Below are 55648 nucleotides of genomic sequence, written 5' to 3' on the forward strand. Positions count from 1 at the left end.
CGGCCCGTGGGGGGGGGCGCCTTTCTGGTTTGTTGTTCGCTGGCGGGTCGGTGTTTTGCTGGTGGGGGGTTGGGGGGGGGGGCCCGCGGGGGGGCCCCCCGGGGGGGCCCCCCCCCCCCGCCCCGGCTTCGTGGTGCTCCGCGGCGCTGCGAGGATGGGTGAGTTCAGGAAGTTCAGCCGGCCGATCGGGGCCGGCCGGGGCCGTGGGGGTTTACACCTTGAAGGCGCGCTCCGGATGAGGACAAGGAGGAAGAGCAGTCATGGTGGTCACGCTCGCCAAGGGCGGGAACGTCTCGCTCAGCAAGGCCGCGCCGAACCTGACGCAGGTCCAGATCGGCCTCGGCTGGTCCGCCCGCTCGACCACGGGTGCCCCGTTCGACCTCGACGCGAGCGCGCTGATCTGCGGCTCCGGCTGGGTGCTCGGCGACGAGTACTTCGTCTTCTACAACAACCTCAAGAGCCCCGAGGGCTCCGTCGAGCACACCGGTGACAACCTCACCGGCGGCGACGACGCGGGCGACGACGAGCTGATCCTGGTCAATCTGGAGTTGGTGCCGGCGCAGGCCGACAAGGTGGTCTTCGCGGTGTCGATCTACGACGCCGAGGCCCGGCTGCAGAACTTCGGCCAGGTCCGGAACGCGTACATCCGGGTCGTCAACTCCCTGGACGGGCAGGAGATCGCCCGTTACGACCTCTCCGAGGACGCGTCCTCCGAGACCGCGATGATCTTCGGCGAGCTCTACCGGTACGCGGGCGAGTGGAAGTTCCGCGCGGTGGGCCAGGGCTACGCCTCCGGCCTGCGCGGCATCGCCCTCGACTTCGGCGTGGACGTACAGTAAGGGCGGATCAGGTCAAAACAGGCAAATAGCACCCAACCGATGATGAGAACAGAGGGCGGTGCGGGGGTGACCTGACCGGGCCCGGCCCGGTCAGGGCGTCTCGGGACGAGGCCGACCCCCGGCGCGCCCGAGACCGAAAGGTAACCAAGTCCCGTGTTCCTCCGCACCTTCGGCTGGTCGTTCGCGATCACCGCCATCGGCCTGATCGCGGCCGGACTGCTCTGGGGGGCCCAAGGCTTCGGCATCGTGCTGATCCTCTCCATCCTGGAGATCTCCCTGTCCTTCGACAACGCGGTGGTCAACGCCACGGTGTTGAAGCGGATGAACCCGTACTGGCAGAGGATCTTCCTGACCGTCGGCGTGCTCATCGCCGTGTTCGGGATGCGGCTGGTCTTCCCGCTGCTGGTCGTCGGCCTCACCGCGAAGCTCAACCCCGCGACCGTCATCGACCTCGCCCTCCACTCCGACAAGACCCACGACGGCCTCACCTACGGGCAGTACCTGGAGGCGGCCAACCCGGCCATCGCGGCCTTCGGCGGCGTGTTCCTGCTGATGATCTTCCTGGACTTCGTGTTCGACGAGAAGGAGCACAACTGGCTGGGCTGGCTGGAGCGCCCGCTGGAGAAGGTCGGCAAGCTGGACGCGCTCTCCAGCGTCGTCGCCCTGGTCGCCCTGGTGCTGGCCTCCCGCTTCTTCGCCGCCGAGCACGCCGAGACCGTCCTGCTCGCCGGTGTCCTCGGCCTGATCACCTACCTCGCGGTCGGCGGCCTGTCCTCCATCTTCGAGTCGGGCCTGGAGGAGGAGGCCGAGCGTGAGGAGGAGGCCGAGAAGTCCGGCAAGTCGATCGTCCAGGTCGCCGGCAAGGCCGCGTTCTTCCTCTTCCTCTACCTGGAGGTCCTGGACGCCTCCTTCTCCTTCGACGGTGTGGTCGGCGCCTTCGCCGTCTCCAGCGACATCTTCCAGATCACCCTGGGCCTCGGCATCGGCGCGATGTACATCCGCTCGCTGACCGTCTTCCTGGTCCGCAAGGGCACCCTGGACGACTACGTCTACCTGGAGCACGGCGCGCACTACGCGATCGGCGCCCTGGCGGTGATCCTGCTGGTCGGGATCAAGTACCACATCCCGGAGATCGTCACCGGCCTGATCGGCGTCGCCTTCATCGGGCTGGCGCTCGGTTCGTCGATCCTGCGCAACCGGCGCGAGGCGTCGGCCGAGGAGCCCGGAGAACTGGTCGGCAGCGGCAAGTAGCGCTCCCCGCCCACGAAAAGCGGCCGCCCCCGGATTCCGGGAGGCGGCCGCTTTCGTCGTGCGGGTGGGGCGGTGCGGGTCAGCCGAGCTGCTGCTCGATCGCGCGCAGCTTGCGCTCCAGCGAGTCCAGCTTCGGCATCGACAGGGTGTCGTCGTCGGACGTCAGGTCGATGGTCGAGCTGCGGTGGGAGCCGGTGCCGGCGCCCGAGGAGTACGCGGAGCCCGAGGAGAACGACGAACTGGACGAGCTCGAGGAGCTGGACGAGCTGGACGAGTTCGACGAGGAGGAGCTCGACGAGTCGTACGTCGAGGAGGAGTACGACGATCCGACCTCGGCGCGCGCGTGGCGGCCGGAGTCCAGCGCGGCCGAGCCGGACCGGCTCGGGGTGGTGCTGTCGGACTCGGCGGCTGGGGCAGGCTCCGTAGCGGACGGGCCGTCCCCGGCCGTGAGCGCGGGCACCTGGCGCCCGCCGCGGGCCCGGGCGAGCATGCCGCCCTGGCGGGAGATCGCCTTCAGCTCGGCCCGCTCACGGCGGTCGGCGGTGCGGGCACGGGCCTTGGCGTCCAGCTTCGCCTGCCGCTCCTCGCGCACCTCCTCGACCGCGTCGTCCAGGCTGCGGACGTTCTCCAGCAGCATCAGCGACCAGGCCGCGTAGGTCTCGCGCGGGGCGCGCAGCCAGCGGACGATGCGGATCTGCGGCAGCGGCCGCGGCACCAGGCCCTGCTCGCGCAGCGCCGCCTTGCGGGTCTGCTTCAGCGCGCGGTCGAACAGGATCGCCGCCGAGATCGACATGCCGGAGAAGAACTGCGGGGCGCCGGCGTGGCCCAGGCCGCGCGGGGCGTGCACCCAGTTGAACCAGGCCGAGGCGACCGCGAACACCCAGACCAGCAGGCGCGAACCGAGCGCGGCGTCACCGTGGCTGGCCTCGCGGACGGCGAGCACCGAGCAGAACATCGCGGCGCCGTCCAGACCGAACGGCACCAGGTACTCCCAGCCGCCCGACAGGCCCAGGTTCTCCTTGCCGAAGCCCACCAGGCCGTGGAAGGACAGCGCGGCCGCGACACCGGCGCAGCAGAACAGCAGCGTGTACGAGGAGATGCCGTAGATCATCTCCTTGCGGCGCCGGCGCTCCTCGCTGCGCTCCCAGGAGTCGCCGCCCTCCTCCTTCTTCGAGTTGTTCTTGAAGCGCAGCGTCGCGAGGAGGACGGCGACGAACAGCAGGGCTGCACCGCCGATGACGGTCCAGACCAGCTGTATGGAGGTCAGATTCATTGCGGGGCGTGCCTCGGGTTTCGGCAGGGGACAGGTACACGGTGCGACGCGCAGGCGCTCAGCTCCCGCCGCGCGGGCACCGCCTGACGGTTCGTTCGTCACCGCACGGCGTGCCCGGCCCCCCGCGCAGGGGCGGTCGGGACACCTGTGCGGCTAGACGATATCGCGTCCGAAGGGGCGGCATGTTACGGGAGGGCGGCTTCCGCCGGCCAATCGGCCCGGCCGAACTCCACTGCGGGGCACGGGATCGGCCGCCGGGTGAGCGTCGGACGGCCACGCGGGGTAGGGGAGGGGAAGGTTTGGGTATCCGGTGGCCGGGCCGATGCCCGATCATGGTTCGGCGGACCGTCAGATCGCCTGACGGGCAGGGGGAGGGGTGGGATGGTCTCGATCTGGGAGTACCTGCGCGGGGACAAGAGCTACACCTTCGACAACCCGGGCGGTCAGCACAAGGTCACGCTCACCAAGTCGGCGCCGCAGCACGCAATCACCGGCTCGGCGGCCACCACCGGCTACCTCTACGTCAACCTGCACTGGACCACCCGCTCCGGGGCCGTCCGGCCGAGCACCCGGGACAGCCTCAAACGCTTCTTCAGCCCGCGCATCCTCAGCCCGCTGGAGCCGGACTCGGGGCAGGACGTCCAGCTGAACGTCGACCTCGACCTGGCCTGCATGTACGAACTCTCGGACGGCACCCGGGGCGTGGTGCAGCCGCTCGGCGAGCTCTTCGGCGACCTGCGCGAGCCGCCGTACATCAAGCTCAGCGGCGACGACAAGTACGGGGCGCCCTCCGGCGAGACGATGTACGTCAACCTGGAGAAGAAGGACAAGTTCAAACGGCTGCTGATCTTCGTCTACATCTACGACGGCACCCCGGCGTTCGACCAGACCCACGCGGTGATCACGATCGTGCCGCAGACCGGGCCGCGGATCGAGATCAAGCTGGACGAGCGGGCCCGGGCGGCGCGCTCCTGCGCGGTCGTGCTGATCGAGAACGCGGGGGACAACCAGCTGACCGTCCGGCGCGAGGTGCGGTACGTCAACGGGTTCCAGGCGGACATCGACCGGCTGTACGGCTTCGGGATGCAGTGGCAGCGCGGCTACAAGGGGTAGGGGGGCGGGCACCGCGCAGCGGGGCGGGCGCGGCGGGCCGCCGCCGAGCGGGCCCGCCGGACGCGACGGGGCCGGGTGGTGGGCGGCCCCGCCGGCGGGCGGGTCAGCGGGGCTGGAACTGCGGGCCCTGAGGGGGCAGCGCGAACTCCTCGGCGCTCGGCGCGGGCTGGGCGCTCGGCGCCGGGGGCTGGGCCGGCGGGACGGGCGGCTGCTGGCCGGTGCCGGGCTGCGGGTAGCCGTAGCCCGTGCCGGGCGGCTGGGGGTAGCCGTAGCCGGTGCCGGGGTGGGGCGGGTACGGCTGCTGGCCGGCGCCCGGGTGGGGCTGGGTCGGCGGGACGGGCGGCTGCTGGCCGGTGCCGGGCTGCGGGTAGCCGTAGCCGGTGGCCTGGGGCTGCGGGTGGCCGTAGGTGGGCGCGGGCGGCTGCTGGGGGTAGCCGTAGCCGCCGGTGCCCGGCCCGGGGTGGGCCGGCGGGGTGCCCGGCGGGGGCGGCACGGCGGTCGGCGGCACGGCCGGGGGCATGGTCGGCGGGGCGCTCGGCGGGGGCGGCGGCGTGGTGGGCGGCGGCGGGGTCGCCGGGCCGTTCGCGGCGGCTTGCTGGGCGCCGGCCGGCGGGGGCGGCGGGACGGCCGGGGAGAGCGCGAAGGTGCCCGGCTCGGAGCGGGGCGCGCGCTGCTCCGGCAGCGGCGTGGCGCGCGGGTCGAGCGCCCCGGTCGGGGAGGCGGTGGACGAAGGGGCCGGGGCGGGCTGCGGCTGGGCGCCCGGGGCCGGCTCGGAGGCGGCGGGCTCGGCCTCGTCGTCGACGGTGATGCCGAAGTCGGTGGCCAGGCCGATCAGCCCGGAGGTGTAGCCCTGGCCGATCGCCCGGAACTTCCAGGTCCCGTTGCGCCGGTACAGCTCGCCCGCCACCAGCGCGGTGACGTTCTCGGCGTCGTCGATGTCGAACTCGGCGACCGCGGGCGCGCCCTCGCCGGCCGACACGTCGAACAGCAGCAGGCGCAGCCCGGGCACCGCGCGGAACGGTCCGCCCTCGGAGGATCCGGCCAGCACCACGCGGTCCACCTCGGCCGGCAGCTTCGCCAGCTCCACCTCGACCGTGTCGATGATCTCGGCGCCGCCGGCGGTGTGCTGCTTGGGCAGGTGGCGCACCAGGCCGGAGGGGTGCCGCGGCTGGTTGTAGAAGACGAAGTCGGCATCCGAACGGACCTTGCCGGTCGGGCCGAGCAGCAGCGCGGAAGCGTCCACGTCCGGCGCACCGGGCGTGGCGCTCCAGCGCAGCACGGCGCGGACGGCCGCGGCCGGCAGTGCGATGTTGGCGCCCTTGGCCATCACGTGCGTCATAGCGGACCATCCTGCCTGTTCGCCACCCCTTCGGACAACGTGACCCGGACGGCCGCGCGCGCCCCGGACTTTGCCAAGACTTGCGCTTCCGGAGGTTTGCCGCGCCCGGTTCGTGATCGTCCTCGTGATCGCGGCCCCGCCGCCGGGCCGGGTCGCGATGTTCCGGGAGTTCAGTGGACCGGCGTCGGGAACGGCTGGAATCCGCCCGTACGATGGGCGTTCGAAAGGCCCCGGGGGGCATCGGCGGAAGGGAGTCCGCCGGCGCGCGGCCGGGGAACCGCGGCGCCCGGTGGGCCGGTTCACCACGGTGTCGTCCCGTGCCGCCGCGCGACCGGCGGCGGACCGGAGTACGTCGAACCCGAGGAGAGCAGCATGCGCCATTTCGGCCATCTCGCCGAGGACGTCCGCGGCCGGCTCTTCCTGGAGCAGCCGCGTCCGTTCACCGCGCGGAGCGAGCCGGCGGTGCTCGCCACCGCCCTCGGCGGCACCCTCTACAGCCCCGCCACCCGGCCCGCGCTGGCCGCCGACATCCGCAAACAGGCGGCGCGCGGCGTGGTGTCGATGGTGCTCTGCCTGGAGGACGCGATCGCCGACCACGAGGTCGGCGCGGGCGAGCACAACCTCGTCGAGCAACTCAATGACCTCGCCAAGGACTTCACCGACAGCGCACAAGGTCACCCCCTGCTCTTCATCAGAGTCCGCGACGCCGCGCAGATCCCCGACCTGGCCGAACGGCTCGGCCCGGCCGTCGAGCTGCTCAGCGGCTTCGTCCTGCCGAAGTTCACCCCCGGCAACGGCCCCGCCTACCTCGCCGCCCTCGCCGCCGCCGAGGCCGCCACCGGGCGGCGGCTGTACGCCATGCCCGTCCTGGAATCGCCCGAACTCGCCCACCTGGAGACCAGGCGCGAACAGCTGTACGGCATCGCCGAACTGCTCGCCGGACACCGGGAGCGGGTGCTCGCCCTCCGGCTCGGCGTCACCGACCTGTGCTCCGCCTACGGGCTGCGCCGCTCGCCCGACCTCACCGCCTACGACGTCGCGCTCGTCGCGGGGGTGATCGGGGACGTCGTCAACGTGCTCGGCCGTGCGGACGGCACCGGCCACACCGTCACCGGGCCGGTCTGGGAGTACTTCCCGATGCAGGAGCGGATGTTCAAGCCGCAGCTGCGCCGCACGCCGTTCGCCGCGTCCGGCGGCACCGCGCTCGCCACCGGCGAGGAGGTCCGGCGGCGGATCATCGAGCACGACCTGGACGGGCTGATCCGCGAGGTCGAACTCGACCGGGCCAACGGGCTGCTCGGCAAGACCTGCATCCACCCCAGCCACGTCCCCGCCGTGCACGCCCTCTCCGTGGTCACGCACGAGGAGTACTGCGACGCCCAGGACATCCTGCGGGTCGACCGGGGCGGCGGCGGGGTGCTGCGCTCGGCGTACACCAACAAGATGAACGAGGCCCGGCCGCACCGGGCGTGGGCGGAGCGGGTGCTGCTGCGGGCCGAGGTGTTCGGGGTGGCGCGGGAGGACGTGAGCTTCGCGGAGCTGCTGGCGGCCTGCCTGTGCGGGTGATGCCGTCCTCTCCCTCTTTTCCCTGGGGGTTCGTCCCCTGATTCGTCCGCAGTGCCGAAGTCCGTACCACCGAAGTCCGCACCACCGAAATCCGCACCACCGGGGTGCGCAGCACCGAAGGCAGGGCCCGCAGTGACCGCAACTCAGCAGACCTGGAACGGCCGTTGGGTCGCCGACCGGGCCGGGATCGACCTGCTCGGCGCCGAGCGGCTGCCCGAACTCGTCGGCCTCGCCCTCCGGTCCGGCAACCGTCGGCGCGCCCACCTGCTGGTCTCCAACGTGCTCGGCAAGCACGTCCCGCAGCGGCCCTCGGTGGTGTACGGCGCCGGACTCGAACTCGGCCGCCGCGTCCGGGAGTTGCTCGGCGACGAGGCGGCCGCCCGGGCCGTCGTGCTCGGCTACGCGGAGACCGCCACCGGCCTCGGCCACAGCGTCGCGGACGGGCTGGACGCGCCCTGCCTGCACTCCACCCGCCGCGCGGTGCCCGGCATCGCCCCGCTCGGCGGCTTCGAGGAGGAGCACTCGCACGCCACCTCGCACCTGCTGCTCCCCACCGATCCCGAACTCCTCTCCGGTGGCGGGCCGTTGGTGCTCGTCGACGACGAGTTCTCCACCGGCCGGACGGTCCTCAACACCATCCGCGAGCTGCACGCCCGGTACCCGCGCGAGCGCTACGTCGTGGTCGCCCTGGTGGACCTGCGCTCCGCCGCCGACCGCGACCGGCTCGCCGGTGCGGCCGCCGAACTCGGCGTCCGGCTCGACCTGGTGGCCACCGCCAGCGGTGCCGTCCAGCTGCCGGAGGACGTCCTGCGGCGTGCGGAACGGCTGATCGCCGACGCCGTGGCGCCGGTGGGGGAGGTGGGGGAGGCGCCGTCGGCCGATCCCGCGCCGCTCGTCCGGGTCGACCTGGACTGGCCGGCCGGACTGCCGGACGGCGGGCGGCACGGCTTCACGCCCGCCGACCGCGCCCGGCTCGACGCCGCGCTGCCCGCGCTGGCCGGGCAACTGGCCGAGGCGCTGACCGGCGTCCGCCGCGGTGTCCGGGGCGGCGCCCGGGCCGGCGTGCCGACCGGCTTGCCGGCCGGGGGGCGGGTGCTGGTGCTCGGTTGCGAGGAGCTGATGTACGCGCCGCTGCGGCTGGCCGGGGCGCTGGACGAACGGCTCGGCGGTGACCGGGTCCGCTACTCCACCACCACCCGCTCGCCCGTCCTCGCCGTCGACGACCCCGGCTACGCCATCCGCACCCGGCTCGTCTTCCCCGCCCACGACGGCCCGGACGGCCCGGACGGCCCGGACGACGTCGTGCCGGGAGAGTTGGTGGGCGGGGGAGCCTCGCGTGAGCGCTACGCCTACAACGTCGCCCCCGGCGCCGACCCGGCCCGCCGCTTCGACGCCGTCGTGCTGGTCGTCGACGACGTCGCCGACACGCCGGCACTGCACCGGGGCGAACGCGCGCTGCTCGGCCAGCTCCGGCGGGTCACCGACCTGGTGGTGCTCGCGGTGCTGCCCTCGCACCGGCCCGTGCCGCTGTACGGTCCGGACTTCTCCTCGTACCGGCGGGACGAGGTGGCCTGGCTGCTCAAGGACCTCTCCGGGGTGCGGCTGGAGGCCCCGACCGAGGAGCGCGAGGAGGCCGTGCAGAGCGGCGGCGCGCACTACGCGGAGTCGCTGCCCGTCGAGTACCAGCCCAGCCCCGCGTACCAGGAGCTGTTCCAGCAGGCGCTGCACGGCTCCGCCGGGCGGATCGCGCTCGCCGTGGGCACGGTCGCCGAGACCCTGCTGCGCGAGCGCGGGCCGGGGCTCGTCCTCGCCTCGCTGGCCCGAGCCGGTACGCCGGTGGGCATCCTGATCCGCCGCTGGCTCGCCTTCGCGCACGGCCTCGACGTGCCGCACTACGCCGTCTCGATCGTGCGCGGCCGCGGCATCGACCGGGTCGCGCTGCGCTACCTGGCGGACCGCCACCGGGCCGCGGACGTGGTGTTCGTCGACGGCTGGACGGGCAAGGGCGCGATCACCCGCGAACTCGCCGACGCACTCGCCGGCACCGGCTTCGACCCCGGGCTCGCGGTGCTCGCCGACCCCGGCCGGTGCGTGCGCACCTACGGCACCCGGGACGACTTCCTGGTCCCGTCCGCCTGCCTCAACTCCACCGTCTCCGGCCTGGTTTCGCGCACCGTGCTGCGGTCCGGGCTGATCGGGCCCGGCGACTTCCACGGCGCCAAGCACTACCGCGAGCTGGCCGGCAGCGACGTCTCGGCGGCCTTCCTCGACGCGGTGAGCGGGCAGTTCGACACGGTGCGGGCCGCGGCGCTGCTCGGGGCCGAGCGGCTCGCCGACGACCCGGACCGGGCGCCCGACTGGGCCGGCTGGGCCGCCGTCGAGCGGATCAGCGCCGCGTACGGCATCGACGACGTCAACCTGGTCAAGCCGGGCGTCGGCGAGACCACCCGGGTGCTGCTGCGGCGCGTCCCCTGGCGGGTGCTGGCCCGCCGGGGCGCCGGCGCCGACCTCGACCACGTCCGGCTGCTCGCCGAGCAGCGCGGCGTCGAGGTCGAGGAGGTGGACGAACTCCCTTACTCCTGCGTCGGGTTGATCCACCCCCGGTACACTCGTGGGGCAACCGGCGCCAGCGGCCGGTCGGTCGCGGGGGAGGGCTCCTGATGGGTGGCGCACTGATCGCCAGCGACCTCGACCGGACGCTGATCTACTCCGAGCGGGCCCTCGCCCTGGACGCCCCCGACCACCTGGCGCCGCGCCTGCTGTGCGTCGAGGTGTACGGCGGGCGGCCGCTGTCCTTCCTCACCGAGCGGGCCGCCGGCCTGCTCGCCGAACTCGCCCGGCGGGCCACCTTCGTGCCCGCCACCACCCGGACCGTCGAGCAGTACCGGCGTGTCAACCTGCCCGGACCGGAACCGAGTTGGGCGATCTGCGCGAACGGCGGCCAGCTGCTCGCGGACGGTGTGCCGGACGCCGACTGGCGCCGCGAGATCACCGGCCGGATCGCCGCCGGCGCCGCCCCGCTGGCCGAGGTCGTCCGGCACCTGGACGACTGCGCTGCCCTGCCCTGGACGCTCAAACGGCGGGTCGCCGACGAGCTGTTCACCTACCTGGTGGTCGAGCGCGCCGCCCTGCCGGAGGGCTGGCTCGCCGACCTCACCGGCTGGTGCGCCGACCGCGGCTGGCGGGTCTCCCTGCAGGGCCGCAAGGTGTACGCCGTGCCGGAGCCGCTGACCAAGAGCGCCGCGCTCGCCGAGGTCGTCCGGCGCACCGGGGCGTCCACCGTGCTCGCCGCCGGCGACTCGCTGCTCGACGCCGACCTGCTGCTCGCGGCCGACGCCGCCTGGCGGCCCGGGCACGGCGAACTCGCCGAGAGCGGCTGGACGGCCCCCGGCGTCACCGGCCTGGAACAGGTGGGGGCGGCGGCGGGGGAGGAGATCGTCCGGCGCTTCCTCGCGGCGGCGGCAGCTGTCGCCGGTTAGTCCCGGTTGGTCCCGGCCAGTCCTGGAAGGTCCCGGCCGGTCCTGGAAGGTCCCGGCCGGTCCTGGCTGGTCGCCGGTTGGTCGCCGATGGTCAGCCGCAGCACCCGCCGCCGCAGCAGCCACCGCCGCCACCGCTCGGCGCCTGCGGCGCGGCCCCGGCCGCACCGGTGACGGCGACGGTGGACAGCAGCTTCACGGTGTCCTCGTGGCCCTCGGGGCAGACCGCCGGGTCGTTGGCCTGGGCCATCGGGCGGCGGAGTTCGAAGGTGGCGCCGCAGGAGCGGCAGCGGAAGTCGTAGCGTGGCATACCGGCAGGGTACCGAGCGCGGCCGGCGATGGCCCAGGGTTGGCGGGCCCGGGGTTGGCGGGCCCGAGGTTGGCGGCGGACAGGGTCAGCGGTGGCCCGGGGTCAGCGGTGGCCCAGATCGCCCCGGATCAGGTCGATCACCCGCGCCGCGGTGTCCCGTACGGCCGCCAGCTCGGTCAGGAACAGCCAGTAGTCGGGGTGCCGGCCGGCCGCCTCCAGCACCGCCACCGCGCGGTCCAGCCGGGCCACCGCCTCGTCCAGCGGCGCCGCGTGCCGCGGGTCCGGCGCACTGCGGCCCGCCATCGCCAGCCGCTGCGCGTCCCGGACGGCGAAGCGGGTGCGCTCCACCTCGCGGCTCGGATCGTGCTGCACCTCGTTCAGCTGCCGCAGCCGCTCGTTCACGGCGAGCACCGAGCCGTCCGCCGTCTCCAGCAGCGCGCGGACCGTACCGATCGCCGCCGTCGCGTCCGCCCAGCGCTGCTCGTCCCGGGCCCGGGCGGCCTCCGCCAGCTTCCGCCCGGCCGCCCGGCCGCTCTCCGCGACCTGGTCCGGCACCCGCTGGAGGTCCTGCCAGCAGGCGGTGCTGAACCGGCGGCGCAGCTCGCTCAGCGCCGGCTCGACCGTCGCCGCCTTGGTCTCCAGCGCCTGGATGCGGGTCCGCAGGCTCGCCACCCGGCGGTCGATCTCCCGGGCCCGCTCCGGCAGTTGGCCGGCGTCCGCGGCGATCGCCCCGGCCCGCTGCTGCACCTCCTCGGCGCGCCGCAGCGTCGCCGCCACCCCGTGCCGGGTCGCGCCCTCGTTCAGCCGGCCCAGCTCCGGCGCCAGCTCGGCCAGCCGGGCCGCCAGGTCGTCCGCCCGCAGGCCCGCGCCGCGCGCCGCGTCCAGCGCGTCGGACGCGGCCAGCAGCGCCCGCTTGGCCTGTTCCACCGCCGGGGTCACCCGCATCAGCTGCTGCTCGGCGTGCTGCAGGACCGGCTGGAGGCGGCGCAGGAAGTCGTTCAGCTCCGCGCGGGCCGAACCGAGCTGGCCCCGGACGTCCTCCAGCAGCCGCCGGGCCCGGGCCGCCGACGCCGCGTCCAGCGCCTCGCTGTCCAGGTCGAACGCGTCCAGGGCACCCAGGTAGTTCACGGTGACCTGCTCCACCCGCCCCGAGATCGCCGGCAGCCCGGCCAGCGCCCGCTGCGCGGCCGCGTCCTCCTCGGCCGCCCGCACCGTCTCCACCGCCAACTGCACCTCGCGCTGGGTCTCCTCCAGCTCGAAGAACGCCTCCTGCGCCCCCGCCCGGGCCTCCTTCGCCTCCGCCCGCGCACCCTCCCCGCCGCGCCGCCCCCACCAGCCGCCGCTCCCGGCCGACGCCAGCCCCACCGCGCCCAGCGCACCAGCCAGCACCACCGGCAACACCAGAGCGTCGACCAGCGCACCCGCCGCCCGCCGCCGCCCCCGCCCGCTCCCGCCGGCCACCGTCACTGCGCGCTCCCTGCTCCGTCCGCTGATCCGGCCCCATTCTCGCCGATCCCCCCACCCCCCGGGCACCCCACCCGCGCCACACCACCCCCCGGAACCAGGTACCCTGGACCCTCGTCGTGCGCCCACCGGCCCACGATGGGGGGCGCGTAGCTCAGTGGTAGAGCGCTGCTCTTACAAAGCAGATGTCGGCGGTTCGAAACCGTCCGCGCCCACACACCCGAAGGGCCAGTTCGGAGGCTTGATCCTCCCGAACTGGCCCTTGATCGTTTCTGGGCTCCTACTCGGCCGTGCGGTCGAGGGGGGTGGGGAGGGGGCCGACGATGGGGAGGGTGATCGTCGACGGGTGCGTGGCGTCGTGCAGGAGGCGGTGGTGGGCGGGGTGGGGTGCGGAACTGGTGGGCCAGGGCTTTCCGTCGGACGGGTTGACGTCCCAGTGGGGGAAGTCGGAGGACGCGATCTGGACGGAAATGCGGTGGCCCGTCAGGAATACGTGGCTGGTGGCCCAGAGATCGAGGTCGAATGCGATCGGGCCCTTTTCGTGGAGGGGTTCCGATTCGGTGCCGAGCCGAAGTATTCCCTGAGTCACCGGATAGCGCCGGCCGTCCGGATGGATGTCGACGAGGGCGGCGATGACGTCCGCACTGGCGGCGTCGGTTTCCAGCCAGGCCTGCGCGCGGACGGCGCCGGTGACTTCGACGGCGGAGGGCAGCGGTTCGCTGTCGAAGGTCAGGACGTCGGTTCGTTCGAGCAGGGGGGACTGGTCCCGGGGGCCGGCCGGGATGGCCCAGGTCTGGCCGCCGGTGGAGGGAACCGGGTCCTTCGGGTCGTGCGTCCACTCGTCCGCCGCCGTCGAGGCCTGGCCGGTCGGTGCGACCGCGTCGAGGGTGCCGGTCGGTCCGTTGGTGACGGGGCCGCCCGTGGAGTGGAGGAACAGCTGGACGGGGGTCGAGGCGGGGGGCCACACGTCCGCCGACCGCCACTCGTTGACGCCCATGGTGAAGTACCGCACCCCGGGGGTGGGTTCGCGCGGCCCCAGGCCCGTCAGCGGGGCGAAGAACTGATCCACCAGTGAGAAGAGTTCGAGCTCGGCGGTCGGCCCGAAGTCGAGTTCGCCCGCGATGGACTGCGGTGCGCCGTAGTGCGCGTGCTCCCACGGGCCGATGACGAGGTGCGTCGGCGCGGTGCCGGTGGAGATGCCCGCCGCGTACGCGTTGAGCGTGCCGCCGAGGAAGGCGTCGTACCAGCTGGTGACGTAGAGCGACGGTGTGGAGATGTTCGGTACGAGCCGCCGCGTGGAGAGGTACTGGCCGCCATCGGGCCGTCCGGCTTCGTCCAGCAACTGCCGCACCCAGGGCGCGACCGCGTCGTACTGCCGCAGGACCTCGTCGAAGGGTGCGTGCAGGCCGTTCGACCGCGACAGCGGGGGGAAGGCGTCGACCGGGCGGTCCTCGGTGAGTGTGGTGAGTGCCGTGGCCGCCTCCTCGCGGCCGTTGCGCCGGGCGTCGCGGATGGCCATGTTGGTCGCCCAGGCGAAGTAGAAGGAGGCTTCGACGGCTCCGCCGCGCCGGAACCCGTTGTCGGTGAAGTCCAGCAGGGGCGAGACCGGGTTGATGGCGACCAGCGGGGCGGGCTTCTCGGCGGCGGCCTGCACCTGGACGCTGCCGAGGTAGGACTGACCGACCATCACGACCCGTCCGTTGGATCCTTCGATCCCGGCGGCCCACTCGATGGTGTCGATGCTGTCCGACGTCTCGTCGCGGAAGGGGTGGAACGTGCCGTCCGACGTGTACGTCCCCCGGACGTCCTGGCCGACGCAGATGTACCCGCGGGGGACGAAGTACCTGACCTCGGAGGGGAACCACGGCTCGGTGAGGACGGATTTGTCGTAGGGGAGGCGCAGCAGCATGACCGGGCAGGGGCCGTCCGATAAGGGACGGAAGACGTCCGCTCGAAGGATCGTGCCGTCCCGCATCGGTACTTCCACATTCCGCTCGACACGCATGCGTTGCCGCCTTTCCTGGGTGAATTCGGTGTGGTGCTCATCGGTGCTGCTCATATCGGTGCTGCTCATATCGGTGGTGCTCGTATCGCGGAATCGCCCCGGAATCGACCGTGCCGCCGAGCGGGAGACTGATCGTGGGCGTTCCGAACGGACCGTACCCGTCCGACTACGCGCGAATGCGGGCGCTTCGGTGACATCCGTCACGCACTCAGTGTGGTTTGGCGGGCTTGTTCGCGTGACGACGGTTCAACGATCATGGGAATTCGTTCCGTTCGGGGCTGTGGCGACTGGGTGGGTGGGATGGCTGAGCTGGGGTTCGACGCGGTGCTGTGCGATGTGGACGGCGTGATCCGGTTCTTCGACGGGGACGGGGTGGCGGCGCTGGAGCGGGCGGCGGGGGTGGAGGTGGGGAGTACGGCGGCGGTCGGGTTCGCGCCGGGGAACGACCTGCCGTTGCTGCTGGGGCGGATCTCGAAGGCGCAGTGGGTGGAGTCGATCGCGCGGGGGCTGGCGGGGCGGGTGCCGGTGGAGGCGGCGCGGGCGATGGCGGAGGCGTTCGCGAACTCGCCGTTCCGGGCCGACGAGGCGGTGGTGGGGCTGCTGCGGGGGGTCCGGGAGCGCTGCCGGGTGGTGCTGGTGACGAACGCGACGGTGTGGTTGGACGAGGACCTGGCGGAGCTGGGGCTGACGGATCTGGCGGACGCGGTGGTGAACAGTTCGGTGGTGGGCTGCGCCAAGCCGGACCGGCGGATCTACGAGATCGCCGCCGCGCGGGCCGGGGTGGCACCGGAGCGGTGCCTGTTCGTCGACGACCGGGAGGAGAACGTCGCGGCGGCGGTGGCGCTGGGCATGACCGGGGTGCTCTACCGGGGGCCGGAGGACCTGCGGCGCGCACTGGCGGGGTGAACCTCGGGAGGCGGGTGGGGCGGCCCTGTGTTTGGGTGGCTGCAAACCGCTTGGGAGAGGTGAAGCGCCGTGACCATGCCCCCGTTCGGATCGAACGACCCGTTCTCCGACCTGCTCAGCCGGTTCTTCGGGATGAGCCCGCTGGCCTCCCCGCCCGCCGTGCAGCGGGTGCCGATCGGGCGGCTGCTGAGCGAGTCCTCGCAGGAGCTGCTGGCGCTGGCGGCGCAGCGGGCGGCGGAGGACGGCAGCAACGACCTGGACACCGCGCACCTGGCGTGGGCGGCCACCAGGGTGGAGCCGTCACGGCGGATGCTGGAGCGCGCGGGCATCGACCCGGACGAGCTGGCGGAGGACCTGGAGCAGGCGTTGCCGGCCGGGAACGCCGGTGCGGCGGACGGGCGGCCGGCGCTCACCCCGGCGGCGAAGCGGGCGCTGCTGGCCGCGCATGCCCGTTCGCAGGCGGCCGGCGCCTCGTACATCGGCCCGGAGCACCTGTTGGGCGCGCTGCTGGAGCAGGAGCGTTCGGGCGCGGGCGCGGCGCTGCGCAACGCGGCGCCCTCGCCGGAGACGTTGCGGACGGTGCTGGACGGCCGGGGCGCCGCCGGCGAGCGCGGCGCTACGGGCGCTACGGGCGGTGCGGGCGGTGCGGCGCCGAGCGGGACGCCGACCCTGGACGAGTACGGGCGGGACCTCACCGAGGAGGCGCGCTCGGGCCGGCTGGACCCGGTGGTCGGGCGGGCCGAGGAGATCGAGCAGACCGTCGAGATCCTGTCCCGCCGGACGAAGAACAACCCGGTGCTGATCGGCGAGCCGGGCGTCGGCAAGACGGCGATCGTCGAGGGGCTGGCCCAGCGGATCGTGTCCGGGGACGTCCCGCGGAGCCTGGCGGACAAGCGGGTGGTGTCGCTGGACCTGACGGCGCTGGTGGCCGGCTCCAAGTACCGGGGCGAGTTCGAGGAGCGGCTGAAGAGCGTGATCGACGAGGTGACGGCGGCCGAGAAGAGCGTGATCCTCTTCCTGGACGAGCTGCATACCGTGGTCGGCGCGGGCGGTGGCGGCGAGGGCTCGATGGACGCCGGCAACATCCTCAAACCGGCCCTGGCGCGGGGGGAGTTGAGCGTGGTCGGGGCGACCACGCTGGACGAGTACCGCAAGCACGTGGAGAAGGACGCCGCGCTGGAGCGCCGCTTCCAGCCGGTGCTGGTGCCGGAGCCGAGCGTCGAGGAGACCATCGAGATCCTGCGGGGGCTGCGCGACGCCTACGAGGCGCACCACCAGGTCCGGTTCGGTGACGATGCCCTGGACGCGGCGGCGACGCTCTCCGACCGGTACGTGAGCGACCGCTTCCTGCCCGACAAGGCGATCGACCTGCTCGACCAGGCCGGCGCCCGGGTGCGGCTGCGCAGCCTGAGCGGCTCGACCGAGGCGACGGCCGTCCGGGACCGGATCACCAAGCTGAAGCGCGAGCTGGACGAGGCCGTAGCGGACGAGGAGTTCGTGCGCGCCGCCAACCTGAAGACCGAACTGCGGCAGACCGAGGACGAGTTGGCGGCCATCGCGGAGTCCCGCGAGGACGTCGTCGACGTCACGGCGGACGATATCGCGCAGGTGCTGTCGGCCCGGACCGGCATCCCCGTCGCCGAGTTGAACGCGACCGAGCGGGAGCGGCTGCTCCGGCTGGAGGACCACCTGCACGAGAAGGTGATCGGCCAGGACGAGGCGGTCACCGCCGTCGCCCAGGCGGTGCGCCGCGGCCGGGCCGGGATGGGCGACCCGGACCGCCCGACCGGCTCCTTCCTGTTCCTCGGCCCGACCGGCGTCGGCAAGACCGAGCTCGCCAAGGCACTGGCGACGCTGCTGTTCGGCGACCCGGACCGGATGATCCGCTTCGACATGAGCGAGTTCCAGGAGAAGCACACCGTCTCCCGGCTGGTCGGCTCCCCGCCCGGGTACGTCGGCTACGACGAGGCCGGGCAGTTGACCGAGGCGGTGCGCCGCAAGCCGTACAGCGTGCTGCTCTTCGACGAGGTGGAGAAGGCGCACCCGGACGTCTTCAACCTGCTGCTCCAGGTGCTGGACGACGGGCGGCTGACCGACTCGCAGGGGCGCACGGTCGACTTCCGCAACACCGTGGTGATCATGACGAGCAACATCGGCTCGCAGCGGATCCTGGACCATGCGGGCAACGTCGACGACATCAGGGACGACCTGATGCGCGATCTGCGGCAGCAGTTCCGGCCGGAGTTCCTGAACCGGATCGACGAGGTGATCGTCTTCCACGCGCTCACCCGCAAGGACCTGCTGTCCGTGGTCGACCTGCTGCTGGAGCGCACCCGGCGCCGGGTGCGCGCCCAGGACGTCGAGCTGGACGTCACGGACGCGGCGAAGGAGTACCTGGTCAACCGCGGCTACCAGCCCGAGTTCGGCGCCCGGCCGCTGCGCCGGACGATCCAGTCGGAGCTGGACAACCGGATCTCCAACCTGCTCCTGGACGGCACCGTGCGGGAGGGGGACACCCTGATCGCGGACGTGGACGACGGCGAGCTGACGGTCACCATGGCGCGGCCGGAGGCCTCCGCGGCCTGACTCCCGCCGTGCGGGTCCGGGCGCGCCCCACGAGGGGAGCGCGCCCGAACGTCCCGTCCGGCGAAGGGAGTCACGCCGAGGGGAAGACCTCGCGCAGCAGCGGGTCCGGCAGCCCGCGCTTGCGCCACTCGCGCGGGTAGCCGAGCGAGACCTCGGTGAACGGCACCCCGTCGTAGGAGGTCCGGCGCGGGATGTGCAGGTGCCCGTAGACCATCGCCGCGGTGTTGAAGCGCCGGTGCCAGTCGGCGGTGAGCTCGGTGCCGCACCACTGGGCGAACTCGGGGTACCAGAGGATCTCGGTGGGGTGGCGGACCAGCGGGTAGTGGTTGACCAGCACCAGCGGGACGGACGGGTCGCAGGCGGCCAGCCGCTCCTCGGTCAGCCGGACGCGGTCGCGGCACCAGGAGTCGCGGTCCGGGTACGGGTCCGGGTGGAGCATGTGCTCGTCCGCGCAGACGATGCCGGCCTCGTACGCGGCGGCCAGCGACTCCTCCTTGGTGCTGGTCCCGGGCGCGCGGAAGGAGTAGTCGTACAGCAGGAAGAGCGGCGCGACCAGGACCGGGCCGCCGGGGCCCTGCCACAGCGGGTACGGGTCCTCGGGGGTCAGCACGCCGAGGCGGCGGCAGAGTTGGACGAGGTGGTCGTAGCGGGCGGTGCCGCGCAGCTGGACCGCGTCCTCGGGGTGGGTCCACAGCTCGTGGTTGCCGGGGGCCCAGATCACCCGGGCGAAGCGCTCGGCGAGCAGGCCGAGGGCCCACTCGATGCTCTCGGACTTCTCGGCGATGTCCCCGGCGACGATCAGCCAGTCGTCGGGGTGGGTGGGTTGGAGCTTCTCCACCAGGTCACGGTTCTCCTGGTAGGAGATGTGCAGGTCGCTCACCGCGAGCAGCCGCCCGCCCGCCCCGGTGGGCGCCGCCGGTGTGTCGCTGCGGTTCTCGGTCGTCACTTCCGTCCCCCTGTGGTCACCACGCCTGTACCGCCACCCTACGGCGCGAGTCGCTGGTGCGGGCGAGGTTGGCCGGGATCTGCCACGGTGCGGGGGTTTGACGGCCGGGACCGGACGCCGGAACCGGACGTCGGGTCAGGGCCCGGGAGGCGGGGAGCGGACGGCGGCGCGGGAGCCGGAGGGGGGAGCCTGGACGCGGGACTCAGGAGTCGGGGCTCAGGAGCGGAAGTCCATCAGCACGCCGTGCGAGGTGACGGCGGTGACGGCCAGGATGACGAGCGAGGCGACGCCGAGGGCCAGCCCGAGGGCGGCGCGGCCGCGCCGGCGGGTGCCGCGGACGAGGGCGAGCGTGCCGAGGGTGATGGCGAGCGGCCCCAGGACGATGTTGAACAGCAGCAGGCCGGGGAGGCCGAGCAGGAAGGAGGCGACGGCCAGGCCGTCGGCCTCGGCGGTGGCCGGGCGGTCCGGACGGGCGGGGCCTTCGGCGCGCGTGCGGGCGGGGCCTTCGGTGGTGGTGCTCAGGACGGTGCTCATGGCGGCGGTGGTCCTCTCGGCGGGCGAGGGTGAGGGGGTGCGCGTGCCGGTCAGCGGTGCCGCAGCCGGGCGATGCCCTCGCGGGCGCCGAAGGCGAGCAGCCAGGCGGTGATGGCGGCGGAGGCGGTGAGGAAGACCGGGAGCGAGGTGTGCGCGGCGGCGCCGATCAGGACGCCCATGGCGACGAGGGCGGAGAACAGGATCACGGCCGACTCCTCCGGTTCGGTGTTTCGGTTGACAAGTGTTCACTGACTTCGGCACCACTGTACGCCCGGCTGGCCAAGTTCGGCAAACGACTGTTTACTGAATGGCGTGAGTCACACCGTGGGGGCCAGACAGGCCCAGAAGCAGCAGAGTCGGCGCGCCTTGCTGGATGCGGGTCTGCACCTGCTGGCCGATCAGAACCTGGCCAGCCTGGGCGTCCGCGAGGTCACCCGGGAGGCCGGGCTCTCCCCGGCCGCGTTCTACCGGCACTTCCCGGACCTCGCCGCGCTCGGCGTGGCGCTGGTCGAGGAGTCGCTGGCCAGCCTGCACGTGATGATCCGTGCGGTGCTCGCGGAGGCCGGCGGCGCCGAGGAGCTGATCGACCGCGCGGTGGACGTGATCGAGCGGCACGTGCGCGAGAACCGTCCGCACGTCCGCTTCCTGTCGCGCGAGCGGCACGGCGGGGTGCGCCAGGTGCGCGAGGCGATCGACGCCGAACTCGGCCGGTTCGCCGCCGAGGTGGGCGCCGCGCTGGCGCTCCAGCCGTCCTCGCGTGACTGGAGCGAGCGCGACCTGCGGATGCTCGCCGAGTTGTACGTGGACCACATGGTCTCGACGGCGGCCGCCCTGCTGGAGGCGCAGGGGGCCGACCCCGCGCGGGCGGAGCGGATCGCCGGTACGGCGCGGCTGCAGTTGCGCCTGATCAGTGTCGGTCGGCGTCACTGGCTGGGGAGTTGAGCGCCCGTCGACCGGGCGGGGGCGAGCCGGCGGTGGGTCGGGGGTGACGCGGCGGTGGTGGTCGCCGGGAGTGGCCGGAGCTCTTGACAGTCGGTCATGTCCGCGACAGGTTTGGTGGACCCCCACACCGAGAGGTCCGTCATGAAGACGCCACTCATAGGCACGCTCGCCGCGCTCGCGCTCGCCGGAGCCACCGCGCTGGCCGGCGCCCTGCCCGCACAGGCCGCGGACACCGGAACCGCGACCGCCCACTCCGCGACGGCGAAGACCGCCGCCGCGAAGACCACCGCCGCCAAGGCGACCACCGCCAAGGCGACCACCGCCAAGGCCGCCACCGCCAAGGCCGACCCGCTGGACGACGTCAACTTCGCCGGCACGGTCGCCCTCAGCAACTGCTCGGGCTCGGTCGTCCGGATGCCCAACTCGGCCCCCACCGACCCGGCTCTCGTCCTCGCCAACGGCCACTGCCTGGAGAGCGGGATGCCCGGCCCCGGCCAGGTCATCACGAACCAGGCCTCCAGCCGGACGTTCACCCTGCTCAGCCCGAACGGCGACGACCTGGCCACGCTGACCGCGACGTCGATGGTCTACGGCACCATGACCGACACCGACGTGTCGATCTACCGGCTGAACACCGACTACGCCACGATCCAGGCGCAGTACGGCATCGCCCCGCTGACCATCGCCGACACCCACCCCGTCCAGGGCGCGGACATCCGGGTGGTCTCCGGCTACTGGAAGACGATCTACTCCTGTTCGGCGGACGGCTTCGCCTACACGCTGCACGAGGGCGACTGGGTCATGAAGGACTCCCTCCGCTACACCTCCGGCTGCAACGTGATCGGCGGCACCTCCGGCTCGCCGGTGGTCGACGCCTCGACCGGCCTGCTGGTCGCGGTGAACAACACGATCAACGAGAACGGCGAGTCCTGCACGGTCAACAACCCGTGCGAGGTCGACCAGAACGGCGCCGTGACGGTGCACCAGGGCATCGGCTACGCCCAGGAGACGTACGGCATCCCGGCCTGCTTCGGCCCCGGCAACCAGATGGACCTCACCCTGCCCGGCTGCACGCTGCCCAGGCCGTGACCACCGCTCCGGCTCCGGCTCCGGCACGGGCACCGGCACCGAGCGACTGAGGCGGCATTGACCAGCATCTTCCCCCCGATGGGCCACCCGTGACCGGCGGGTGGCCCATTCGGCCGTCCATCGGGCGGCCGTCGCACCACCCGTACCGCAGAGTCGTGCCGAACACCGGCGCGAGCCATGTCCGTTGACCAGATGGAGAGTTGATGCGCACCACCGTGAGAAGACTGCTGGTCTCCGCCCTGCTGATACCGCTGCTCGGCGGCGGCCTGGCCACCCCGGCGCTGGCCGCCGGTGCGGCGGGCGCCGACCCGGCCGGGGTCGCCCGCGCCCTGAGCCCCGCCGACGACCCGAACGCCGACATCAAGGACCGCCTGGCGGCGATCCCCGGGGTCACCATCACCGAGGAGAAGCCCACCACCACGGGCCACCGCTACTTCGTGGCGACCTACACCCAGCCGATCGACCACTTCCGCCCCTGGCTGGGCACCTTCCAGCAGCGCTTCACCCTGCTGCACCGCGGCTACGACCGCCCGACCGTCTTCTACACCAACGGCTACACCCTGGGCACCAACCCGTCCCGCACCGAGCCGACCCGGCTGGTGGACGGCAACCAGGTCTCCATCGAGTACCGCTTCTTCACCCCCTCGCGCCCCGAGCCGGCCGACTGGACCAAGGCGGGCATCCGCCAGCAGGCCGCCGACTCGCACCGGCTGGTGACCGCGCTCAAGCGGATCTACGAGCAGGAGTGGCTGTCCACCGGCGCCAGCAAGGGCGGCATGTCCTCCACCTACTACCGCCGCTTCTACCCGGACGACATGGCCGGGACCGTCGCCTACGTCGCGCCGAACAACACCGACGTCAACGACTACGCGGCGTACAGCGAGTTCTTCCGCACCGTCGGCACCCCCGAGTGCCGGGCGCGCCTGTCCGCCGCCCAGCGGGAGCTGCTGGTGCGCCGCGACCGCCTGGAGGCCCGCTACGTGGCCGACAACAACGCCGCCGGCTCGACCTTCACCACCCTCGGCACCCCGGACCGCGCGTACGAGGCCGGCGTGCTGGACGTGGTCTGGGGCTTCTGGCAGTACAGCCTGGAGGCCGACTGCGCGAAGGTGCCGGTGGCCGCCACCGCGACCGACGACGAGCTGTACGCCTGGTTCGACACGCAGTCCGGCATCACCGGCAACAGCGACCAGGGGCTGGCGAAGTACACCGCGTACTACTACCAGGCCGCGACCGAGCTGGGGCAGCCGTACTTCGACGTCTCGAACCTGAAGGACCTGCTGCACTACGACTACAAGGAGCTCTACTCGGCCCGCTCGTACGTGGCCAAGGACATCAACGTCCCGGCCTTCAACCCGTACGCGATGCGCGACATCGACCGCTGGGTGAAGCACGACGCCGAGCGGATCATGTACGTCTACGGCGGGAACGACCCGTGGGGCGCCAAGCCGTTCCGCCTCGGCGAGGGCAGTGACGACAGCTACGTCTACACCGTGCCCGGCGGCAACCACGGCTCCAACATCGGCAAGCTCCCGGCCGCGCAGTCGGCCGAGGCGACCGCGAAGGTGCTGGAGTGGGCCGGCCTGGGCGACCAGGACACCGCCCGCTCGCTGGCGAAGACCCCGCAGCTGCTGCCGGCGTTCGGCCCGCTCGACGTCGAGGGTCAGAAGCTGGAGCAGGAGCGCCGCCCGCTGTAACGCGGCCAGAGGATCCGTCCGAGGCCGCCCCCGCACCCGCGCGGGGCGGCCTCCGCGCTTCCGCCGCTCGTCCGAGGGCGCGTCCGAGGGCGCGTCCGCACAGCGGTGCGCCCGGGGGTGCGAAAGGGCGTACCGACGGATGTGCGGACGGTGTGGACGGGTTGGGTGGAAACCCTCCCCCAAGAGGTGAATCGGTGCTTCAATGCTTCCATGGCCTACCGACGCACCCCCGCCGTCCAAGCCCGCCTGGACGCCCAGCGCGAAGTGGTGCTGCAGGCGGCCGTGGGACTGCTCGCCGAACGGGGCTACGGCGGCTGCACGGTGGCCGCCGTCGCCGACCGCGCCGGGATCGCCACCGGCAGCCTCTACCAGCACTTCGCCAACAAGGCCGAACTGTCGGTCGAGCTGTTCCGCCGGGTGGTGAACCGGGAGATCGCCGAGGTCAGGGCGGCCGTGGCCCGGCGGGACACCCCGCAGGAGCGGGTCGCCGCCGTGGTCGAGACCTTCGCCGCCCGCGCCCTGCGCGCCCCCCGGCTGGCGTACGCCCTGCTGGTCGAGCCCGCCGACGCGGTGGTGGACGGCGAGCGCCTGGTGTTCCGGCGCGCCTTCCGCGACATGCTGGCCACCGAGATCGCCGCCGCCCTGGCGAACGGCGAACTCCCCGAGCAGGACCCGGTGCTGACCGCCGCCGCCCTGGTCGGCGCGGTCGGCGAGGCACTGGCCGGGCCGCTGGCCGGCGAAACCGAGGACAACGGGGTCGCCGACCCCGAGCGGGCCGCCGCCGAGGTGGTCCCCGCCCTGGTCTCCTTCACCCTGCGTGCCCTGGGAGGACGCGATGACAGCCACGCATGAGGTCACCAACCAGGTGCCGCTGCCGTACGGACACGACGCCGCCGCCGATCCGACCCTGCTCGACGCGCTGCGCCGGGCCGGCGCCGACTGGGCCGAGCCGGAGCTGCGCGAACTCGGCCGGCTGGCCGGCTCCGAGCAGGCCGCCGACTGGGGCCGCCTCGCCAACGAGCACCCGCCCGTGCTGCGCACCCACGACCGCTTCGGCCACCGGATCGACGAGGTCGAGTTCCACCCGGCCTGGCACGAGCTGATGCGCACCGCCGTCTCGTACGGCCTGCACGCCGCGCCCTGGCGGGACGGACGGCCCGGCGCGCACACCGCCCGCGCCGCGAAGTTCCACGTCTGGGGCCAGGTCGAGGCCGGCCACACCTGTCCGATCTCGATGACCTACGCCGCCGTCCCGGCGCTGCGCCACAACCCGGCGCTGGCCGCCGAGTTGGAGCCGCTGCTGGCTGCCCCCGAGTACGACTTCGGGTTGCGCGAGCCGCGCACCAAGCGCGGGCTGATCGCCGGCATGTCGATGACCGAGAAGCAGGGCGGCTCGGACGTCCGCACCAACACCACCACCGCCACCCCGCAGCCGGACGGCACCTACCGGCTGACCGGCCACAAGTGGTTCACCTCGGCGCCGATGTCCGACCTCTTCCTGACCCTCGCCCAGGCCCCCGGCGGCCTCAGCTGCTTCGTGCTGCCGCGGATCCTGCCGGACGGCGGCCGCAACCGGCTGCAGCTGATGCGGCTCAAGGACAAGCTCGGCAACAAGTCCAACGCCTCCGCCGAGCTGGAGTACGACGGCGCGGTCGGCTGGCTGGTCGGCGAGGAGGGCCGGGGCGTGCCGACCATCATCGAGATGGTCAACATGACCCGCCTGGACTGCACCATCGGCGCCGCCTCCGGCATGCGCTACGGCGCCACCCGGGCCGTCCACCACGCCCTGCACCGGCGGGCGTTCGGCAAGGCGCTGGTCGACCAGCCGCTGATGCGCAACGTGCTGGCCGACCTGGTGGTGGAGTCCGAGGCCGCCACCGCCGTGGCCATGCGGCTCGCGCGGTCCACCGACCTCGCCCTGGCCGGGGACGGCGCCGAGGCGCTGGTGCGGCGGCTCGGCCTGGCGGTGGCCAAGTACTGGGTGTGCAAGCGCGGCCCGGCGCACGCCGCCGAGGCGCTGGAGTGCTTGGGCGGCAACGGCTACGTCGAGGAGTCCGGGATGCCCCGGCTCTACCGGGAGGCGCCGCTGGTGTCGATCTGGGAGGGCTCCGGCAACGTCGCCGCGCTGGACGCGTTGCGCGCCATGGCCAAGCGCCCGGAGAGCGTCGACGCCTTCCTCGGCGAGCTCGACGCCGCCGCCGGCGCGGACCGCCGGCTGGACGCGGCCGTCGCCGGCCTGCGCAAGCAGCTCGGCGACCGGACCGACCTGGAGTACCGCACCCGCCGGCTGGTCGAGTCGATGGCGCTGGCCTTCCAGGGCTCGCTGCTGGTCCGGTACGGCGACGCGGCGGTGGCCGACGCCTTCTGCGCCAGCCGCCTGGGCGGTGACCACGGCGCGGCCTTCGGCACCCTGCCGTCCGGCGTCGACGCGGCCGCGATCGTCGAGCGCGCCCGGCCGGTGCCGGCATGAGCACCGAAGAAGCCGTGGCCGTGCGGGAGTTCTGGCAGGGCCTCGGCCTGCCCGGGCTGGTCGACGTGCACACCCACTTCATGCCGAAGAACGTCCTCGACAAGGTGTGGGCGTACTTCGACGCGGCCGGCCCGCTGGTGAACCGCCCCTGGCCGATCACCTACCGCGAGGCCGAGGAGCAGCGGGTGCGCCGGCTGCGGGAGTTCGGCGTGCGGGGGTTCACCGCGATGCTCTACCCGCACAAGCCCGGCATGGCCGCCTGGCTGAACGCGTGGTCCGCCGACTTCGCCGCCCGCACCCCGGACTGCCTGCACACCGCGACCTTCTACCCCGAGCCCGAGGCCCCCGGTTACGTGGCCCGGGCGATCGAGGGCGGCGCCCGGGTGTTCAAGGCGCACCTGCAGGTCGGCGGCTACGACCCGGCCGACCGGGCGCTGGACGAGGTCTGGGGTCTGCTCGCGAGCTCCGGCACCCCGGTGGTCGCGCACTGCGGCTCCGGGCCGGTGCCCGGCCGCTTCACCGGCCCCGGCCCGATCGGCGAGGTGCTGAAGCGCCACCCCGGGCTGGTGCTGCTGGTCGCGCACATGGGCATGCCCGAGTACGGCGACTTCTTCGACCTGGCCGAGCGCCACCCGGACCTCCGGCTGGACACCACGATGGCGTTCACCGACTTCGTCGAGACCGACGCGCCGTTCCCGCGCGCCGAGCTGCCCCGGCTGCGGGACCTGCGCGAGCGCGTCCTGCTCGGCAGCGACTTCCCGAACATCCCGTACCGGTACGTGCACCAGCTGGAGGTGCTGGCCGGGCTGGGGCTGGGGGAGGAGTGGCTGCGGGCGGTCTGCCACGACAACGCGGCGGCGCTGTTCGGGCTCGGGCCCGGCTGACCGCCCGCGGGCCGTCAGACGCCGGTGGTCGACCCGGGCCGGATGATCATCAGGACCGTGACCACGGCCCACAGCAGGTTGAACACGCCGCCGGTCATCGGCAGCAGCCGCAGGCCGCCGACCGCCTTGGCGCGCTGCTCGTCCTCCGGGGCGAGGGCCAGCGCGTCGACGGCGGCCTGCTGGCCGGGCAGCACGAAGAGCAGCAGGGTCAGGCCGGCGATCGCGGTGAGCACCATCGCCACGATCAGCCAGGACTGCCCGAGCACGCCCATCACCTGGGCCACGCCGATGCCGAGCGCGGGCACCGCGACCCCCAGCAGCGCGTAGACCTGGGTGATCCGGTGCAGGACGCGCAGCACGCCCGCCTCGCCGGCGGCGTCCGGACCGCCCGCCAGCGCGGCCCGCGCCCGGCGCGGGAACATGCTGACGGCCACCGCGACCGGGCCTATGAACAGGACCGACGCGAGGACGTGCAGGCTCAGCAGGAACTTGGCCATGGCGGGGACACCCCTGATCCGGTGGTGGGTGGTTGGTACGGCGGTGCGCGGCGGCGGCGCGCCCGCGACCAGGCACGCTAACACCCTCTTATCCGCCGACCGGCAGCGAGTGCTCAGCCGCCCGGCGTGAGCTCCACCACCCGCGGCGCGGCGGTGCTGACCGCGGCGACGGCGGCGCCGTGCTCCGGATCCGTCCAGTCGAGCAGGTGCAGGTCCCCGTGGCGGCTGCGCAGCGGGGCGGCGGGCGGGACGTCCAGCGGCAGCTCGGCGAGGTCGATCTCGCCGAGGGTGTCCAGCCGGGCCCGGCCGATCTTGATCAGCGACTCCTTGCGCACCCACTGCCGCAGGAAGGCCAGGTTCGGCTCCGGGCTCGCCTCGACGGCGGCCAGCTCGCCCGGGGTGAGCACCCGGCGGGCGACCGCGCGCAGCGAGCCGCCGCGCACCGCCAGCTCGACGTCCACCCCGACCGGCTGGAAGCCGGCGCCGGCCGCGACCACGCCCCGGGTGTGCGACAGGGTCACGTGCACCTCCGGGTGGTCCGGCAGGTACGGCTTGCCGTGGTCGGCGAGGCCGCAGTCGGGGCACTGCTGGGCGAGGACGAGGCCGTCCGCCGGGACGCCGAGCAGCCGGGCGGCACAGAGCCGGACCAGCAGGTGCCCGGCGGTGAAGTCGAGCCGCCCCGACTCCTGCCGGAACCGCCCGGCGCGCTCGCGCTCCAGGGCGGTGAGCAGGTGCTCGCCCACCTCGGGGTGCCGCAGCACGGCGTCGGCGGACGCGACGGCGACGAGCGGCGGGCGCTGGTCCTGGGCCTCGGAGGTCATGTCCTCAACCTACCTCCGTACGGGCGTTCGGGCCGGGGGTGGCGACACGCTGCACCGTTCGGATGACTTTCGGATCCGACCTGAGGGTCTGTAGGGTATGAATCGTCCGATTTGCGACTGGATATCCCGAATCTGTGGGATCGACAGCAGATATCACAGAACGCGGCAGGTCCTCGGCACCTGCCCTTTTCTATGCGCGGAGGAAAGTGTCGATGGATCAGGGCCGCACCGGAACGCCGGGCCGCAGGACGACCGCCGTCAGAAGGAGCCCCGCCGCCGGCCGCCGCCGGGCAGCCCGGATCGCCGTCGCCACCGCCGTCGCCGCGGTGCCGCTGGCCGCCGCGCTGACGGTCGGTTCGGCCGCGCCGCTGGCCCCGCCGCTCGGCGCCTGCACCGGGCCGGACTGCCCGGCGACCTGGCCGGAGTCCAACAACGGCGACTTCACCGGCCGGGACGCGAGCATCAACGTCTTCACCGGCGGCAACTACACCGTCAACGGCCGGGCGGCCGAGGCCGAGGGCAAGATCGTCACGCTGGGGAACCTGACCGTCGACAAGAACGGCGGCGGCGTCTACAACATGGGCGTCGTCGGCGTCGGCTCCCGCGTCGTCCCGCCGAACGGCAGCGACTTCGTCACCACCGGCGGCGACGTCGTCGTGGCGAGAGGCAACGCGATCCTCATCGGCGGCAGCGACTCGCACGGCCCGGCCTTCGGCAACCTGCGCCACGCGGGCAGCGTCTCCGGCGTCGTCAACATCGACCCCACCGGCCAGTCCATCCAGGACCCGAACGCCGCCGCGCCGTACCAGGACGTGCTGACCCGGATCGAGGAGGTCTCCGACTGCGTCGGGAAGGCCGCCGCGACCGGCACCGTCGACATCTCCTCCAGCCAGGCGACCTTCACCGGCGACGGGACCAGCATGAAGCAGGTCTTCAACGTCAGCCAGAACCTCGCCTCGCCGACCGGCGGGCAGATCGGCCTGGTCTTCAACAACATCCCGGCCGGGGCCACCGTGGTGGTCAACATGCTCGGGGACAGCCCGATCATCAACACCTACACCGGTACCGGGATCGCCGGTGACCAGACCACCGACATGCGCTCCAAGCTCATGTACAACTTCCCGACCGCGACCTCGCCGCAGATCCTCGGCAGCGCGCAGTTCCAGGGCTCCGTGCTGGCCGGGAACCCGGGCGGCACGATGACCATCGCCCAGCCCGGCATGAACGGGCGGGTCTACCTGGCGGGCAACCTGATCCACACCGGGACGGGCGGCTACGAGATCCACAGCTACCCGTTCGACGGGGACCTGCCGGAGTGCAGGACGCCGAGCCCGTCGCCGACCTCGCCGTCGCCGACCCACCCCTCGCCGTCGCCTTCGCCGACCTCGCCGTCGCCGACGCACCCGTCGCCTTCGCCGACCTCGCCGACCCCGACCTCGCCGTCCGCGACCTCGCCGTCCGCCTCCGCGAGCAGCACCTCGCCCTCGGCGACGTCGAGCTCGTCCGGCGCCGGCCCGGCCCCGACCAGCCACCACCCGAGCGGCCACCACACCGGTGGCGGCGGTGAGCTGCCCTCCACCGGAGCGGGCAACGCCCCGGTGGTGTTCGGCCTCGCGGGCGCCGGCCTGCTGGGCCTGGGCGGTCTGGCCGTCCTGGCCGCCCGCCGCCGCGGTCGTCACGGCTGACCGTCGCGCACAGCTGACCGTCACGCCGACGGACCGAAGGCCGCCCGGGTCGCCGTGACCCGGGCGGCCTTCGACGTGCGCCGGGCGCCCGGTCAGGTCACCTCGCCCCGGCGGGAGAAGTGCTCCGCCTGCCACTCGCCGCTGGCCAGTACCTCGGCCAAGTGCCGGGCGGCGTCCCAGACTTCGGTGTACGACAGATAGAGCGGCGTGAAGCCGAAGCGCATCAGGTCCGGTGCGCGGAAGTCGCCGATCACCCCGCGGGCGATGAGCGCCTGCACGACCGGGTAGCCGTCCGCGTGCCGCAGCGCGACCTGGCTGCCGCGCCGGGCGTGCTCGCGCGGGGTGACCACCTCGATGCCGTCCAGGCCCTCGACGAGCGAGACGAACAGGTCGGTCAGCGCCAGGCTCTTGGCCCGCACCGCGCCGAGGTCGGCCCGCTCCCAGACGTCGAGCGAGGAGTCCAGCGCGGCCTGCCCGAGCAGCGAGGGCGAGCTGGTCAGGAACCGGCCGATGCCCGGCTTCGGCTCGTACCCGGGCTCGAAGGCGAACGGGCGGGCGTGGCCGAACCAGCCGCTCAGCGGCTGCACCGGGCCGGCCGCCAGGTGCCGCTCGGCGACGTACAGGAAGGCCGGCGCGCCGGGGCCTCCGTTCAGGTACTTGTAGGTGCAGCCGACCGCGAAGTCGGCGTTCGCGGCGCCGAGTTCGACCGGCAGGGCGCCCACCGAGTGGCACACGTCCCAGATCATCAGCGCGCCCGCGGCCTGCACCCGGGCGGTGATGCCGGGCATGTCCAGCAGCTCGCCGGTGCGGTAGTCCACGTGCGACAGGACGACCGCGGCGACGTCCCCGTCCAGGTGCGCGTCCAGCTCCTCCGGGCGGATCAGCAGGCTGCGCCCGCCGTCGACCAGGCCGGTGACGCCCTCGGCGATGTACAGGTCGGTGGGGAAGGCCTCGCCGTCGCCGAGCACGGTGCGCCGGCCCGGGCGCAGCCGCAGCGCGGCCGACAGCACCTTGAACAGGTTGACCGAGGTGGTGTCGCAGACGATCACCTCCGCCGGGTCGGCGCCGATCAGCGGCGCGATCCGCCGGCCCAGCCGGTACGGCTGCTCGAACCAGCCGGCGTCGTTCCAGCTGCGGATCAGCTCGTGGCCCCACTCCCGCTCGACGACCTGCCGCACCCGCTCCGGGGTGCGCACCGGGAGGGCGCCCAGCGAGTTGCCGTCCAGGTAGATCACCCCCGGCGGCAGGGCGAACTCCGCGCGGAACCCCGCCAGGGGGTCGGCGGCGTCCAGCGCCGCGCACTGCTCGCGCGTGAGTGCGCCCGTGCTGGTACCCGTGCCCGTGATCATGCTCATCCCTTCGGCCACCTCCGCCGTCCCGACCGTCCCGCTCACAGCTCGTCCCGGATCGCCCAGAGTTCCGGGAAGACGTCCTGCTCGGCCGCCCGGCGCAGCCAGGCGAGCCCGCTGGAGCCGCCGGAGCCGGGCTTGCCGCCCATCGTCCGCTTGACCGTGGAGAGGTGGCGCTGGCGCCAGCGGGTGACCCGCTCGGCGACGTCCAGCAGCGCCTCGCCGAGCGGCTGCAGCCCGGCGAACTCCGGCTCGGTGTACACCCGCCGCCAGGCCGCGGCGACCTCCTCGGACGGGCGGTGGCGCTCCTCGGACGTCTCCGGGCGCACCGCCAGGCCGCGCCGGGCCAGCAGGGCCAGCGCCTCGTCGTACAGGCCGGGGGAGCGCAGCGTCTCGGCCAGCTCGGCCCGGACCCGCGGCATGCCGTCGTACATCTTCAGCAGCGCGGCGTTCTTGTTGCCGATCATGAACTCCAGCTGCAGGAAGGCCGAGGACTGGAAGCCGGAGGCCTCGCCGAACAGCGAGCGGAAGGCGTTGAACTCGTGCGGGGTCATGGTGGCCAGCAGGCCCCAGGACTCCACCAGGACGTCCTGGGTGTGGGTCCCGCGGCGCAGGGCGGCCAGCGCGGCGGGCAGGTCGTCCTCGCGCAGCGCCTGCCGGGCGATCGTCCACTCGTGCCGCAGCAGGTCGAAGAGCAGCTCCATCACCTGGGTGGTGATGATGAACGACAGCTCGGCCGGCTCGTCGCTGTGCGGCCGCTGCAGGGCGTGCAGCTCCTCCAGCCGCACGTAGTCCGCGTACGGGGTGCCCCGACCCGGCCGGTCGCCCTGCCCGAACGACAGGTTCGGTGTCTCCACCGCGTCGTGCTCCACCGTGTCGTGCACCATCCCGATCCCTCCTGATCCGTCCGGGCTCCGTCGCCCGGGTCGGCGGAGCCGCGCGGACGGCCCGGTTCCACCGAGCCCATTGTGCGGCGGTGCCACCCCCCGGTTGAATGGTCGACGGACACCGCAACCGCGCTCCGGGCTCTCGTGCGCGAGGCGTTTCGCGGAATCGCTTTGCGAATGAAAAACCCCTGATCATCGCTGCCCCGGGAGCCGTCATGGACGCCGTCGACCGCCGCCTGCTGGCCGAGCTGCAGGGCGACGCCCGGCTCTCGTACAACGAACTCTCCCGCCGGGTCAGCCTGTCCGCACCCGCGGTGGCCGAGCGGGTCCGCCGGCTGGAGGCGGACGGGGTGATCAGCGGCTACCACGCGCACGTGGACCTGACCCGGGCCGGGCTGCCGATCACCGCGCTGGTGCAGATCCAGTGCTACGGCCCGCGCTGCGTGCTGCGCGACCCGGAGGTGGCGACCTGGCCGGAGGTGCTGCAGCTGCACCGGGTCACCGGCGGGGCCTGCTGCGCGCTGCTGGTCGCGGTGCCCACGATGGCCGACTTCGAGGCGCTGTGCGACCGGCTCGGCGGCTACGGGCAGCCGTCCAGCTCGATGATCCTCTCCAGCCCGGTGCCGTGGCGGCCGGTGGTCGCGCCGTAGGGCGTCGCGTACGGCTCGTCGCTTCATTCCCGATCGGCGGCGGATTCGCCCGGATGGCGGCCCCGGCTCGAACGGGCGCGCGGGGTCGGGTGCCATGGAGGCAGGACTCCCTGCGCGGAAGCGAGGATGCGACATGTGCCTGAACCGGAGAGACCTGGGCCTGCTGGCCCTGCGCGGCGCGGTCGGCGGCGTGCTGATCGCGCACGGCACCCAGAAGCTGTTCGGCTGGTTCGGCGGGGGCGGCCTCGACGGCACGACCCAGGCGATGGAGCACATGGGCTTCCACCCGGCCCGGCAGAGCGCCATCGCGGCGGGCCTCGGCGAGGCCGGCGGCGGTGCGCTGCTGGTCGCCGGGCTGGCGACCCCGGCGGCCGGCGCGGTGGTGGCCGGGACGATGGCGGGCGCGGTGGCGGTGCACGCCCCGGCCGGCTTCTTCGCGATGTCCGGCGGCTACGAGTACCCGGCGTTCCTGGGCGCCACCGGCCTCGCGGTCGGCCTGGCCGGCCCCGGGCGGTACTCGCTGGACCACCTGACCGGCCACGTCTTCGACCGGCCGTGGGTCGGGTTGCTGTCCTTCGTGGCGAGCGCCGCCGGTGCGTACGGGGTGGTGGCCCGGCGGCGGCACGTGGTGCGGCTGCGCGAGGAGCGGGCGGCGGTGGAGGCGGACGAGCAGGAGGGCTCGGGGCTGTCCTGAAAGGTCGGTGGGGCCGGGCCCGCGGCGGGTCCTGCGGGCAGGCGTGCTCCCCTCCCCGGGGTCACCCGGAGGGAGCACGCCTGCTGGCGGCCCGGGCCGGCGGCTCCGAGGGTGGGCGGCAGGTGCGCCGGGCCGCCGGCGCCGGGAAGGAACGAGGAGCGCATGGACCGCCAGCCGCTCACCCGGGCCGGTGCGCCGGCCCGTCCGTCGGCCCGTCCGCGGGTCACCCAACGGCCCCCGGACGCACCGCTGTTGCATGGCCGCCGGGCCGCCGCCGGGGTGCTGGCGGCGGCCGTGCTCGGGGCGGCCGCGCTGGCCGGCTGCTCCTCCGGCAAGAGCGCGAGCAGCGTCGTCTCCTCGGCCGCGGGCGAGATCGAGAAGGGCGTGAGCGCCGCGGCCTCCGCCGCGTCCGCGCTGGCCTCGGCGGCGGGCGGGGCGGGGTCGCTGCTCTCCTCGGCCCAGGCGGAGGCCTCGGCGGCGGTGTCGGCGGCCAACTCGGCGGTCGCGGGGATCAAGGGCGGGCTGGACGCCAAGGCGGACGTGGCCGCGGGGGCGGTGTCCACCGGCTCGGACGGGAAGGCGCAGGTGGACCTGACCGTCACCAACCACGGGCAGCAGTCGTACCGGTACGTGGTCCAGGTGAACTTCACGGACGACTCCGGCAAGGTGCTGGACGCCGTCGCGGTGACGGTCGACGACGTGGCGACCGGGCAGAGCGCCAAGGTCACGGCGCGCAGCAACCGCGAGCTGTCGGGCACCGTCAAGGCCGTGGTGGCGAACGCGATCCGGTACTGACGCCCTGGTGGGGGCGGGTGGCGGCGGCGTGGGGGCGGTCCGGGCGGGGCGGACGCCAACCTTAAGCGCGGCTCAAGGCCCAACAGCACCCCTTGACGGGCGAGTTGGTCTAGTCCATTTTTAATCCCCAGGTGCAGGGAGCCCCTGAACCGGCGTCAACGGCCTCCGGGCCGGGGGCGCCGGTTCGGCGCATCCCGGTGTCCGTCCAGGCCCGATCCCGTTCCACGTCGACTCCACCCAGACGCTCCAGCCCAGACACCCCACCCCTGATCTGTCATGTCCCGGTCGTCCGACCCCACCTCGGACGCGCGCCCCCGGGGCGACGGAACCCCCACAACCAGGAGTAACGCACCCATGCTGCGCTCACGCATCGAAAGGGCCGGGACGCCGGCTCCGCAGGACGGCCGCCGACGCCGCCCGAAGAGCCTGGCCGCCGTCGCGGCCGGCACCACCGTCTCCCTGCTGCTCGGCGCGGGCCTCGCGCTGACCGGCGGCGGCGCGGCCAACGCCGCGACCACCAACTCCACCGGCGCGACCGCCACCAGCGGCGGCATCAAGGTCGCCTACTTCGACCAGTGGTCGATCTATGCCAACGGGTACTACCCGAAGACCATCCAGGACACCGGCGTGGCCGGGAAGCTGGACTACCTGATCTACGACTTCGCCAACATCAGCCCGACCGACCTGGGCTGTTTCGAGGCCACCAAGGCCGCCGACGGGAACGACAACAACCCCAACGCGGGGGACGGCGCCGCCGACGCGTTCGCCGACTACCAGAAGAGCTTCGGCGCGGACATCTCCGTCGACGGCGTCGGCGACGTCTGGAACCAGCCGATCGCGGGCAACTTCAACCAGCTGAAGAAGCTGAAGGCGAAGAACCCGAACCTCAAGGTCCTGCTGTCGATCGGTGGTTGGACCTACTCCAAGTACTTCTCGCCGGCCTCCGCCACGGACGCCTCGCGCAAGCACCTGGTCTCCTCCTGCATCGACATGTTCATCAAGGGCAACCTCCCGTCCGAGGCCGGCTTCGGCGGCCCGGGCACCGGGGCGGGCGTCTTCGACGGCATCGACATCGACTGGGAGTACCCGGGCGGCGGCGGCCACACCGGCAACAACGCCGGCCCGGCCGACAAGCAGAACTTCACCCTGCTGCTGCAGGAGTTCCGCAACCAGCTGGACGCGCAGGGCAAGGCAGACGGCAAGACCTACGCCCTCTCGGCGGCGGTCGGTGCCGGCCAGGACAAGATCATGAACGTCGAGACCGACAAGATCGGTCAGTACCTGACCTTCCTCGACGTCATGACCTACGACATGCACGGCGGCTGGGACCCGCAGGGCCCGACCAATCACCAGGCCCCGCTCTACTCCGGCCCGAACGACCCGTCCACCCCGGCCAAGCCGGGCAACGGCAAGTACTCGATCGACAACGCCATCAAGGCGTGGACGGTCGGCGACGCGCAGTACGGCATCCCCGGCGGCTTCCCGGCCAACAAGATCAACATGGGCGTGCCGTTCTACTACCGCGGCTGGACCGGCGTCCAGAACAACGGCAAGAACGGCCTCTTCCAGCCCGCCACCGGCCCGGCGGCCGGCGCCCCGATGTCCGGCAGCGTCCCCGGCATCCAGATGTTCAAGGAACTGGGCGGCTTCGTCGACAACCCGTCGAAGACCTTCTGGGACGACGACGCCAAGGCGGCCTACTTCTACGACGGCACCACCTTCTGGAGCGGTGAGAACGCCAAGTCCATCCAGGCCAAGCTGGACTACGCGCACTGCAACGGCCTCGGCGGCTCCTTCGCCTTCTCGCTGTACGACCTGGGCACCCAGACCGGGCTGTTCGACACCATGGTGAACGCCACCAACGGTTCCGCGGCCGGCTGCCCGGCCCCGCCGACCGGCACCCCGACCCCGACCCAGACCCCGACCGGCACGCCCACGGGCACGCCGACCGGCACCCCGACCGGGACCCCCACGGGCACCCCGACCGGCACCCCCACCAGCACCCCGACCTCGCCGGCCACCTGCTCGGCCGCCCCGAGCTGGAACGCGGGCACCGTGTACGCGGCCGGCGGCACCAAGGTCTCCTGGAAGGGCCACTACTACACCAACAAGTGGTGGACCCAGGGCGACGACCCGTCGCAGAGCGGCCAGTGGGGCGTCTGGACCGACAACGGGCCCTGCTGACCCGGACGCGGATCCGCTGACGGACCGCGACCGCACCTGAACGACAAGAGTCCGGCCCGCCGGGGGAGTTCCCCCGGCGGGCCGGACTCACGTGTTCGCCCGCGCGTTCACCGCGCCGGGCCGCCGGTGCGCCCGGGCGCGTCCGGCCGGGTCTCCTCGATCCGCCGCAGCATCCGCGCCAGCAGGCCGGAGAGCGCCGTCCGGTCCTCGTCGGCCAGGTCCTGGAGCAGCTCCTCCTCGAACACGGCCGCCATCCGCATGGACTCCAGCCACTTGTCGCGGCCGGTCTCGGTCAGCTCGATGATCACCCGCACCCGGTTGGACTCGTCCCGCTCCCGGGTGACCAGGCCGTCCGCCACCATCCGGTCGATCCGGTGCGTCATCGCCGCCGGGGTGAGCCCGAGCCGCTTGGCGAGCTCGCCCGGGCCGAGCCGGTACGGGCTGCCGGATACCACCAGGGCCTTGAGCACCTCCCACTCGGCGGACGTGATCCCGAGCACGGTCAGCTGCCGGTCGTACGCCACGCCCATCCGCCGGGAGACCCGGTTCAGGGTCTGCACGATCGTCTCCACCTGGGGGTCCACGGTGGGGAACTCCCGCTGGTAGAGCGCCACCTGCTCGGCGATGCCGATCTCCAGGGCGGTGGCCGGCGCGGGCTTGTCGGCCGCCGGCGCCGGCTTCTCGGTAGTCATGCGGACCAGTGTCGCACGGCTGTGCACCCCTTAAGACTTTGACACCGCACCCTTCCGGTGCTAAGACTTTATCTCGTCAAACTTTAGCTCTGAAATCTTCTGGGCTCAAGAGTACCGGGATCAAGAGTCCGGTCGAACCAGGAAGGGATGTGCACGGTGACCGGCACGGTGAAGCAGCAGAGGCAGCAGCGACGTGGGGCGGGCAGCCCGCTGCGCCGCGTCCAGATCGGCAACGCGCTCAGTGCGTTCGGCAGCGGGTTCACGATGCCGTACATGTTCGTGTACGTGGACCAGGTGCGCGGGCTGGGATCGCTGGCGGCCGGGATGGTGTTCACCGTGTTCGCGCTGGCGGCGCTCGTCGTCCTGCCGTTCACCGGCCGCGGCATCGACCGGTACGGCCCGCGCCCGGTGCTGCTGGCCGGTACGGCGCTGGCCGCCACCGGCGCGTTCGCCTTCGGCCACGCCACCGGCACCCCTGCCCTGCTGGTCTCGTCCTTCCTGTTCGGCGCGGGTGTCACCACCTGCCAGCCGGCGCTCGCCACGATGATCGTCCGCTGCTCCACCGCGGCGACCCGCTCGCACGCCTTCGCGCTGCAGTTCACCCTGGTCAACCTGGGCATGGGCATCGGCGCGCTGGTCGGCGGGCAGATCGTGAACGTCGCCGACCCGGCCAGCCTCACCCGGCTGTTCACCATCGAGGCGGCGACCTTCCTCGGCCTCGCCCTGGTCACCGGCACCGCCCGGATGCCGCGGGCCAACCTGACCGTCGTCCAGGAGAAGCACGACGGCCCGACCGGCCTGCGCGCCCTGCTCGCCGACAAGGCGATGCTGCGGCTCGGCATCCTTGCCGGGCTGATCTTCTTCACCTGCTACGGCCAGTTCGAGTCCGGCGTCGCGGCCTTCGCCACCGACACCGTCGGCACCGCGCCGTCCACCCTGGGCCTCGCGATCGGCGCCAACGCGCTGACCATCGTCGTCCTGCAGATGTTCATGGTGCGGATCACCGCCCGCCGCCGCCGCACCACCGCGATGGCCGCGGCCGGCCTGGTCTGGCTCGCCGCCTGGGCGATGGCCCTGGTGGCCGGCCTGATCCGGACGGAGACCATGGCCGCCACGGTCGCCATCGTCTCGATCTACGCCCTGTTCGGTGTCGGCGAGTCGCTGCTCGCGCCGACCATGGGCCCGATGGTCGCCGACCTCGCCCCGGCCCGACTGCTCGGCACCTACAACGCCGGGTACGCCCTGGTGAAGCAGATCGCGATCGCGGTCGGCCCGGCCGTGGGCGTGCTGCTGGTCGGCTCCGGCACCTGGCCGCTCTACCTGGCGGCCATGGCGGGCTGCACGCTGCTGATCGTCGCCCTGGCGGTGCGGCTGCGCCCGTACCTCACGCCGGAGCAGGACAACGCGGCCCCGGCCGTGGTCCGCACGGCGGCCCCTGTCCGGGAGCTGCAGACCGCCGCGTGACGGCGGCCCGCGCAAGGGTGTTCGAGAGGGCGCCGACCAGGTCACCTGGTCGGCGCCCGTCGCGCTTGGCTTCGACAGGCACCGCCCCATAGTGTCGGTGCCTGTCGCCCGTCCGCCCCAGGCCGGCGCGGCAGACCCGGGCGGACCGGTACGGCGGGCCCGGGCGGAGCAGACCAGTCGCACCGGCGAAGACAGGCGAAATCGGCGAGGCTATGACCCAAGCGGCGCTCACGCACCCCCCGGCGGCCCCGGCCCCCACCACCCCGCCCCCGGCACGGGCCCCGCGCCGCCTGCCCCCCTGGGTGGCCCGGCACGCCGGCTGGCTCGGACCGATCGGCGTCGCACTCTTCGCCGGCCTGCTGCGGTTCTGGAACCTCGGCTACCCCAACTCCTTCGTCTTCGACGAGACGTACTACCCCAAGGACGCCTGGTCGCTGCTCCAGCAGGGCTACGAGGGCACCTGGCCGGACCACGCGAACACCGACATCCTCGCCGTCCCGCAGAGCATCCCGCTGAGCTCCGCCCCCGAGTTCGTCGCCCACCCGCCACTCGGCAAATGGGTGATGTCCATCGGCGAGCAGCTGTTCGGACTGCACCCCTTCGGCTGGCGGTTCATCACCGCCCTGCTCGGCACCCTCTCCGTGCTGATGCTGGCCCGGATCGGCCGCCGGCTCTTCGGCTCCACCCTGGTCGGCTGCACCGCCGCGCTGCTGATGTCCGTCGACGGCCTCCAGCTGGTGATGAGCCGGGTCGGCCTGCTGGACGGCATCCAGATGTTCTTCGTGCTCGCCGCCTTCGGCAGCCTGCTGGTCGACCGCGACCACGTCCGCGCCCGGCTCGCCGGGGCGGAGGACGCCGACCGGGTGCGGCTGGGCCCGCGCCCCTGGCGGATCGCCGCCGGGGTGCTCCTCGGCGCCGCCTGCGCCGTCAAGTGGAACGGCGCCCCGATCCTCGCCGCGTTCGGCGTCCTGACCGTGCTGTGGGACCAGTCCGGCCGCCGCGGGGCCGGCGCCCGCCGACCCTGGCGCTCGATGCTGCGCCGGGACGCCGGGCCCGCCCTGCTCGCCATGGTCGGCTCCGCCCTCGTGGTGTACGTCGGCTCCTGGAGCGGATGGCTGGCCAGCGGCGCCGGTGGTGACGGCGCGAGCGGCTACGACCGGCACTGGGCGGACGGCCGGGCGGGCCTCTCCCCGGACAAGCTCCTCGGCATCCCGCTGCCCCAGGTCCCGATGGGCTGGGTGCCCGCGCCGCTGCGCAGCCTGTGGCACTACCACGCGCAGATGTACGACTTCAATACCGGGCTGAACCAGCCGCACACCTACCAGTCCAACCCCTTCGCCTGGCTGGTCGACGGCCGCCCCGTCTCGATGTACTGGGAGCAGGTGCCGAACGGCCAGCACGGCTGCACGGCCTCCGGCGGCTGCGCGGCGCAGATCCTGGGCCTGGGCACCCCGTTCCTGTGGTGGGCGGCCTGCTTCGCGCTGGCCTACCTGCTGTGGCGCTGGTTCTTCCGCCGGGACTGGCGCTCGGGCGCCGTGCTGTGCGCGGTCGCCGGGATCTACCTGCCCTGGTTCCGCTTCCAGGAGCGGACGATCTTCTCCTTCTACATGGTCGTGCTGGTGCCGTTCCTGTGCCTGGCCGTCGCCCAGATGCTCGGCGCCGTCCTCGGCCCGCCCGGCTGCAGTGCCGAGCGCCGCCGCTACGGCGCGATCGGGGCCGGGCTGATCGTGTTCGCGATCGTCGGCTGCTTCGCCTTCTTCTACCCGCTGTACTCGGCGGAGGTGATCCCGATGTCGGCCTGGCAGGACCGGATGTGGTTCACCAGCTGGATCTGATGCCGCTGGCGGCCTCCGGCGGTCAGCTGCTGCCGGTCACCCCGACGCTCTGGGCGGTGACGGCGGTGCTGCTGCTGGCCGCCGTGGCGGTCGCCGGGTGGGGCCTGCTCGGGCACGGGCACGCGGTGCTGCGGGCCGGGCTGCGGGCGGTCGTGCAACTGGCCGGCGTCGCGGCGGTGATCACCTGGGTGGTCGGCTCGCTGTGGTGGTCGGCGCTGTTCGTGCTGCTGATGTTCACCGTCGCGGTGCGCACCGCCGGGCGGCGGATGACCCCCGGCCCCGGCTGGGTCTGGGCGGCCGCCCCGATCGGCGCCGGGGTGCTGCCGGTGCTCGCCCTGCTGCTGGGCGTCGGCCTGCTGCCGCCGAAGGGCCTGTCCGTCATCCCGGTCGCCGGCATCATGATCGGCGGCGCGCTCACCGCCACCTCGCTGGCCGGGCGGCGCGCCCTGGACGAGCTGCGGCAGCGGCGCGGCGAGGTGGAGGCGGCGTTGGCGCTCGGCTTCGACGAACGCGACGCGCGGCTGGAGATCTGCCGCACGGCGGCCGCGACCTCGCTCGTCCCGGCGCTGGACCAGACCCGCACGGTCGGCCTGGTCACCCTGCCCGGCGCCTTCGTCGGCATGCTGCTCGGCGGCGCCTCGCCCGCCCAGGCGGGCGCGGTGCAACTGTTCGTGCTGGTCGCGCTGCTGGCGGTGGAGGCGGTGGCGATCGTGGTGGTGCTGGAGCTGGTCGGGCGCGGGCTGGTCCGGACGGGGGAGCCCGGCGACGTCCGGTAGGCTTGTCCCCGTTGAAGGGGAGTAGCCCTCCACCGGACCGTCGACATACTGGCCCCCCGGGGCCCGGCGCCCGGGGCACCCGTCCGCAGGGACGGTGCCGGCGAGACCTTCGGCCGCAGTGCTGTGACCGTTTCCAGTGCTGTCGGGCCGAAGCGTCCCCCGAGGGCCGTGCCGGCCGGGCAGCCCGACCGAGGAATCCCAACTGATGAGCCTGTCCATCGCCGCCCTGACCTTCGGCGTCATCTTCCTGGCCGAACTGCCGGACAAGACCGCGCTGGCCAGCCTGGTGCTCGGCACCAAGTACCGGGCGAGCTACGTCTTCGCGGGCGTCGCCGCCGCCTTCCTGGTCCAGGTGGTCATCGCGCTCGCCGCCGGCCACCTGCTGTCGATGCTGCCGCACCGCTGGGTCTCCGGCGTCACCGGTGCGCTCTTCCTGATCGGCGCGGCGATGCTGCTGTTCCACGGCGGCGGGGACGACGAGGACGGGCACGCCGCCAAGGAGCCGTCCTCGAACAGCTTCTGGAAGGTGGCCGGGGCGAGCTTCGTGGTCGTCGCGATCGCCGAGTTCGGCGACCTGACCCAGATCATGACCGCCAACCTGGCCGCCAAGTACACCGACCTGCTGGCCGTCGGCCTCGGCTCCTGGCTGGGGCTGTGCGCGGTCGGCGGGATCGCGATCGTGGGCGGGCAGAAGCTGCTCAAGGTCGTGCCGATGAAGTGGATCGTCCGGGTCGCGGCGGCGATCATGATCGTGCTGGCGGGCGTCAGCATCGTCGGGGCGATCACGGGCTGACGACTTCGACTCTTCGGCGGCGCCCTCCGGTCGGCGGGCGCCGCCGTCGCGTTCGCGGGTGGTGGTCGGCGGTCGCGGTGGGCGGCCGGGGTCAGCAGCCGGGGTCGGCGGCGAGCGCGGCCTGGGTCTTGGGGCCGTACACGCCGTCCTCGCCCCGGATGTGGTTGTCGCGCTGGTAGCTGCGCAGCACCGTCCGGGTCCAGTCGTCGAAGGTGCCGGTCACGAGCGACTGGTCGACGAAACCGCACTCGGCGACGTACAGGCTCTGCTGCATGGCCCTGACGTCCGGGCCGGTCATGCCGAGCTGGAGGAGGCGCGGGGTGGGCGTCGGCGTCGGGGTGGGCGTCGGGGTCGGTGTCGGCGTGGGGGTGGGGGTCGGCGTGGGCGTCGGGGTGTGGGTCGGCGTCGGGGTCGCCGTCCTGGTCGGGCTCGGCCGGCGGGTGGCCGTGGCGGTCGGGCTCGGGCCCTCGGTGGTGGGCTGCGCGCTCGGGGTCGGCGCGGCCGTCGTGGGCGGGTCCACCGGGGAGGGTGCCAGGGTGGTGGTCGGCAGCGGCTGCGCCTGGCGGTGGTCGGTGTCGGTGGACGGCGTGACCGCGTAGGCGACGCCGATGGTGAGCGCCACCAGCGTGGCGCCGACCCCGGCGATCAGCGCCTTGTGCCGGGCGAGCGGGCTCTGTTCGGCCTGCTCGGCGGCCCGTCTCGCGGCCCGGCCGCCGGGGGCGTCCGGCGCGGTGCCGGGCTCGGGCTCGACCGGGGCGTTGTCGAAGGGGAAGAAGCCGAGCTCCTGCCCGGCCGGCTCGGGGGCCGGCACCGGGGGCAGCACGGTGGTGGCGTACCCGTCCGGGCCGGGGTGCGGCGGCTGGGGCGGCGCGGCGTTCGGCGGCAGGGGCGGCGCGGCGTTCGGCGGCAGGGGCGGGAGCACCGTGGTCGCGAACGGGTCGGCGGCCGGTCCGGCGGGCGGCCCGCCCGGCGCCCCGGCGGCCGGGTGCTGCGCCGGGTACTCCTGGTACTCCTCGACGACCTGCCCGGGCGCCTGCGACACGTACGGGCGCACCAGCGGCGGGCCCTCGATGTGCGGCAGGACGGTGGTCTCGGTGAGGCTCGGGTCCGGGAGGCAGCCGCACCCGGTGGCTCGTGCGGCGCCGCACGTCGGGCAGTGCTGGTCCGGCATCGGCCGGCCCTCCTCGGATCTCGGGTGGCTTCCACGGCGCCCCGGGCGGTTCCCGGCGCACGATCGCCGCTGATTATGCAGGACGCCCCGGAAGGGGGACAGGGACGTTCGGGCCGGATGGGGGTGTTGTGCCGGTTGGTGATGGTTGGCCCCCGGTGAACGTCCGGGAAACGGCCCGCTCGCCGAACCGCCGCCCCGCCCTGCCGGGACGGGGCGGCGGGCGTTCCGCGTGCTGTCAGCAGAGGGTCAGGTTCTTGAAGAAGGTCAGGTCGATCGCGGTCGTCACGCTCGTCTGGCCGGGCTGGATCACCCCCAGGCAGGTGCCCCACGGCGTGGTCGACTGCCAGTTGACCTGGACCGACTGGGGGGTGGAACAGTTGTTGGTCACCCGGACGGTGGTGCCGAGGAACATGGACACGGAAGCCGTCACGCAGCTGGGCGCCGGGGTGGTGCCGGTGGCGGTGGAGGTGGCGGCCGACGCGTTCGCGACGCCCGGGAGGGATACGGCCAGGGCGATCCCGCCGAGTGCGAGGGCGGCGGTCTTCGCAAGGTTGCGCATGGTGGGGTGGTGCTCCTCTCGTGGGTTCGTAGCCGCAGGACCGGCCACTCGCCCATGAGGTCACGCGCCCGTCGAGCAGACAAGGCAGACCGGACGGCCTGTCAAGTTCGTGCAAGACCTTGGGAGTTGGGTTTAGGTCACACGGTACTGCCGGTTACGGGGCGCCGAACCAGCGCGGGGTGTCGAGCCGGAACGGGTCCCCGGGGGCGAGCCGCCGCAGGCCGTCCTCCAGCTGTCGCAGCTGCTCCTCGCCGAGGGCCGCCGACCACTCGGCGCGCAGTTCGTCGAAGATCCGCGCCGAGCGGGCCAGGCAGTCCACGCCCCGGTCGGTGAGCCGGACCACCTTGCGCCGGGCGTCGGCCGGGTCGCTGCCGCGCTCGACGTAGCCGAGCTGTTCCAGGCCCTCGATGGTCTTGCCCGCCGCCTGCTTGGAGACGCCGAGCCGGCGGCCGAGTTCGACGGCGGTGGTGCCGTGCGGGCCGATCGCCTGGAAGACGAAGCCGTGCGTCGGGCGCAGGTCGGGGTGGCCTTCGCGGGCGATGCGCTCGTGCAGCTCGTCGATGATCGTCCGGAAGGCGAGCAGGAGCCGCAGCGGCAGTTCGAAGCCGGGCGGGGGCGGGTCTGTTGACACGGATGGACAACCTCGTTGACTATATGGACAACAACGTTGACCATCTTAGGGGGTTCCTTCACCATGCCCGTCATCCGTCACGCCGATGCCCGCCGCACCGAGACCCCGAATGCCGTCATGACCACCTGTGCCTCGCCCACCCAGGGCTCAACTGCCCTGGCGCTGTGGCGAGTCGAGATGCCGGCCGACCGGCAGGGCCCGCTGCACGCCATGGAGACCGAGCAGATCTGGACCTTCCTGAGCGGCTCCGCGACCGTCCTGCTGGGCGAGGAGACGCTCACCGTCGCCGCCGGCGACACCCTCGTCCTCCCCGCCGGTGTCGTCCGCCGGATCGCCTCCGTCGAGGCCTTCGCCGCCGTCGTCGCCTCCGCCTCCCCCTCCCGTGCCTACAACCCCGACGCCGTCACCCCGCCCGGCGCCTGCGCCGCCGCCCCGCGTGACGACGAGCGCGTCCTCCCGGCCTGGATCGCCTGACGGGCGCCGCGTGAGGTGTAGCAGACTGCTCGGGAACGTCCCTCCCGGCGGCCGCACCAGGCGGCCCCGGCGGAACAGGAGAGGTGCGGCATGTCCGTCGTCAAGATCAACGTCCTGACCGTCCCCGCCGAGCAGCGCGAGGTGCTGGAGCAGCGCTTCGCCTCCCGCGCCGGCGCGGTGGAGAACTCGGACGGCTTCGAGTGGTTCGAGCTGCTCCGCCCGGTCGAGGGCACCGACCAGTACCTCGTCTACACCCGGTGGCGCAGCGAGGAGGACTTCAAGGCCTGGATGGAGGGCCCGATGAAGGCGGCGCACCAGGGCGGCGGCGAGGGTGAGGCCCCGAAGCGGCCCGCCGCCTCCGGCTCCACCCTGTGGTCGTTCGAGGTCGTCCAGTCGGCCGGCCCGAAGGGCTGACCTGCCCCGAGCGGATGAACGGCGCGTTCCGGTTGAGAAACCGGAACGCGCCGTTCGGCTTTTCTCTGCGAATTGCCCGGAGGGGGGCGCCGTTCAAACGCCGTGTCCGGAAGTTGCAGAGACGGGCTTCGTTGCTGGATTTCGGCGAGGCCGTCGTGCCAATGTGTGCGGCGGGGAAGTTCTCCCCTGGAGTTCCGACGAAAGGAGGCCGATATGGCCGCCAAGGAGATCTACGAGGCGCCGCTTTTCCTCGCGGTGGGCGACTTCCGTACCGCGACCGGCTGGACCATGACCGGCGGCGACGACTGGATCGCCAGCGGAATCGTCTAATCGATCGCCCGATCGAGCGTTAGGAATTAGCTGATGCCGAGCCACGGCACGCCTTTCTTCTTCGCGTTCTCCGATAGCGAGGCCGGGTGTGCCGTGGCCCGGCGGCTATGTCGGAAAAACGCCGACCTGCAAATTGTCGAATATGCTTCCGGTAATCCCTGGATCGTCGGGCGATGGGATGCCGAGGAAATAGCCGTCGCACGGGCCGGGTCCACGGCCGTCGTTCTGATCGGCACCTTGCCGAGGCTGGGCGACCGGCTGGCCGCCCGGGCCGAACGGTTGCGTGACCTGGGCGAACTGGACGACCTGGGCTCCTCGATCCCGGGCGAGTTCCATCTCCTCGCCGTCCTGGGCGGCACCGTGCGGGTCCAGGGCACCGCGTACGGAACCCGTCGGGTCTTCCATGCCAGGGTCGGGGACACCGAGGTGGTCGCCGACCGGGCCGCGCTGCTGGCCGAGTTGATCGATGCCCCGATCGACCGGACAGAGGTCGCCATGCGCTTGTTGCGGCCGGTGATCGCTCCGTCCGACCGGCGGCAGCTGTGGCAGGGAGTGTCCGCCGTCCCGCCGGGCCGGCAGTTGACGATCCGCCCGGACGCGCGGGTTCGCAGCCTGCGCTGGCACCGGCCGCCCGAGCCGCTCCTGCCGCTGGCGGCGGGTGCCGCTGCGGTTCGGTCCGCCCTGGCGGATGCCGTGGGCGCCAGGACCCACCTCGGCGGGCTGATCAGTTCCGATCTGTCCGGCGGGATGGACTCCACCTCGATCTGTACGCTCGCCGCCCGCGACGGAGCGGCGAAACTGATCGCCTGCAGCGCTCCCGGTGACGAAGCGGAGAACCAGGACGGGCACTACGCCCGTCTCGCTGCCGAACAGCTGCCGGGTACGGAGCACTTCGTCCTGCCGAAGGACGAACTCCCGTTCTTCTACAGCGGGTTGGTCGACGAGCAGAGCCGGGCCGACGCGCCTTCCATCTTCGCGATCTCGCGCGACCGGGCGACGGTCCTGAGCGCCCGGATGGCCGAGCGGGGCTCCCGGCTGCACCTGACCGGTTACGGTGGCGACCACCTGTTCATGGGAATGGCCGCGCATTACCACAGCCTGTTGCCGCGCCGGCCCGGTCTCAGCCTTCAGCGGATCCGGGCCTATCGGATCCTGTACGGCTGGCACTGGCGTACGGTGGTCTCCCAGCTCGCCGACCGGCGCTCCTACCGGTCCGCGCTGGCCGGGCTGAGCGCGCACCACTCCGGCGATCCGAGTCTGAGCAACCCGGGGCTGGGCTGGACCGTGCAGCCGCACATCCCCGTTTGGATCACTCCGGACTGCCGTGCCACGATCCAGCGCGAGCTGACCGAGCTGGCCCGGGACGCCGTTCCGTACGCCGCATCCAGCGGTCGTCACCGGGAATTGGCCAACATCTACGCGGGAACACAGGACGTGCGCGCGATGGGCGAGATCTCCCGGCACGCCGGGGTGCCGGCGGCGACGCCCTACTTCGACCAACAGGTGGTCGATGCGGCGCTGTCGGTCCGCGTCGAGGACCGGGCGACGCCCTGGGCGTACAAGCCGTTGCTGGCCGCGGCCATGCGGGGAATCGTCCCGGACGCGTGCCTGGCGCGCACCACCAAGGGCAACGGGGGTCTGGACCAGGTGGGCGGTCTCTACCGCCACCGGGACGAGATCGCCGCGCTGTGGGAGGACAGCGCGTTGGGCGCACTCGGCCTGGTCGACCAGGAGGCACTGCGTCGTTCGTGCGCCCAGCCGGGTTCGCCCGAGATGAAGGACGGCGCCATCAAGGCCGTCCTCGCCACCGAGATCTGGTTGCGGACGGCACACAACGGACACCCCCGGAGGACGGACTCATGACCCTGCGCTTCATCAAGGACCTGACCCTGGCCGAGACCGAGTTCGGCGCGGCCATGCTCGACCAGCGGAGCGGCAAGTACTGGCAGCTCAACCCCGTCGCCGCGCTGATCGCCCGGACGCTCCTGGACGGCGGCACGCCCGAGGACGCCGTCCGCGCCGTCACCGCGCGCTTCGACGTGGACGAGGCCCGCGCCGCCGCCGACGTGCACGGCCTGGTGGAGGCGATGCGCGCCGCCGGGGTGGTCCAGGGATGAGCCTGACCATCCACCTCAGCCGCAACCGCCGCCGGCGCTCGCTCGGCCTGCGCTTGCGGACCCGGGTCGCCATCGCGGTCGCCCGGCCGCTGGTCTTCCTCCCGCCGCACCGGCTGCGGCGGGTGCTGGCCGTGCTCAGCCGGGGCGCCCGGCCGGCCACCATCGGGCAGGCCACCGTCGCGCGCGAGTCCGTGCTCGCGTCCAGCCTCGGGCTCAACGGCCTGCGCGCCTGCCTGCCGCGGTCGGTGGCGGTCGCCCTGCTGTGCCGCACCGGCGGGGTGTGGCCCACCTGGTGCGTCGGCACCCGGGTCGTGCCGCCGTTCGCGGCGCACGCCTGGGTCGAGGCGGAGGGGCAGCTGGTCGGCGAGCCGGGGGTGTACGGGAGCTACGCGCGGCTGATCACCGTGGCGCCGGGCCAGGCCTGAGCGGTGGGCCGCGGCCGGCGGCCGCTAGATTCGTGATCATGAGAACACCGATCCGGGGCGGCCGGTCGCCGCAGGCAGTGCTCGACCGGCTGGGGGCGGAAGGACCGGGGGCGGAACGCTTCCGCCGGGGCACGGCCGGGGCACTGGTGGCGGTCGCGGCGGTGCTGTTCGGCTGGATCCTGGTGCTCGGGTCGACGACCCGGGGGCAGGCCGAGGTCCGGAACTGGTCCATCGTGTGGATCGGACTGGACGTCCTCCAGGTCACCGGCCTGATCGCCACCGGCCTGCTGCTGGCCCGCCGTTCACGGCTGGCGGCGCTCGCCGCCGCAGCCTCGGCGACGCTCCTCTTCCTGGACGCCTGGTTCGACGTGATGACCGCCGAGGGCGGCGGCGCCTGGTACCTCGCGCTCGCGATGGCCTTCCTCGTCGAGCTGCCCGCTTCGCTCGCCCTCGCCGCGCTGTCCCGCTCCGCCCTGGACTGGTGACCGGCGGAGTTCCACCGCCTCCTCGGCGGCGCACCGCCCCCGAGAGCCGGCCGGCTGCTGTCCGGCCTGCCGCCAGGAGGCGGTGCCGGTCGGTCAGGAGGCGGGGGCGTGGATCTCGTAGACCCAGCCGGTCCTGTCGGCGCCGGTGGTGGCGAACCTCTGTCCCACCCACAGCTCGCAACTGGTGCCGAGATGGGCGCTGTTCTGCCCGCCGCCGCCCTTGACGATGTACTCGTCCGCCGCGACGTTCGCGACCGTCCGGGCGATCTCCGGTTCGGTCGTCGTGCGCCACCGGTCCCAGGCGTTGTCGTCACCGACCGGCCCGCACGGGAGGGTCTCGTCGTCGGCGGCCGCACGCGCCGCTGGAACGCCGGGGCGCAGGGGGAGCGATGCGCCGGTTCCACTCGCAGGAGTGAATTGGTCGTACTCGTACGTTCGCTCAGTCGCCCGGCGGGTGGAAGCCGACCGGCGCGTCGAAGGCGGCGCGGCGGGTGGCGCGGCGCAGGGCGCGCAGGACGGGGGTGCCGAGGGTGAGGCAGAGGACCACGGTGAGGGCGGCGCGGGGCAGGTCCCAGCCCAGCGACGTGGTCAGGCAGTAGGCGGCGAAGCGGACCAGGTTGGCGGGCAGCGGATCGCCCGGCACGAAGGAGATCGAGCCGGCCAGCCCGCCGATGTACGGCCAGCCCTGGAGGTTCATGATCGTGCCGTACAGGACGGCCGCCAGGGCGCCGTAGCCCGCCAGCAGGGCGAGTTCGCGGCGGCCGCGCAGCGTGGCGGCGCCGGGCAGCAGGCCCGCGCCGAGGCAGACCCAGCCCATGGCGAGCATCTGGAACGGCAGCCACGGCCCCACCCCGCCGGTCAGCAGGGCGGAGGCGAACATCGACAGCGCCCCCAGGACGAAGCCGAAGCCCGGGCCGAGCACCCGCCCGGAGAGCACCATCAGGAAGAACATCGGCTCCAGGCCCGCCGTCCCCGCGCCGAGCGGGCGAAGGGCCGCGCCCGCGGCCGCCAGCACCCCCAGCAGCGCCACCGACTTGGCGTCCAGGCCCGGCGCGCCGCCGCCCGCCGTACGGCCCTCGGAGATCTGGGCGACGACGACCGCGAGGAGCAGCGGGAGCAGGAGGGCGAACAGCCAGGGGGCGTCGGCGGAGTGGCCGACCAGGGCCGAGTCGGTGGCGGCGAGCAGCGGCCAGCCGAAGGCGGCGACGCCGACCAGGGAGACCAGGACGAGCGAGGCCACGGACCGGCGGCCGAGCGGGACGGGGCGGTTCGAGGCAGGGCGGTTCGAGGCGTTGCGGTTCGAAGCGGGGCGGTTCGAGGCGGGGCGGGTGTTCACGAGTTCAGCGCCTCCGCGACCTGCCCGACGGTGAGCCACGGCCCCGGTGCCAGCACCTTCGCCACCTGCGGGGCGAACGCGGGCGAGGAGACCACGACCTCGGCGGTCGGCCCGTCCGCGACGATCTCGCCCTCGGCCAGGATCACCGTGCGGTGGGCGAGTTCGGCGGCCAGCTCGACGTCGTGGGTCGCCAGCAGGACGGCGTGGCCCTCGGCGGCGAGGCCGCGCAGGATGGCGACCAGCCGGCCCTTCGCGGCGTAGTCCAGGCCGCGGGTCGGCTCGTCGAGGAGCAGCAGCGGCGGCCGGGCGGTGAGCACCACGGCGAGCGCCAGGGCGAGCCGCTGCCCCTCGGAGAGGTCGCGCGGGTGCGCGGTCTCGGCGATGCCCGGCAGCAGCCGCGCGACCAGGGCGCGGCAGGTGCCGGGCGCGGCACCCGCGTCCGCGTCGGCGGCCGCGCACTCGGCGGCGACGCTCTCGCCGTACAGCAGGTCGCGCGGATCCTGCGGGACGAGGCCCACCGCGCGGATCAGCTCGGCCGGGCGGGTGCGGTGCGGGGTGTGCCCGTCCACCCGGACGCTGCCGGAGGCCGGGGTGTGCAGCCCGACCAGGCTGCCCAGCAGGGTGGACTTGCCGGCGCCGTTGCGGCCCATCAGGGCGGTGATCTCGGACGGGCGCAGCGCCAGGTCGACCCCGCGCAGGGCCGGCACCGGGCCGCGCCGGACGGCGAGGCGGTCGGCGGTGGCGATCGGCTCGGGGTGCGGTGTGGTGTGCGGCCCGGTGGAGGGCACACGGCCGTCCAGCCGCTCGCGCAGCGGCCCGGCCTTGCGCCGCGCGTCCCGGACCGACAGCGGCAGCGGCCGCCAGCCCGCGAGCCGGCCCAGCCCCACCACCGGCGGGTGCACCGGCGAGTGCGCCATCACCTCGGCCGGCTCGCCCAGCACCGGCTCCTCGCCCGGGGCCAGCAGCAGCACCTGGTCGGCGTACTGCACCACCCGCTCCAGCCGGTGCTCGGCCATCAGCACGGTGGTGCCCAGGTCGTGCACCAGGCGCTGCAGCACGGACAGCACTTCCTCGGCCGCGCCCGGGTCGAGGGCCGAGGTCGGCTCGTCCAGGACCAGGACGCGCGGGTGCACGGTCAGCACCGAGCCGATCGCGACGCGCTGCTGCTGGCCGCCGGAGAGCGAGTTGAGGGCGCGGTCGCGCAGGTCGGCGAGGCCGAGCAGGTCGAGCGTCTCCTCGACCCGGCGGCGCATCACGTCGCCCGCCAGGCCCAGGGACTCCATGCCGTAGGCGAGTTCGTCCTCCACCGTGTCGGTGACGAAGTGCGCCACCGGGTCCTGCCCCACGGTGCCGACCACGTCCGCGAGTTCACGCGGACGGTGCGCGCGGGTGTCCCGCCCGGCCACCGTGACCCGGCCGCGCAGCACGCCGCCGGTGAAGTGCGGCACCAGGCCGCTGACCGTCCCCAGCAGCGTGGACTTGCCCGACCCGGACGGCCCCACCAGCAGGCAGAGTTCACCCTCCGGAACGGTCAGGTCGAGGCCGCTGAGGGCGGGCGCCGGGGCATCGGTGTACTGGACGGAGACCTGCTCGAAGGTGATCACGATGCCCTCCGGGGCGGGGTCGGGGCGGCGAACGCCGGTACCAGGCCGAGGAGTACGGCGAGGACGGCGCCCAGCGGCAGCGCGGGGACGGTCGGCGGGACGACGGTCGGGGCGAAGGCGGCCGGATCGCGGCCGGCCAGGACGACGGTGAGGGCCGCCACGGCGGCTCCGGACCCGGCCGTCAGCCACTCCGGAACGGCCCAGGGGTCGGGCCGGTAGCGGGTTCTGACGGATCGTCGGTTGCCGAGCAGCAGCCCGGCGAAGGCGGCGGCGAGGCCGAGGAGGAGTACGGGCAGGGCCCAGCCGGCGCCGCCCGCGCTCAACAGCCCGTACGCGGCCAGGCAGACCCCGAGCAGCCCGGCCAGCGTGAGCGCCGCCGTGGCCACCGCGATCCGGCGCGGGACGTCGGCGGTGCGGCCGAAGCCGCGGGTGTCCATCGCGGCGGCGAGCGCGACGGAACGCTCCAACGCGCCCTCCAGGACGGGCAGTCCGACGCTCAGCACGGCCGCGACGCCCCGGTCCGAACGGCCGCGCAGCCGGCGGGCGGCGCGCAGCCGGCGGACGTCCGCCACCAGGTTCGGCGCGAACGTCATCGCCACCACCACGGCCACGCCCGCCTCGTACAGCGCCCCGGGCAGCGTGCGCAGCAGCCGGGCCGGGCTCGCGAGGGAGTTCGCGGCGCCGACGCAGACCAGCAGCACGGCCAGGCGCAGCCCGTCGTACAGCGCGGACAGCAGGCCCTCCGCCGTCACCCGGCCGCCGATCCGCACCCCCTGCGCCCAGGCCGGCAGTGACACCTCGGGCAGCGTGAACAGGACGTGGGTGCCCGGGATCGGCGAGCCGAGGAGGACCGCGAAGACCAGCCGGATGCCGAGGACCAGCAGGCCCAGCCGCAGGAACGCCCCGTACGACCGCGACCAGGGCGCGTCGCCGCGCCGCGCCGCCACCACGTAGCCGGCGGTCGCGGCGAGCAGCAGCAGGACGGCCGGGTTGGTGGTGCGGGTCGCCGCCGCGCCCATCCCGAGTGCCCACAACCACCAGGCGCCGGGGTGCAGTTGGCGGGGGCCGGTGGGCGGCCGGGTGGTGGGGGGCGTGCGGCTCACGGGTGCGTCCAGGGGGAGGGGTGCGGGCAGGTGGCACCGGGGTGCGGTGGGCGGGCGCCGGGACGGGTTCGGGCGGTGGGAGGCGTGCGGCTCACGGGTGTGTCCTGGGGCAGGGGTCAGGGGTGGCGTCGGCGGCGCGTCTGCCAGGCGGCGCCGGCGGCGAGGGCGGCGATCAGCGCGCCACCGGTGACCAGGCCGATGTCGGGCCCGGCGCCGCTGCCCAGGCCGCCGCCCGGGCCGCTGCCGGTGGTGTCGCCGCGGTGCTCGGCGGGCCGGTCGGCGGCCCCGGCCGCCACCTGCTCGCCGCAGCCGGCCTGCGGGTAGCCGGCGATGGCGCACAGCAGGCCGTTGGTGTCGTAGCGCAGCGGCGGGGCGACGGCGGCCAGCACCTCGGCGGAGGTCGCGCGCGGGGCGACGCTCGCGCACGCCGTCCGCTGCTCGGGCGGCTGGGCGGCGGACGAGCCGGCGTCCTCGGCGGTGCCGAAGTCCAGCACGACGGCCACCCGCTTGCGGCCCTCCCGCGGGGGCGTCGCGGCGCAGACCACGTCGAACCGGGCCGCGGCCCGGGGCTTGGCGGCCTGCCGACCGCCGTCCGGACTCACGGCGAACCGCCAGCCGTCCACCGCGCCGTCCGGCGGCACGGCGACCGCCGGCCCGGCCTGCTGGTACGCCCAGCCGCCGTCCGTCGCAGCGCCGTCCGTCGCACCGCCGTTCGCCGCACCGCCGTTCGCCGCACCGCCGTCCGTCGCGCTGCCGCGCCAGAAGGACCAGTACCGGTACCCGGCCGCCTCGGCGGGCACGGCGGCGACGAGCAGGAGCAGCGGGACGAGCACCGCCACGAGCGCGCGCCCGTGACGGCGGGAGCGCGCACCCGGGGCGCCCACCGGGCGGCCCCACCCCGGCGCCCGAAGCGAACGACCGGCGCGCTCGGGCGCCGCGGGCGCGGGGCGGCACACCGTGCCGGCCGGGCCGCGGCCCGGCCGCTCCGTGCCCCGGCCGGTGAGCCCGGGGAGCGGGATCAAAGCTTCTGGCCGCGCTTGCGCTGGAGGCTGAGCAGCAGGCCGCCGCCGACGCCGATGAGCAGGCCGACGATGATCAGCCAGTACTGCCCGGCGCCGTCGTTCCGCTTCGGCTCCGGGGCCGAGGTCGCCGCCGGGGACGCGGACGCGGCCTGCGGGGCCGGGCCGAGGGCGGTGAGCTGGGCGGTGAGGGCGCCGGTGTCGCGCTGGGCGGCCTGGGTGACGAGCAGCAGGGTGGCGGTGGCGGCCGCGTCGGTGCCGTTCTTGGTCCAGGTGCCGCCTTCCTTGGCGAGCCAGTCGACGGCGCCAGCGGCCTGCTGGGGGTGGCCGCTCTGGACGAGGGAGAGGGCGGCCCAGGCGGTGGCGTTGTTGTCCGGTGCGGGCGCGGCGCCGGGGGTGGTGAGGGTGAGGTGGTTGCCGCCGGCGGTGAGCTGGGCGGTGAGGTAGGCGGCCGCGGCCTCGCCGGATTCGGCGTGGGCGACGGGGGCGCCGGCCGCGCCGGTGCAGGCGAGCGGCTTGGGGGCGGCGTCGGTGCGGACGCCGGCGGCGACGGGCAGGTGCCCGCCGGCGGCGGCGAGGGCGGCCTGGCCGGTGGCGAGGGCGTTCGGGGCGAGGGCCCCGCCGGCCGGGTCGGGCTGGTAGGCGAAGGCGCCGCGCTGGTCGGCGGGGGCGGCGCAGCCGAGCTGGTAGAGCGCGAGCCCGTCGAAGGCGTTCTTGCCGTTCTTGGCGACGCCCGCCGGGTCGGCCTTGGCGGCGAAGAGGGCGTTGACGGCGAGTCCGGTGGAGTTGGCGTCGCCGGGGCCGCCCGGGTTGTAGGACCAGCTGCCGTCCGCGTTCTGGTTGTCCCTGAGCCACTGGACGCCCTTGTCGACGGCCGGCTGGTGCCCGCCGAGGGCGATCAGGGCCTGGACGGCGACGGCGGTGGCGTTGCTGTCCTCGGTCTTGGCCTGGCAGGCGGCGCCGGCGGCCCGGTAGGAGGGCCAGCCGCCGTCCTCGCACTGCTGCCCGGTGAGCCAGGCGACGGCCGAGTCGGCCGGGGTGACCTTGGCGTTCGCCAGTGCCGTCAGGGCCAGCGACTGCCGCCAGACCCCGTCGTACTGCGGGTCGCCCTTGCCGTACAGGCCCTCGGGCAGCGCGGCGGCGGAGGCGGACGGACCGGACGGTGCCGGGCTGTCGGCGAGGGCCGGTGCGGCGGCGCCGGCCAGCAGGGCGGCGGACAGGGCGGCGGCGCCCAGGCGGGCGGCGGTCAGCATGGCGGAGGTGTGCCTTTCGGTGAGCGGTGGTGGCCCCGGTGCGGGGCCGTTCCGTAGTCCTCGACGGGTGCCGGGCGCGGGGCGCCGGGCGGGCCGCTCGCCCCTCCCCGGGAGGTCCGGCTCGTCCGGGTCGCCCGATCGGGTGGATCGGGCGGTGGCCGGGCTCACGGTTGCGGGGTCAGCGCCGGATTGGCACCGGCTTCCCCCGGGGGAGGAGCGGGATGAAGTTGTCTGGGGCCTGCCGGTGTGCGTCGTACGGTCGTGCTGCCCGTCGACTCTAGCCGCCGGGCCTGCCCGGTGTGTCCGGTGCGGACAGGAACAGGTTCCAGAAAGCCGCCGCCGTCACGGCAGGTCCAGCAGCCGCGCAGCGGTGTGCAGGTCGGCCCGGACCTCGGCGATCGAGGCGCGGCCGGAGAGCCAGGCGACGAGCGCCGAGTGCCAGGTGTGCTCGATGACCCGGACGGCCGCCCGCTGGCTCTCGCTGGGCGGACCGGACTGGCCGATGGCGTCCAGGATGAGCTGTCCGGTGGCGGCGCCGACGCGGTCGACGACGGCCGCGACCGAGCGGTCGGCGAAGCACATCGAGCGGACCATCGCCTCGGCCAGCAGCGGTTCGCGCTGCAGCGCGTGGAAGGCGCGGGTGAGCGCGTCGGCGACCCGCAGGGCCGGCTCCGGGTCGGTCGGCGGGTGCCGCCGGATGTGCTCCTGGAGGCCCTGCAACTGCTCCAGCATGACCGCGACCAGCAGGTGGACCTTGGACGGGAAGTAGCGGTAGAGCGTGCCGAGGGCGACCTGGGCGCCCTCCGCGACCTCCCGCATCTGCACCGCCTCGTACCCGCCGCGCGCGGCCAGCGCGGTGGCGGAGCGCAGGATGCGCCGGCGGCGCTCGGCCTGGCTGGCGGTCAGCGGCGGCTC

51 protein-coding genes, 1 tRNA gene and 1 riboswitch (1 of these 53 only partly in view) are annotated in these 55648 nt (G+C 73.8%); of the genes, 30 read left to right on the forward strand and 22 right to left on the reverse strand.

Annotation, left to right across the window (positions count from 1 at the left end; genetic code table 11):
- Nucleotides 1-260: 260 nt before the first annotated feature.
- Nucleotides 261-839 carry a TerD family protein gene (locus ACPC54_RS00090; RefSeq protein ID WP_498959434.1) on the forward strand — a complete coding sequence of 193 codons (579 nt, stop codon included), beginning with the start codon at nucleotides 261-263 and terminating at the stop codon, nucleotides 837-839.
- Nucleotides 840-992: 153 nt separating this feature from the next.
- Nucleotides 993-2090, forward strand: a complete 1098-nt coding sequence (locus tag ACPC54_RS00095; RefSeq protein WP_498959436.1) for a DUF475 domain-containing protein — start codon at nucleotides 993-995, stop codon at nucleotides 2088-2090.
- Between the two features lie 79 nt (nucleotides 2091-2169).
- Here the strand turns inward: ACPC54_RS00095 and ACPC54_RS00100 are convergent, their stop codons facing one another.
- Complete coding sequence (locus tag ACPC54_RS00100; protein ID WP_498959438.1) at nucleotides 2170-3363, reverse strand: DUF2637 domain-containing protein; 1194 nt, start codon at nucleotides 3361-3363, stop codon at nucleotides 2170-2172.
- A gap of 381 nt (nucleotides 3364-3744) precedes the next feature.
- Between ACPC54_RS00100 and ACPC54_RS00105 the strand changes: the two genes are divergently transcribed.
- On the forward strand, nucleotides 3745-4476 hold the full coding sequence (locus ACPC54_RS00105) for a TerD family protein (protein ID WP_498959440.1): 732 nt from the start codon (nucleotides 3745-3747) through the stop codon (nucleotides 4474-4476).
- A 103-nt stretch (nucleotides 4477-4579) separates the two neighbouring features.
- Here the strand turns inward: ACPC54_RS00105 and ACPC54_RS00110 are convergent, their stop codons facing one another.
- On the reverse strand, nucleotides 4580-5815 hold the full coding sequence (locus tag ACPC54_RS00110) for a TerD family protein (protein WP_498959443.1): 1236 nt from the start codon (nucleotides 5813-5815) through the stop codon (nucleotides 4580-4582).
- A 372-nt stretch (nucleotides 5816-6187) separates the two neighbouring features.
- On the opposite strand from ACPC54_RS00110, the gene ACPC54_RS00115 reads away from it, so the two are divergent.
- The 3 genes from ACPC54_RS00115 to ACPC54_RS00125 all read left to right on the forward strand — a co-directional run bounded on the left by ACPC54_RS00115 (nucleotide 6188) and on the right by ACPC54_RS00125 (nucleotide 10860).
- Entirely contained in the window at nucleotides 6188-7381 is a 1194-nt protein-coding gene (locus ACPC54_RS00115; RefSeq protein WP_498959445.1) for an HpcH/HpaI aldolase/citrate lyase family protein, read from the forward strand.
- Between the two features lie 132 nt (nucleotides 7382-7513).
- On the forward strand, nucleotides 7514-10042 hold the full coding sequence (locus tag ACPC54_RS00120) for a phosphoribosyltransferase (protein WP_498959447.1): 2529 nt from the start codon (nucleotides 7514-7516) through the stop codon (nucleotides 10040-10042).
- Nucleotides 10042-10860 (forward strand): HAD family hydrolase, encoded by an 819-nt coding sequence (locus ACPC54_RS00125; RefSeq protein WP_498959449.1) that lies wholly within the window; start codon nucleotides 10042-10044, stop codon nucleotides 10858-10860. Before ACPC54_RS00120 ends, ACPC54_RS00125 begins: the two co-directional genes overlap by 1 nt.
- Nucleotides 10861-10951: 91 nt before the next feature.
- Here the strand turns inward: ACPC54_RS00125 and ACPC54_RS00130 are convergent, their stop codons facing one another.
- Together ACPC54_RS00130 and ACPC54_RS00135 are read right to left on the reverse strand one after the other, a co-directional pair.
- Nucleotides 10952-11167 carry an FmdB family zinc ribbon protein gene (locus ACPC54_RS00130; protein WP_498959450.1) on the reverse strand — a complete coding sequence of 72 codons (216 nt, stop codon included), beginning with the start codon at nucleotides 11165-11167 and terminating at the stop codon, nucleotides 10952-10954.
- A gap of 102 nt (nucleotides 11168-11269) precedes the next feature.
- Nucleotides 11270-12634, reverse strand: coding sequence for a hypothetical protein (locus ACPC54_RS00135; RefSeq protein WP_498959451.1), 1365 nt, complete (start codon nucleotides 12632-12634; stop codon nucleotides 11270-11272).
- 140 nt (nucleotides 12635-12774) lie between these two features.
- On the opposite strand from ACPC54_RS00135, the gene ACPC54_RS00140 reads away from it, so the two are divergent.
- Nucleotides 12775-12846: transfer RNA gene (locus ACPC54_RS00140), tRNA-Val, on the forward strand.
- A gap of 65 nt (nucleotides 12847-12911) precedes the next feature.
- Here ACPC54_RS00140 and ACPC54_RS00145 read toward each other — a convergent pair.
- On the reverse strand, nucleotides 12912-14705 hold the full coding sequence (locus ACPC54_RS00145; RefSeq protein ID WP_498959453.1) for a CocE/NonD family hydrolase: 1794 nt from the start codon (nucleotides 14703-14705) through the stop codon (nucleotides 12912-12914).
- Between the two features lie 231 nt (nucleotides 14706-14936).
- Here ACPC54_RS00145 and ACPC54_RS00150 point away from each other — a divergent pair, with 231 nt between their 5' ends.
- Together ACPC54_RS00150 and ACPC54_RS00155 are read left to right on the forward strand one after the other, a co-directional pair.
- Nucleotides 14937-15542, forward strand: a complete 606-nt coding sequence (locus tag ACPC54_RS00150; RefSeq protein ID WP_498959454.1) for an HAD-IA family hydrolase — start codon at nucleotides 14937-14939, stop codon at nucleotides 15540-15542.
- Between the two features lie 75 nt (nucleotides 15543-15617).
- Nucleotides 15618-18128, forward strand: coding sequence for an ATP-dependent Clp protease ATP-binding subunit (locus ACPC54_RS00155; protein WP_498960517.1), 2511 nt, complete (start codon nucleotides 15618-15620; stop codon nucleotides 18126-18128).
- A gap of 70 nt (nucleotides 18129-18198) precedes the next feature.
- On the opposite strand, the gene ACPC54_RS00160 is transcribed toward ACPC54_RS00155, so the two are convergent.
- The 3 genes from ACPC54_RS00160 to ACPC54_RS00170 form a co-directional block, all read right to left on the reverse strand.
- Nucleotides 18199-19074, reverse strand: a complete 876-nt coding sequence (locus ACPC54_RS00160; RefSeq protein WP_498959456.1) for a metallophosphoesterase family protein — start codon at nucleotides 19072-19074, stop codon at nucleotides 18199-18201.
- 216 nt (nucleotides 19075-19290) lie between these two features.
- Nucleotides 19291-19608 carry a DUF4190 domain-containing protein gene (locus ACPC54_RS00165; protein WP_498959458.1) on the reverse strand — a complete coding sequence of 106 codons (318 nt, stop codon included), beginning with the start codon at nucleotides 19606-19608 and terminating at the stop codon, nucleotides 19291-19293.
- 50 nt (nucleotides 19609-19658) lie between these two features.
- The gene (locus ACPC54_RS00170; RefSeq protein ID WP_498959460.1) at nucleotides 19659-19814 is read right to left on the reverse strand and encodes a hypothetical protein; all 156 of its coding nucleotides are present in this window, start codon (nucleotides 19812-19814) and stop codon (nucleotides 19659-19661) included.
- A gap of 106 nt (nucleotides 19815-19920) precedes the next feature.
- On the opposite strand from ACPC54_RS00170, the gene ACPC54_RS00175 reads away from it, so the two are divergent.
- The 6 genes from ACPC54_RS00175 to ACPC54_RS00200 all read left to right on the forward strand — a co-directional run bounded on the left by ACPC54_RS00175 (nucleotide 19921) and on the right by ACPC54_RS00200 (nucleotide 26690).
- Entirely contained in the window at nucleotides 19921-20550 is a 630-nt protein-coding gene (locus tag ACPC54_RS00175) for a TetR family transcriptional regulator (protein ID WP_498959462.1), read from the forward strand.
- A gap of 141 nt (nucleotides 20551-20691) precedes the next feature.
- The gene (locus tag ACPC54_RS00180; protein ID WP_498959464.1) at nucleotides 20692-21639 is read left to right on the forward strand and encodes a S1 family peptidase; all 948 of its coding nucleotides are present in this window, start codon (nucleotides 20692-20694) and stop codon (nucleotides 21637-21639) included.
- Between the two features lie 203 nt (nucleotides 21640-21842).
- A complete protein-coding gene (locus ACPC54_RS00185; protein ID WP_498959466.1) occupies nucleotides 21843-23336 on the forward strand; it encodes a S28 family serine protease in 1494 nt (497 codons plus the stop codon).
- A gap of 210 nt (nucleotides 23337-23546) precedes the next feature.
- Nucleotides 23547-24188 (forward strand): TetR/AcrR family transcriptional regulator, encoded by a 642-nt coding sequence (locus ACPC54_RS00190; RefSeq protein WP_498959468.1) that lies wholly within the window; start codon nucleotides 23547-23549, stop codon nucleotides 24186-24188.
- Nucleotides 24172-25806 carry an acyl-CoA dehydrogenase family protein gene (locus ACPC54_RS00195; protein WP_498959470.1) on the forward strand — a complete coding sequence of 545 codons (1635 nt, stop codon included), beginning with the start codon at nucleotides 24172-24174 and terminating at the stop codon, nucleotides 25804-25806. The genes ACPC54_RS00190 and ACPC54_RS00195 overlap by 17 nt, the downstream gene beginning before the upstream one ends.
- Nucleotides 25803-26690 (forward strand): amidohydrolase family protein, encoded by an 888-nt coding sequence (locus ACPC54_RS00200; protein ID WP_498959472.1) that lies wholly within the window; start codon nucleotides 25803-25805, stop codon nucleotides 26688-26690. The genes ACPC54_RS00195 and ACPC54_RS00200 overlap by 4 nt, the downstream gene beginning before the upstream one ends.
- A 14-nt stretch (nucleotides 26691-26704) precedes the next feature.
- Here ACPC54_RS00200 and ACPC54_RS00205 read toward each other — a convergent pair whose 3' ends face one another.
- The gene (locus tag ACPC54_RS00205) at nucleotides 26705-27187 is read right to left on the reverse strand and encodes a hypothetical protein (protein WP_498959474.1); all 483 of its coding nucleotides are present in this window, start codon (nucleotides 27185-27187) and stop codon (nucleotides 26705-26707) included.
- A gap of 113 nt (nucleotides 27188-27300) precedes the next feature.
- Nucleotides 27301-28008 (reverse strand): 4'-phosphopantetheinyl transferase family protein, encoded by a 708-nt coding sequence (locus tag ACPC54_RS00210; protein WP_498959476.1) that lies wholly within the window; start codon nucleotides 28006-28008, stop codon nucleotides 27301-27303.
- A gap of 212 nt (nucleotides 28009-28220) precedes the next feature.
- On the opposite strand from ACPC54_RS00210, the gene ACPC54_RS00215 reads away from it, so the two are divergent.
- Entirely contained in the window at nucleotides 28221-29693 is a 1473-nt protein-coding gene (locus ACPC54_RS00215; protein WP_498959478.1) for a choice-of-anchor A family protein, read from the forward strand.
- Between the two features lie 92 nt (nucleotides 29694-29785).
- On the opposite strand, the gene kynU is transcribed toward ACPC54_RS00215, so the two are convergent.
- Both kynU and ACPC54_RS00225 read right to left on the reverse strand, forming a co-directional pair.
- On the reverse strand, nucleotides 29786-31048 hold the full coding sequence (kynU, locus tag ACPC54_RS00220) for a kynureninase (RefSeq protein WP_498959480.1): 1263 nt from the start codon (nucleotides 31046-31048) through the stop codon (nucleotides 29786-29788).
- 35 nt (nucleotides 31049-31083) lie between these two features.
- Entirely contained in the window at nucleotides 31084-31929 is an 846-nt protein-coding gene (locus ACPC54_RS00225) for a tryptophan 2,3-dioxygenase (RefSeq protein WP_498959482.1), read from the reverse strand.
- 215 nt (nucleotides 31930-32144) lie between these two features.
- On the opposite strand from ACPC54_RS00225, the gene ACPC54_RS00230 reads away from it, so the two are divergent.
- The 4 genes from ACPC54_RS00230 (at nucleotide 32145) to ACPC54_RS00245 (ending at nucleotide 36252) form a co-directional block, all read left to right on the forward strand.
- Entirely contained in the window at nucleotides 32145-32579 is a 435-nt protein-coding gene (locus ACPC54_RS00230; RefSeq protein ID WP_045705056.1) for an Lrp/AsnC family transcriptional regulator, read from the forward strand.
- A gap of 133 nt (nucleotides 32580-32712) precedes the next feature.
- Nucleotides 32713-33273, forward strand: a complete 561-nt coding sequence (locus ACPC54_RS00235) for a DoxX family protein (RefSeq protein ID WP_498959486.1) — start codon at nucleotides 32713-32715, stop codon at nucleotides 33271-33273.
- A gap of 162 nt (nucleotides 33274-33435) precedes the next feature.
- Nucleotides 33436-34068, forward strand: a complete 633-nt coding sequence (locus ACPC54_RS00240) for an FxLYD domain-containing protein (RefSeq protein ID WP_498959488.1) — start codon at nucleotides 33436-33438, stop codon at nucleotides 34066-34068.
- Nucleotides 34069-34422: 354 nt separating this feature from the next.
- Entirely contained in the window at nucleotides 34423-36252 is a 1830-nt protein-coding gene (locus ACPC54_RS00245; RefSeq protein ID WP_498959491.1) for a glycosyl hydrolase family 18 protein, read from the forward strand.
- A 107-nt stretch (nucleotides 36253-36359) separates the two neighbouring features.
- Here the strand turns inward: ACPC54_RS00245 and ACPC54_RS00250 are convergent, their stop codons facing one another.
- Nucleotides 36360-36944: a MarR family winged helix-turn-helix transcriptional regulator gene (locus ACPC54_RS00250; RefSeq protein WP_498959492.1), complete on the reverse strand. Its 585-nt coding sequence runs from the start codon at nucleotides 36942-36944 to the stop codon at nucleotides 36360-36362.
- Nucleotides 36945-37100: 156 nt separating this feature from the next.
- Between ACPC54_RS00250 and ACPC54_RS00255 the strand changes: the two genes are divergently transcribed.
- The 4 genes from ACPC54_RS00255 (at nucleotide 37101) to ACPC54_RS00270 (ending at nucleotide 41812) form a co-directional block, all read left to right on the forward strand.
- A complete protein-coding gene (locus ACPC54_RS00255) occupies nucleotides 37101-38408 on the forward strand; it encodes an MFS transporter (protein ID WP_498959494.1) in 1308 nt (435 codons plus the stop codon).
- A gap of 302 nt (nucleotides 38409-38710) precedes the next feature.
- A complete protein-coding gene (locus ACPC54_RS00260) occupies nucleotides 38711-40243 on the forward strand; it encodes a dolichyl-phosphate-mannose--protein mannosyltransferase (protein ID WP_498959496.1) in 1533 nt (510 codons plus the stop codon).
- On the forward strand, nucleotides 40243-41019 hold the full coding sequence (locus tag ACPC54_RS00265) for an ABC transporter permease (protein WP_498960519.1): 777 nt from the start codon (nucleotides 40243-40245) through the stop codon (nucleotides 41017-41019). Before ACPC54_RS00260 ends, ACPC54_RS00265 begins: the two co-directional genes overlap by 1 nt.
- A gap of 202 nt (nucleotides 41020-41221) precedes the next feature.
- Nucleotides 41222-41812: a TMEM165/GDT1 family protein gene (locus ACPC54_RS00270; RefSeq protein ID WP_498960522.1), complete on the forward strand. Its 591-nt coding sequence runs from the start codon at nucleotides 41222-41224 to the stop codon at nucleotides 41810-41812.
- 91 nt (nucleotides 41813-41903) lie between these two features.
- On the opposite strand, the gene ACPC54_RS00275 is transcribed toward ACPC54_RS00270, so the two are convergent.
- The 3 genes from ACPC54_RS00275 to ACPC54_RS00285 form a co-directional block, all read right to left on the reverse strand.
- Nucleotides 41904-42983, reverse strand: a complete 1080-nt coding sequence (locus ACPC54_RS00275; protein ID WP_498959498.1) for a peptidoglycan-binding domain-containing protein — start codon at nucleotides 42981-42983, stop codon at nucleotides 41904-41906.
- A gap of 235 nt (nucleotides 42984-43218) precedes the next feature.
- A complete protein-coding gene (locus tag ACPC54_RS00280; RefSeq protein WP_498959500.1) occupies nucleotides 43219-43542 on the reverse strand; it encodes an alpha-amylase inhibitor in 324 nt (107 codons plus the stop codon).
- A gap of 154 nt (nucleotides 43543-43696) precedes the next feature.
- Nucleotides 43697-44173: a MarR family winged helix-turn-helix transcriptional regulator gene (locus ACPC54_RS00285; protein WP_498959502.1), complete on the reverse strand. Its 477-nt coding sequence runs from the start codon at nucleotides 44171-44173 to the stop codon at nucleotides 43697-43699.
- Between the two features lie 117 nt (nucleotides 44174-44290).
- Between ACPC54_RS00285 and ACPC54_RS00290 the strand changes: the two genes are divergently transcribed.
- From ACPC54_RS00290 to ACPC54_RS00315, 6 genes are all read left to right on the forward strand, one after another.
- Nucleotides 44291-44647 (forward strand): cupin domain-containing protein, encoded by a 357-nt coding sequence (locus ACPC54_RS00290; RefSeq protein ID WP_498959504.1) that lies wholly within the window; start codon nucleotides 44291-44293, stop codon nucleotides 44645-44647.
- A gap of 90 nt (nucleotides 44648-44737) precedes the next feature.
- Nucleotides 44738-45061: an antibiotic biosynthesis monooxygenase family protein gene (locus tag ACPC54_RS00295; protein WP_498959506.1), complete on the forward strand. Its 324-nt coding sequence runs from the start codon at nucleotides 44738-44740 to the stop codon at nucleotides 45059-45061.
- A 363-nt stretch (nucleotides 45062-45424) separates the two neighbouring features.
- Nucleotides 45425-47254 carry an asparagine synthase-related protein gene (locus ACPC54_RS00300; protein WP_498959508.1) on the forward strand — a complete coding sequence of 610 codons (1830 nt, stop codon included), beginning with the start codon at nucleotides 45425-45427 and terminating at the stop codon, nucleotides 47252-47254.
- Nucleotides 47251-47508, forward strand: coding sequence for a lasso peptide biosynthesis PqqD family chaperone (locus tag ACPC54_RS00305; protein ID WP_498959510.1), 258 nt, complete (start codon nucleotides 47251-47253; stop codon nucleotides 47506-47508). Before ACPC54_RS00300 ends, ACPC54_RS00305 begins: the two co-directional genes overlap by 4 nt.
- Complete coding sequence (locus tag ACPC54_RS00310) at nucleotides 47505-47933, forward strand: lasso peptide biosynthesis B2 protein (RefSeq protein ID WP_498959513.1); 429 nt, start codon at nucleotides 47505-47507, stop codon at nucleotides 47931-47933. The genes ACPC54_RS00305 and ACPC54_RS00310 overlap by 4 nt, the downstream gene beginning before the upstream one ends.
- Before the next feature lie 38 nt (nucleotides 47934-47971).
- A complete protein-coding gene (locus tag ACPC54_RS00315; protein ID WP_498959515.1) occupies nucleotides 47972-48418 on the forward strand; it encodes a hypothetical protein in 447 nt (148 codons plus the stop codon).
- 439 nt (nucleotides 48419-48857) lie between these two features.
- Here the strand turns inward: ACPC54_RS00315 and ACPC54_RS00320 are convergent, their stop codons facing one another.
- From ACPC54_RS00320 to ACPC54_RS00345, 6 genes are all read right to left on the reverse strand, one after another.
- Entirely contained in the window at nucleotides 48858-49754 is an 897-nt protein-coding gene (locus ACPC54_RS00320) for an ECF transporter S component (RefSeq protein WP_498959517.1), read from the reverse strand.
- Nucleotides 49751-51358, reverse strand: coding sequence for an ABC transporter ATP-binding protein (locus ACPC54_RS00325; RefSeq protein WP_498959520.1), 1608 nt, complete (start codon nucleotides 51356-51358; stop codon nucleotides 49751-49753). The genes ACPC54_RS00320 and ACPC54_RS00325 overlap by 4 nt, the downstream gene beginning before the upstream one ends.
- Complete coding sequence (locus ACPC54_RS00330) at nucleotides 51355-52473, reverse strand: energy-coupling factor transporter transmembrane component T family protein (RefSeq protein WP_498960524.1); 1119 nt, start codon at nucleotides 52471-52473, stop codon at nucleotides 51355-51357. Before ACPC54_RS00330 ends, ACPC54_RS00325 begins: the two co-directional genes overlap by 4 nt.
- Before the next feature lie 104 nt (nucleotides 52474-52577).
- Nucleotides 52578-53300 (reverse strand): SCO2322 family protein, encoded by a 723-nt coding sequence (locus tag ACPC54_RS00335; RefSeq protein WP_498959522.1) that lies wholly within the window; start codon nucleotides 53298-53300, stop codon nucleotides 52578-52580.
- Between the two features lie 179 nt (nucleotides 53301-53479).
- Nucleotides 53480-54733, reverse strand: a complete 1254-nt coding sequence (locus ACPC54_RS00340) for an SCO2321 family membrane protein (RefSeq protein ID WP_498959524.1) — start codon at nucleotides 54731-54733, stop codon at nucleotides 53480-53482.
- A gap of 153 nt (nucleotides 54734-54886) precedes the next feature.
- Nucleotides 54887-54938, reverse strand: a riboswitch (cobalamin riboswitch).
- Nucleotides 54939-55075: 137 nt separating this feature from the next.
- Nucleotides 55076-55648, reverse strand: partial view of a TetR family transcriptional regulator gene (locus ACPC54_RS00345; RefSeq protein WP_498959526.1) — the 3' portion only. The gene runs 48 nt beyond the window's last position; 573 of the gene's 621 nt are visible here — the last part of the coding sequence; its start codon lies off the right edge, out of view; its stop codon occupies nucleotides 55076-55078.

Origin of the sequence: Kitasatospora sp. NPDC094028, from assembly GCF_049543595.1 — a bacterium.
Lineage (GTDB): Bacteria > Actinomycetota > Actinomycetes > Streptomycetales > Streptomycetaceae > Kitasatospora.

Bases quoted from the DNA above. Each gene is read 5' to 3' on its own strand.
- ACPC54_RS00090 (WP_498959434.1), top strand. From the start codon at position 261: ATGGTGGTCACGCTCGCCAAGGGCGGGAACGTCTCGCTCAGCAAGGCC.
- ACPC54_RS00100 (WP_498959438.1), bottom strand. From the start codon at position 3,363: ATGAATCTGACCTCCATACAGCTGGTCTGGACCGTCATCGGCGGTGCA.
- ACPC54_RS00105 (WP_498959440.1), top strand. From the start codon at position 3,745: ATGGTCTCGATCTGGGAGTACCTGCGCGGGGACAAGAGCTACACCTTC.
- ACPC54_RS00110 (WP_498959443.1), bottom strand. From the start codon at position 5,815: ATGACGCACGTGATGGCCAAGGGCGCCAACATCGCACTGCCGGCCGCG.
- ACPC54_RS00115 (WP_498959445.1), top strand. From the start codon at position 6,188: ATGCGCCATTTCGGCCATCTCGCCGAGGACGTCCGCGGCCGGCTCTTC.
- ACPC54_RS00125 (WP_498959449.1), top strand. From the start codon at position 10,042: ATGGGTGGCGCACTGATCGCCAGCGACCTCGACCGGACGCTGATCTAC.
- ACPC54_RS00130 (WP_498959450.1), bottom strand. From the start codon at position 11,167: ATGCCACGCTACGACTTCCGCTGCCGCTCCTGCGGCGCCACCTTCGAA.
- ACPC54_RS00145 (WP_498959453.1), bottom strand. From the start codon at position 14,705: ATGAGCAGCACCGATATGAGCAGCACCGATGAGCACCACACCGAATTC.
- ACPC54_RS00150 (WP_498959454.1), top strand. From the start codon at position 14,937: ATGGCTGAGCTGGGGTTCGACGCGGTGCTGTGCGATGTGGACGGCGTG.
- ACPC54_RS00155 (WP_498960517.1), top strand. From the start codon at position 15,618: ATGCCCCCGTTCGGATCGAACGACCCGTTCTCCGACCTGCTCAGCCGG.
- ACPC54_RS00165 (WP_498959458.1), bottom strand. From the start codon at position 19,608: ATGAGCACCGTCCTGAGCACCACCACCGAAGGCCCCGCCCGCACGCGC.
- ACPC54_RS00180 (WP_498959464.1), top strand. From the start codon at position 20,692: ATGAAGACGCCACTCATAGGCACGCTCGCCGCGCTCGCGCTCGCCGGA.
- ACPC54_RS00185 (WP_498959466.1), top strand. From the start codon at position 21,843: ATGCGCACCACCGTGAGAAGACTGCTGGTCTCCGCCCTGCTGATACCG.
- ACPC54_RS00190 (WP_498959468.1), top strand. From the start codon at position 23,547: ATGGCCTACCGACGCACCCCCGCCGTCCAAGCCCGCCTGGACGCCCAG.
- ACPC54_RS00195 (WP_498959470.1), top strand. From the start codon at position 24,172: ATGACAGCCACGCATGAGGTCACCAACCAGGTGCCGCTGCCGTACGGA.
- ACPC54_RS00200 (WP_498959472.1), top strand. From the start codon at position 25,803: ATGAGCACCGAAGAAGCCGTGGCCGTGCGGGAGTTCTGGCAGGGCCTC.
- ACPC54_RS00205 (WP_498959474.1), bottom strand. From the start codon at position 27,187: ATGGCCAAGTTCCTGCTGAGCCTGCACGTCCTCGCGTCGGTCCTGTTC.
- ACPC54_RS00210 (WP_498959476.1), bottom strand. From the start codon at position 28,008: ATGACCTCCGAGGCCCAGGACCAGCGCCCGCCGCTCGTCGCCGTCGCG.
- ACPC54_RS00215 (WP_498959478.1), top strand. From the start codon at position 28,221: ATGGATCAGGGCCGCACCGGAACGCCGGGCCGCAGGACGACCGCCGTC.
- kynU (WP_498959480.1), bottom strand. From the start codon at position 31,048: ATGAGCATGATCACGGGCACGGGTACCAGCACGGGCGCACTCACGCGC.
- ACPC54_RS00225 (WP_498959482.1), bottom strand. From the start codon at position 31,929: ATGGTGCACGACACGGTGGAGCACGACGCGGTGGAGACACCGAACCTG.
- ACPC54_RS00230 (WP_045705056.1), top strand. From the start codon at position 32,145: ATGGACGCCGTCGACCGCCGCCTGCTGGCCGAGCTGCAGGGCGACGCC.
- ACPC54_RS00235 (WP_498959486.1), top strand. From the start codon at position 32,713: ATGTGCCTGAACCGGAGAGACCTGGGCCTGCTGGCCCTGCGCGGCGCG.
- ACPC54_RS00240 (WP_498959488.1), top strand. From the start codon at position 33,436: ATGGACCGCCAGCCGCTCACCCGGGCCGGTGCGCCGGCCCGTCCGTCG.
- ACPC54_RS00245 (WP_498959491.1), top strand. From the start codon at position 34,423: ATGCTGCGCTCACGCATCGAAAGGGCCGGGACGCCGGCTCCGCAGGAC.
- ACPC54_RS00250 (WP_498959492.1), bottom strand. From the start codon at position 36,944: ATGACTACCGAGAAGCCGGCGCCGGCGGCCGACAAGCCCGCGCCGGCC.
- ACPC54_RS00265 (WP_498960519.1), top strand. From the start codon at position 40,243: ATGCCGCTGGCGGCCTCCGGCGGTCAGCTGCTGCCGGTCACCCCGACG.
- ACPC54_RS00275 (WP_498959498.1), bottom strand. From the start codon at position 42,983: ATGCCGGACCAGCACTGCCCGACGTGCGGCGCCGCACGAGCCACCGGG.
- ACPC54_RS00280 (WP_498959500.1), bottom strand. From the start codon at position 43,542: ATGCGCAACCTTGCGAAGACCGCCGCCCTCGCACTCGGCGGGATCGCC.
- ACPC54_RS00290 (WP_498959504.1), top strand. From the start codon at position 44,291: ATGACCACCTGTGCCTCGCCCACCCAGGGCTCAACTGCCCTGGCGCTG.
- ACPC54_RS00295 (WP_498959506.1), top strand. From the start codon at position 44,738: ATGTCCGTCGTCAAGATCAACGTCCTGACCGTCCCCGCCGAGCAGCGC.
- ACPC54_RS00300 (WP_498959508.1), top strand. From the start codon at position 45,425: ATGCCGAGCCACGGCACGCCTTTCTTCTTCGCGTTCTCCGATAGCGAG.
- ACPC54_RS00305 (WP_498959510.1), top strand. From the start codon at position 47,251: ATGACCCTGCGCTTCATCAAGGACCTGACCCTGGCCGAGACCGAGTTC.
- ACPC54_RS00310 (WP_498959513.1), top strand. From the start codon at position 47,505: ATGAGCCTGACCATCCACCTCAGCCGCAACCGCCGCCGGCGCTCGCTC.
- ACPC54_RS00315 (WP_498959515.1), top strand. From the start codon at position 47,972: ATGAGAACACCGATCCGGGGCGGCCGGTCGCCGCAGGCAGTGCTCGAC.
- ACPC54_RS00340 (WP_498959524.1), bottom strand. From the start codon at position 54,733: ATGCTGACCGCCGCCCGCCTGGGCGCCGCCGCCCTGTCCGCCGCCCTG.